Origin of the sequence: Rivihabitans pingtungensis (assembly GCF_003201855.1) — a bacterium.
Taxonomy (GTDB): Bacteria; Pseudomonadota; Gammaproteobacteria; order Burkholderiales; family Aquaspirillaceae; genus Rivihabitans; species Rivihabitans pingtungensis.
In genome coordinates, this window is sequence record NZ_QJKI01000009.1 from 56,541 (window position 1) to 111,757 (window position 55,217).

Below are 55,217 nucleotides of genomic sequence, written 5' to 3' on the forward strand. Positions count from 1 at the left end.
GGCCAATTTGCTGATGGCAGTGCTGTGGGCGCTGATGTTCAAGCTGGCGCTGGGCATGAACAACGACTACACCGAGCCGCTGGCGCTGATGGCGCAGGCTGGCATGCTGATCAACGTCATGCTGATGGCGCTGAACCTGCTGCCCATTCCGCCGCTGGACGGCGGGCGCATGCTGATGAGCGTGCTGCCCAACCGCCAGGCCTGGCAGCTGTCGCGGCTGGAGCCCTACGGCATGTGGATTCTGATTGCGCTGATGTTCACCGGCCTGCTGTCCTTGCTGATGAACCCGCTGATCAAGGCCTGCTATCGTTTTCTGAACGCCTTGTTATAATTTGTCGTCATTCGGGGCCGCCGGCGCGGCCCCCTGCCAATTCAACCGCGAAAGCTCCCCCATGTATTCCGAACGTGTTCTTTCCGGCATGCGCCCGACCGGCAGCCTGCACCTGGGTCATTACCATGGTGCGCTGAAAAACTGGGTGAAACTGCAAAGCGAACATGAGTGCTTTTTCTTTGTGGCCGACTGGCACGCGCTGACCACCAGCTACGACGACCCGTCCATCATCGCCAAGAGCACCTGGGACATGGTGATTGACTGGCTGGCCGCCGGTGTGGACCCATCACAAGCCACGCTGTTCATCCAGAGCCGGGTGCCCGAGCACGCCGAGCTGCACCTCTTGCTGTCGATGATCACCCCGCTGTCCTGGCTGGAGCGCGTGCCCACCTACAAAGACCAAATCGAAAAACTGTCGCACAAAGACCTGGGCACCTACGGCTTTTTGGGCTACCCGCTGATGCAGTCGGCGGATATTTTGATTTATCGCGCCATGTTCGTGCCGGTGGGCGAAGACCAGATCCCGCACATCGAAATCACCCGCGAAATCGCCCGCCGCTACAACCACATCTACGGCCGCGAGCCGGGCTTTGAAGAAAAAGCCGAAGCCGCCGTCAAGAAAATGGGCAGCAAAAAAGCCCGCCTGTACGACGAGCTGCGCACCCGCTACCTGCAAGACGGCGACGAAGAAGCGCTGGAATCCGCCCGCGCGCTGCTGGCCGACACGCAAAACCTGTCGATTGGCGACCGCGAGCGGCTGTTTGGCTATCTGGAAAACAAAGGCAAGGTGATTCTGGTCGAGCCGCAGGCGCTGCTGACCGAAGCCAGCCGCATGCCCGGCCTGGACGGCCAGAAGATGTCCAAGAGCTACGGCAACGGCATCTTCCTGCGCGAAGACCCCGCCGCCGTCACCAAAAAAGTGCGCGGCATGCCCACCGATCCGGCGCGCGTGCGCCGCACCGATCCTGGCAGCCCGGACAAATGCCCGGTGTGGCAGCTGCACCAGGTGTACACCGACCGCGACACCCACGACTGGGTACAAAGCGGCTGTCGCAGCGCCGGCATTGGCTGTCTGGAATGCAAACAGCCGGTGATCGACGGCATCCTGGCCGAGCAGCAACCGATGTTCGAACGCGCCCAGCAATACCTGGACGACCCCACCCTGGTGAAGAGCATCGTCGCTGACGGCTGCGAGCGCGCCCGCGCCATTGCCCAGGAAACCATGCGCGACGTGCGCGAAGCCATGGGTCTGGGCTACGCCTGATGCCGGCGTGCATCACCCTGGTGGGCCGCCAATGAGCGCACCCGCCCTGCTTGCCGCCGACGCCCCCGCATCGGCGCCGCCGCTGGCCACCGTGTTTGGCGAAGCGGTGCTGGATGCCCCGGCGGATTTGTTCATCCCGCCGGACGCGTTGCGGGTGTTTCTGGAAAGCTTTGAAGGCCCGCTGGATTTACTGCTCTACCTGATCCGCAAGCAAAACCTCAATGTGCTGGACATCCCGATGGCGCGCGTCACCGCCCAGTACATGGAGTACATCGGCGCCATGCGCGCCGAACGCATGGAGCTGGCCGCCGAATACCTGCTGATGGCGGCGCTGCTGATCGAAATCAAATCCCGCCTGCTGCTGCCGCGCCCGCCGCGCGACGAAGAAGGCGAAGTGGACGACCCGCGCGCCGAGCTGGTGCGCCGCCTGCTGGAATACGAGCAAATCAAACTGGCCGCGCTGGCACTGGACGCACTGCCGCAGGCCGAGCGCGACTTTGCCTGGCTGGCGGTGCTGGTGGAGCAAAGCGCCGAAGCGCGCCTGCCGGAAGTCAGCCCGGCCGACCTGCGCCAGGCGTGGATGGCCATCCTCGCCCGCGCCAAACACACCCGCCACCACCAGGTGGAGCAAGACAGCCTGTCGGTGCGCGAACAAATGACCCGCATCCTGCGCCAGCTGCAAGGCCGTGGCCATGTGCCGTTTGTTGAACTGTTCGAGCTGGACATCAACGTCAGCTATGTGGTGGTGAACTTCATCGCCATTCTGGAACTGGCCAAAGAAGGCCTGATCAGCATCACCCAGGATGCGCCGTATCAGCCGATTTATGTGCGGCTGGGGCGGGAGGATGCCAGCAGTGAGTAGCCACACTGGCATGTACTGCCAATACAGCAAAGCCCCACGCAAGGTGGGGCTTTGGTTTTTTCTGGCGGCAGAAATTGACTTGATCTGACTCGGCACACCCTGCGCTGCCATGCAGGCAGGAGGGGATGCACGGACTTATTCCACCTCGTCAATCCACGCCTGCTGAATCGCCTCCAGAATGCGTTCGCCGCAGTGGGCCGGATCGTCGTTGAATTCCGGCAGCGCCAGCACCCATTGCATCAGGTCGGTGAAGCGCACGGTTTTCGGGTCGATGTCGGGGTGGGCGTCGCACAGGGCGATGGCGATGTCCAGGCTGTCGGTCCATTGCATATTAATGGTTCTCCTTGGCGTGGTTGATGGTGTATCTGGGGATTTCCACCACCAGATCGGTGTCGGTCACCAGCGCCTGACAGGACAGCCGCGAGGTGGCTTCCAGGCCCCAGGCTTTGTCCAGCAGGTCGTCTTCCAGCTCGTCGGACGGCTCCAGCGAGGCAAAGCCTTCGCGGATCACCACATGGCAGGTGGTGCAGGCGCAGGACATTTCACAGGCGTGTTCGATGTCCACCTGATTGTTCAGCAGATTGTCGCAGATGCTCAGGCCCGGTTCGGCGTCAAACAGCGCGCCTTGCGGGCACAGGTCGGCGTGGGGCAGGACGATGATTTTCGGCATGGTGGGTGTCTCGCAGACGCCGCCGGGCGCAGCGCCGGCGGCGGGGGTAAGGTTACAGTTCGCTGATTTTCTGGCCGGTCAGCGCGCGACGGATATTGCGGTCCATGCGGCGGGCGGCAAAGTCGCCGCTGGCTTCGTTCAGCGTGGCCATGGCCTGGTTGATGCCCACCGTCTGGCGGGCGGCCAGCGCGGCGCGCATGGCGGCGATGGCGGCGTCCAGCGCGCTGCGCTCGGCGGCGTCCAGCAGGTCGCCATCGCTGGCCAGCGCAACGTCGATGGCGGCCAGCAGGCCTTCGGCGTCCACCGTGGCTTCCGCCAGCTTGCGCGCGGCGATGTCGTCGTGCACATGGGCGATGGATTCGGTCAGCATGCGGCTGACTTCGTCGTCGGTCAGGCCGTAGGACGGCTTGACCTCGATGCGCGCTTCCACGCCGCTGCTTTGCTCGCGGGCGCTGACCGACAACAGCCCGTCGGCGTCCACCTGGAAGGTGACGCGAATGCGCGCCGCGCCCGCCACCATCGGCGGAATGCCGCGCAGCTCAAAGCGCGCCAGGCTGCGGCAATCGGCCACCAGCTCGCGCTCGCCTTGCAGCACATGCAGGGCCATGGCGGTCTGGCCGTCCTTGAAGGTGGTGAACTCTTGTGCGCGGGCGGTGGGGATGGTGCTGTTGCGCGGGATGATTTTTTCCACCAGGCCACCCATGGTTTCCAGGCCCAGCGACAGCGGAATCACGTCCAGCAGCAGCCAGTCGTCGTCGCCCTTGTTACCGGCCAGCACATTGGCCTGCATGGCGGCGCCCAGCGCCACCACTTGGTCGGGGTCGAGGTTGGTCAGCGGCGGCTGGCGGAAATGCTCGGCCACCGCCTTGCGGATATGCGGCATGCGGGTGGCGCCGCCGACCATCACCACGCCCTGGATATCCTCCACCGACAGCCGGGCGTCGCGCAGCGCCTTGCGCACCGGCAGCAGGGTTTTGTCCACCAGCGTGCGGGTGATCTGCTCGAAGGTTTCCAGCGTCAGCGTCAGTTGCACCAGTTGGCCGTCGGACAGCGTGGCCTGGATCGGCGCTTCTTGTGCATCGGTGAGCATTTCTTTGGCGGCGCGGGCGTGAGTGAGCAGCAGGCGGGTGTCGTTGGCCGACAATTGCGACAGGCCGGCTTGTTCCAGCACCCAACAGTAAATGCGGTGGTCAAAGTCATCGCCGCCCAGCGCCGAATCGCCGCTGGTGGCCAGCACTTCAAACACCCCGCGCGACAGGCGCAGGATGGAAACGTCAAAGGTGCCGCCGCCCAGGTCGTACACCACATACACGCCTTCGCTGGCGTTATCCAGGCCATAGGCGATGGCGGCGGCGGTGGGTTCGTTGAGCAGGCGCAGCACGTTCAGCCCGGCCAGCCGGGCGGCGTCCTTGGTGGCCTGGCGCTGGGCGTCGTCAAAGTAGGCCGGCACGGTGATCACCGCGCCGACCAGCTCGCCGCCCAGGCTGGCTTCGGCGCGGGCCTTGAGCGCGCGCAGGATGTCGGCGGAGATTTCCACCGGGCTTTTCACCCCGGCGCGGGTCAGCAGCTGCACCATGCCCGGCGCATCAACAAACTGGTAGGGCATGGCCGCCGGGTTGTCCAGATCGGCCAGGCCCCGACCCATAAAGCGCTTGGCGGACACAATGGTGTTGTGCGGGTCTTCGTTTTGCCGCGCGCGCGCGGCGTGGCCCACCACGCATTCGCCGTCCGGGGTGTAGCGCACCACCGAGGGCAGCAGGTGGCGACCGTGTTCGTCGGGCAGCACCACGGCGGCGCCGCTGCGCACGGTGGCCACCAGCGAATTGGTGGTGCCCAGGTCGATGCCAACCGCCAGGCGGTGTTGATGAGGGGCGGCGAAGAGGCCGGGTTCGGCGATTTGCAGCAGGGCCATGAGCGTGATCAACTGTCAGGGCGCCGCCAGGGTCAGGCGCGGGCGGCGCGGTGTGAAAAAAGGCAAGGGGTCAGAACAGCAAGGCTTCCAGCGCTTCGCCCAGGTCGGCTTCCAGTTTTTCCAGAAAGCGCAGCTTGCGCACCAGGCTGGCGGCGGCGGCAAAGTCGCCGCTGTCGTCCAGCGCGGCGGCCAGTTCGGCCTCCAGCGCGCGGGCGTCGGCGCGCACTTCGCGGATCAGGGTTTCCAGCGCGTCGGCGTCGCGGGCGGCGCGGGCGTCCATCATGGCTTCGCGCCATTCCATTTGCAGCATCAAAAACTCGGCCGGCATCGCCGTGTTGGTGTCTTCGGCGGTGTCCACGCCGGCCAGCGCCAGCAGATAGCGCGCGCGCGCCAGCGGCTGGCGCAGGGTTTGATGCGCTTCGTTGGCGCGGGTGGCCCATTGCAGCGCCAGCCGGCGCTCGGCCTCGGGGCTGGCGGCAAAGCGGTCGGGGTGAACTTCACCCTGAATGCGCCGATAGGCGGCGTCCAGCGCGGCGCGGTCCAGCGCAAAGCGCCGGGGCAGCTGGAACAGGGTGAAGAAATCCTGATTGAAGTCCATGCGCGCTCCGCGAGGCCGGGTCAGACGTTGAAGCTTTCGCCGCAGCCGCACTCGTTCTTGACGTTGGGGTTGTTGAACTTGAAGCCCTCGTTCAGCCCTTCCTTGACGAAGTCCAGCTCGGTGCCGTCGATATAGGCCAGGCTTTTGGCGTCGGTGAACAAGGTCACGCCGTGCGATTCAAAGCTCAGGTCTTCTTCGCCGGCTTCATCGACAAATTCCAGCTTGTAGGCCATGCCCGAGCAGCCAGAGGTTTTCACCCCCAGGCGCAGGCCCAGGCCTTTGCCGCGTTTGCTCAAAAAGCCTTGCACATGTTCTGCGGCGCGTTCGGTCAGGGTAATGCCCATCATGCTCTCCACCAGTGAGGCCGGGCGCTGGGCGCCCGGACAGTTTGCAGGGTCAGTGGCCGTGTTTGGCCTTGTAGTCGGACACTGCCGCCTTGATGGCGTCTTCGGCAAGGATCGAACAATGGATCTTGACCGGCGGCAGGGCCAGCTCTTCGGCAATCTGGGTGTTCTTGATGGCCAGCGCTTCGTCCAGCGTCTTGCCCTTCACCCATTCGGTCACCAGCGAGGAAGAAGCAATCGCCGAGCCACAGCCGTAGGTTTTGAACTTGGCGTCTTCGATCACCCCGGCTTCGTTGACCTTGATCTGCAATTTCATCACATCGCCACAGGCCGGCGCGCCAACCATGCCGGTGCCCACCGTGCCGTCGCCCTTGTCGAACGAGCCGACATTGCGCGGGTTTTCGTAGTGGTCGAGGACTTGTTCGCTATATGCCATGTTTGGTTCTCCTTGTTTTTAGCGCCGCTCACAAAACGCGCCTGGCGTCGTTGTACGGCCTTGTCGTACTAGTTGTACTGTCTGCGGCCGCACGCCTAGCCAGGCTCGCTTCGCTGCGTTTTTTGAGCGACGCTTGATGCCGGCGCGACTTAGTGCGCAGCCCACTGCACGGTGTTCAGGTCCACGCCTTCCTTGAACATGTCCCACAAGGGCGACAGTTCGCGCAGCTTGCCAATCTTGGCCTTGAGCAGATGGATGGCGAAGTCCACTTCGGCTTCGGTGGTGAAGCGGCCGATGGTGAAGCGGATCGAGCTGTGCGCCAGTTCGTCGTTGCGGCCCAGCGCGCGCAGCACGTAAGAGGGCTCCAGCGAGGCCGAGGTGCAGGCCGAGCCGGACGACACCGCCAGCTCCTTGATGGCCATGATCAGGCTTTCGCCTTCGACAAAATTAAAGCTGACATTCAGATTGTGCGGCACGCGGCGGTCCAGATCGCCGTTCAGATACACTTCTTCGATATCCGACAGGCCGGCCCACAGGCGGTCGCGCAGCGCGCCGATGCGGGCGTTTTCGCTGGCCATTTCTTCACGGGCCAGGCGGAAGGCTTCGCCCATGCCGACAATCTGGTGGGTGGCCAGCGTGCCCGAGCGCATGCCGCGCTCGTGGCCGCCGCCGTGGATTTGCGCTTCCAGGCGAATGCGCGGCTTGCGGCGCACATACAGCGCGCCAATGCCTTTCGGGCCGTAGGTCTTGTGCGCCGAAAAGCTCATCAGGTCCACTTTCAGGCTAGCGAGGTCGATCTCGACCTTGCCGGTGGCCTGGGCCGAATCAACATGAAAGATCACCCCGCGCTCGCGGCAGATGTCGCCCAGCGCGGCGATGTCCTGAATCACGCCGATTTCGTTGTTCACAAACATCACCGAGGCCAGGATGGTGTCCGGGCGGATGGCGGCGCGGAAGGCGTCCAGATCCAGCAGGCCGTTGTCTTGCGGGGTCAGGTAGGTGACCTCGAAGCCCTGGCGCTCCAGCTCGCGACAGGTGTCCAGCACGGCCTTGTGCTCGGTCTTGACGGTGATCAGGTGCTTGCCCTTGGTTTTGTAGAACTGGGCTGCGCCTTTGATCGCCAGGTTGTTGGATTCGGTGGCGCCGGACGTCCAGACGATTTCTTTCGGGTCGCAGTTCACCAGCTTGGCCACTTCGGCGCGGGCGTTTTCTACGGCTTCTTCCGACTCCCAGCCGTAGGCGTGGCTGCGGCTGGCGGGGTTGCCAAAGTGTTCGGTCAGCCAGGGAATCATCGCCTGGGCCACGCGCGGGTCAACCGGGGTGGTGGCCGAGTAGTCCAGGTAAATCGGGTAGTTTTTCGCGGGTGCGGTCATTTCAGCAGATTCTCCAGCGCGGACAATGATGTGTCACAAGGCGGGCGCGGCGCCGTCCTGCACGGCGGCCACACGGCGGCGGTCTTGCACGACGGCGGTTTCTTTGGCGCGTTGCTTGTCCACCAGGCTCGCCAGCGTCACATTGGCCAAGTAGGCAAAAATGGTTTTGTTCAGGTCAGTCCACAGATCGTGGGTCATGCAGCGATGATTGTCGTGGCAGTTTTCATGCCCGCCGCACTGGGTGGCGTCCAGCGGCTCGTCCACGGCGATGATGATGTCGGCCACGGTGATGTCCTCCACCAGCCGCGCCAGACAGTAGCCGCCGCCCGGGCCGCGCACGCTTTCCACCAACTCGGCGCGGCGCAGCTTGCCAAACAACTGTTCGAGATAAGACAGGGAAATGCCCTGGCGCTCGCTGATGCCGGCCAGGGTGACCGGGCCATTTGCGTCGCGCATGGCGAGGTCAAGCATGGCGGTGACAGCAAAGCGCCCCTTGGTGGTGAGTCGCATGGCGAAAGTCTCCTGGGCCGGCAACGGCCGTGTGCAGTGGGGTGAATTCAGCGGGTTTGGGTACTGCCTGAAGGGTATAATATCCGAGTAATTTGGTCAAGAATGAACTGGCCCCTCACTCCGTAGAAATGCGGGGGTGATACTGCCTGCGCCGCCTGTCATCTGCCGGTCATCTGCGCGATGCGCTATCATCACGTTCAAACAAACGCATGCATAGTTGCCATCGCAAGGAAACCGCCACCATGAGCGCACCCGCCATCGTCATCACCGGCTCCGGCCTGTTCACGCCGCCGCACCGCATCAGCAACGAAGAACTGGTCACCGCCTACAACGCCTGGGCCGAAGCCGACAACGCCCGCCACGCCGAGGCGATTGCCGCCGGCCAGCGCGCCGCGCGGGAGCTGTCGTCAGCAGAATTCATCGTCAAAGCCTCCGGCATCCACAGCCGCCATGTGATGGACCGCGACGGCGTGCTCAACCCCGCGCGGATGTGCCCCAATCTGCCCGAGCGCGACAACGACAGCCTGTCGCTGCAAGCCGAAATGGCGGTGGCCGCCGGGCGCGACGCGCTGGCCGCCGCCGGACGCGACGCAGCAGAGATTGATATGGTGATTGTCGCCTGCTCGAATATGCAGCGCGCCTATCCGGCCATGGCCATCGAAGTGCAACAGGCGCTGGGCTGCGGCGGCTTTGCCTACGACATGAACGTGGCCTGCTCGTCGGCCACCTTTGGCATGCAGGCCGCCGTCAGCGCCCTATCCAGCGGCGCAGCCAAGGCGGTGCTGATGGTCAACCCGGAAATCACCTCTGGGCATCTGAACTTCTGCGACCGTGACAGCCACTTTATTTTTGGCGACGCCTGCACCGCCGTGGTGCTGGAACGCGCCGATACCGCGCGCAGCGAGCAGGGTTTTGAAGTGCTGGGCTGCAAACTGGCGACGCAGTTTTCCAACAATATCCGCAACAACTTTGGCTTTCTCAACCGCGCCGCGCCAGAAGGCATCGGCCAGCCGGACAAGCTGTTTGTGCAGCAGGGCCGCAAGGTGTTCAAAGAAGTCTGCCCGATGGTGGCCGAGCATATCGAAGCGCACCTGGCCAGCCTGCAACTGCGCGCCAGCGACATCCGCCGCTATTGGCTGCACCAGGCCAATCTGTCGATGAACCAGCTGATTGCCCGCCGCCTGCTTGGCCGCGACGCCAGCCTGGACGAAGCGCCGGTGATTCTGGACCGCTACGCCAACACCAGCTCGGCCGGCTCGGTGATTGCCTGGCACCTGCACCAGCAGGATTTGCCCAGCGGCGCGCTGGGCGTGCTCGCTTCGTTTGGCGCCGGGTATTCGGTGGGGAGTGTGGTGTTGCGCAAGCGGTGAGGGTGGTTATTTGTTGGAGTCCGCGCTGCGCGCGGAGCCTGATTTGGGGCGGGAGTTCGTCCCGCATGCCGACTGACTTTCTTTGCTTCGCCAAAGAAAGTCAGCAAAGAAAGGCGACCCCGGGACGCGCGCCCGTCCGCCGCCTGCGGCGTCGGTGGTCCCTTGCGCTTCTCGAAAGTCAGGGCCGCCACGGAATGGCGCGTCGGCTGCGCCGCCGCTTAGCCGTGACGGACAGCCCCCTGACTTTCTGCGATGCTCAGCGCGCTTTACGGGGAGAAAAACGGCGATGCGCCACCGTTTGCGCACGACATACAGCTTGGTCTTATGGGTCGCCGCGCCCCACAGCCCAAACAGTGCGCCAGCCCCATCCTGCCTATAGAAATGACCCGCATTTTCTGCAATGCAACACCGGCATCTCACCATGCCAAAAAAATGCTTTACCCCGCCCCCCTTGTCCGCTTACAGTCGCGACAAATCGACACGCCCCGCGCTGCCCACCCCCTGGCGGCCAAGGGGCCCAGACATGACGGAGAACATGCAGTGAAACGCGGAGTGTACGCAGGCAGCTTCGACCCGGTCACCAACGGCCATTTGTGGATGATCAACAAAGCCGTAGACCTGTTCGACGAACTGATCGTCGCGGTCGGCTACAACCCGGACAAGCACTACACCTTCTGCGCCGACGAACGCGCCGCCATGCTGCGCGAAACCACCCGCCAATACACCAATCTGCGGGTAGAAAGCTTCGAGAATCAGTTTCTGGTGGACTACGCCCAATCCGTGGGCGCCAATTACATTGTGCGCGGCATCCGCACCGCCAGCGATTACGAATTCGAGCGCACCATGCGCTATGTGAACTCCGACCTGCACCCGGACATCACCACCATCTTCCTGCTGCCGCCGCGCGAATTTGCCGAGGTGTCGTCCACCATGGTCAAAGGCCTGGTCGGCCCCAAGGGCTGGGAGGCGGTGATTCGCCAATACGTACCGGGCCCGGTGCATGAAAAACTGCTGCAACTGAGCCCACGCAAGCCGCGCTAAGCGCACTCACTAAAGTCAGCACAGCGGCCTTGGTCCGGCGCGCGGCCGCAGACTACGGGGACGTGCAACAACGCCAAGGGGTTGTGTCAGCCGCGCCAAGAATCGCTCACAAAACTCAGCGAAGCGATCCTGGCTAGTAGCCAGTCACGTTGAAACACGAGGGTTCATGTGCCACGAAGAACCCCTCGTCGCACCACACCGCGTCATTCCCGCGCAGGCGGGAATCCAGGTGTGCCCACAGCGTACAGCCGGGTGAGCGCTCACCCGCGCCATGCCCACCGCGCACGCTGTGGCGCCGTCTGGGTTCCCGCCTTCGCGGGAACGACACCGGGGATGAAACTCATGCTGTTCAGATCATGGTGACTGGCTACTAGGCGCGCGGCCGCAGACAGTACAAGCAATACGGCCAGGCCGCGCAACAACGCCAGGAGGGTTTTGTGAGCGGCTCTCGGCGCTACACCCGAAACTGCGCCAGCTGACCATTCAGCCGGCCCACCACGCCCAGCAGGCTGTCGGCGGTGTCGGTGGAGCGGCGCACGCCGTGCACAAAAGCTTCAGCGGTTTGCGCCACCCGCTCGGCCTGCTGGCCAATCAGCCCGGCGGCGCTGGCTTGCTCGGCCAGGCCGCTTTGCAGTTGCTCGACGGCCTGGCGGGTTTTGCCGGCGCCGGCGCGCAGCTGCTCCATCGCCGGATGCAGCTCGGCGATTTCTTCCACACTGGCGTCCACCCCGGCCTGACTATGATTCAAGCGCTCGGCGGCCTGGCGGGTTTGCTGCTGGATGGCGCTGATGGTGCCGGCAATATCCTGGGTGGCGCGCGCGGTGTGTTCGGCCAGCTTGCGCACCTCGTCGGCCACCACGGCAAAACCCCGGCCCGTTTCGCCCGCGCGGGCGGCTTCGATGGCGGCGTTCAGCGCCAGCAGATTGGTTTGCTCGGCAATACCCTGAATCACCGCCACCACCTGGCCAATTGATTCGGTTTTATCCGCCAGCTCGCCCACGTCCCCATGCGCCTGTGACAGCGTGTCGCGCATCGCCCCCATGCGCGCGGCGGCGCTATCCAGCTGGCTTTGCGCCTGGTCGGCCAGGGTTTCGGCGCTGTGCGCCTGCGTCACCACATGCTCGGTGTGGCTGGACAAGGTGTGGATGGCGCCGTCCAGCTCTTCCACCGCGCTGGCGATGCTGGCGGTGGACAAGGTTTGCGCCTGCGCACCTTCGGCAATGCGCAGGCATTCGGCGGACAGCGCCTGGGCGGCGTCTTCCACCGCGCGGGTGTTGCTGGCAATTTCGCCCATGGTGCCGCCCAACTGACGGCGCATGGCTTCCAGCCGCGCCATCAGGCTGCGGCCATCGCCCTGGCGCACCGGCAAGGGTTGATGCAACTGGCCATCGGCCATGCTGGCCACCGCCGCGCCAGCCTGCGCCGGATCGCCGCCCAGCGGCCGGCTGACGCTGCGCAAAATCATCATCCCCACCGCGATAAAGGCCAGCACGCCCACGCCGCTGGCGGCGGCCATGCTCCATTGCGTATGCTGCGCCGCCGCCGCGCTGGCTTGCGCGCCTTGCTGGAATTGCTGATCCTGATGGCGCAAAAAGCGCTCGATGGCCAGCATATCCTCACGCAGGGCAGGCACGCCCAAGGCATAAAAATGGCTGGTGGCGGCGTCGTATTCGTCCTTGGCCAGCAAGTCCAGCAAGCCGCGCGTGGCCTGGTTGAACTCACCATGGCGCTGACGGATGGCCGCCAGCATGGTCTGTTCTTCCGGGCTGGGGCCCAGCGCCGCCAGGCTGTCGAGCTGGGTTTGCATCTCGCGCTGGCTGGCGGTGAACACCTTGTTCAGCGTGTCGATATCCTCCTGCGATGGCGAGCCGCCCAATACCGGGTACACCTGGCGCGACAGCGCATTCAGCGTAAACAAGGCCTGCTGGCCATGGCGCAATTTGCGCGCGTCCACATCCGCCACCCGCTCCGCCGCCGCCTGCATGCGCCAACCGCCCAGCCCGCCCAGGGCCAACACCATCAGCAAAATCAGCAGCAAACCGCCCAAACCCAAGCCCACCCGCCAGACAAACCCGCCACGCACCGCTGCACTCATACCGCACCCTTGTTGATCCATATTGTGTGAATTTTGGGCAAATTATCCCGGATGCTTGCCCAATGGTCAAAAAACCACCTTGGGCATACTGGAATACAAGCAAATGATCCAAAAGGCAATTTCTTGCGATAACACCGGGACGGGCGGCGCTGGGCAATATTCGGCTGCGGGCTTAACAGGATTTGACATGCTCGTCAAAAAATTTACCTTTGTCAGACTTGTCTTTACAATTGATAGCCATTATCATCTACCCCTGTATCCAAACGCCGACCGCACAAGACACCCACCGCCAGCCGCGTTTGCCAGCCTTTGTCTTGCAGGAGAATCACCATGCCCATCACCGAAGCGTTTTCTGCCCACACCATCCGCCAGGACTTGCAACGCTTGAGCCAATCGCTTGGCCAACTGCGCCTGGAGCTGGACACCGTTTGCCGCGAACTCTCCGGCGAAGCCAGCCCATCACCCGCCTACGACGCCGCCTTGCTGCCCGACTGGCTGCGCGATTAAGCGCGGCTGACAAAACGCGCCTGGCGTTGTTGCGCGGCCTTGCCGTGATCTACACGCCTGGCCAGGCACGCTGCACTGAGCTTGGCGAGCGCCGTCACGTGCGGCGTGAAGCACACGCTGAAAAAATCGTCATTCCCGCGCAGACTGGAATCCAGCCCTTTGATTTTGCTGGGTTTTGCTTTTAGAAAACGTGATTTTTTGACTCAATCAGCGCAGTTTTAAAAATCGCCGCGCATTTCGCCCGCCACGCAGCTGCTTCAAACACCTTGCTTTCCCTTTTTTAGCAGTCACTACGCCCACTGCGCCCCGCGCAGTCCGAGCATGGGCACACATGCCGGGCGACGAGGTTATGACATGAGACTTAATTTATTCCACAGAACCACGCTGGGCATCGCCCTGCTGCTGGGGCTATTGCTGCTGTGCATGGCCACCGCCCTGCTGGGCTTGTCCCGCCTGCACGCCGACACCCGGCAACTGGCCGACGTCGAAGTCGCCAAGGTGGACCACGCCAGCCAGGCCGCCTTGATGCTCAGCCAGGTGGAGCGCGACCTGTCGCGCATCCTCACCCGCGAAGACAAAGCCGCTTACGCCCGCTTCAAGGCCGGCCAAAACGAACGCCGCGCCAGCCTGAGCCACCACTTCAGCGAGCTGCAACGGCTGAGCTACCGCCCCGATAGCCAGGCGCTGCTGGCCCAGGTGCAGACGCGCCGGCAAACCCTGCTGGCCGCGCTGGGCCAGATCACCCCGCTGCTGGACGCCGACGACTACGCTGGCGCGCGGGCGCTATACGCCCAATCCGGCGAAGCCGCGCTGAGCGCCTATCTGCAAGCCGTAGACAGCTATCTGGCGCTGCAAAAACGCGTGCTGGCCGAACACAGCGCCGCCGCCAGCCAAACCGTGGCGCAATTCACCCTGTGGCTGCAACTGATCGGCGGCGTCAGCCTGCTGCTGGCCATCGCCGTTGGCGTGTGGCTGGTGCGCGGCGTCAAGCGCCCGCTGGGCGGCGACCCCGGCGTGGTCAGCGAAGCCCTGTCGCGCATCGCCCAGGGCGACCTGGCCAGCCAGACTCCCAGCGGCCACGCCCATCCGCACAGCCTGCTGGCCCGGCTGGGCGGCCTGCGCCACGGCCTGCGCCAACTGGTGGGCAATATTCAGGGCGCCAGCGGCGAAGTCTCCAGCGCCGCGCGCGATTTGTCCGCCAGCTGCGCACAAATTGCCGCTGGCGCGGTGGAGCAAGGCGCGTCCACCGCGTCGATGGCCAGCGCGGTGGAAGAACTGGGCAGCAATATCACCAGCCTGGCGCAATCGTCGCGCCGGGTGCTGAACGTGGCCGCCCGCGCAGAAAACCTGGCCAGCGAAAGCGACCGCATGCTGGGCGAAGCCGCTGGCGAAATCGGCAAGATGATCGACACCATCGACAACTCCGCCCAGGACGTGGCGCAACTGGCCAGCAAAACCAGCGAAATCGGCCGCATTGTCGGCGTGATCAACGACATTGCCGACCAAACCAACCTGCTGGCGCTCAACGCCTCAATCGAAGCCGCCCGCGCGGGCGAGCAAGGCCGGGGCTTTGCCGTGGTGGCCGACGAGGTGCGCAAACTGGCCGAACACACCACCCGCGCCACCGCCGAAATCGACGAGATGATCAAGAGCATTCAAAAGCAAACCCGGCTGGCGGCGGACAATCTGCTGCACGGCGAAGAAGTGGTGGGCTTTGGCGTGCGCCTGGTGCGCGACCTGGTCAGCCCGCTGCGCCAACTTCGCGAAGGGGCAGGCGAAACCCGCCGCGAACTGGATGGGCTGATGCTGGCGCTGGACGAACAAACCCACGCCGCCCGCCATATCGGCAGCCATATCGAGCGGGTGGCCAGCGCGGCGGAAGAGTTTGGCCTGGCCGCGCGCAGCTCGGCGCAAACCGCCAGCGATTTACTGGGCGTGGTGCATCGGCTGGATGGGGAGGTGGCGCATTTTAGGTTGCAGGGGTGAGGCGCACTGAGAGTGGGGGGAATGTCAGGCGCCGCGCTGCGCGCGGGGTTGATTTGGGGCGGGGCTTCGCCCCGCACCCGACCCCTTTTCTTTGTCTCGCCAAAGAAAAGGGGGAAAAGAAAGGCGACCCGGGTGGCGCGCCCTTCGGGTTCCCTGCGCTTCTCGAAAGCCAGGGCCGCCACGGAATGGCGCGTCGGCTGCGCCGCCGCTTAGCCGTGGCGGAAACCTCCCTGACTTCCTGCGATGCTCGGCGCGCCACACGGGGGGAACGGCGGCTAGGCGCTACGGGCTGAGCGTGGAATTTAGATTGAAACGGGATTTGTACTCTATTTTATACAGCTTTTCACATAATATTCCGTTTAATCAAACGGTTAAGTTATATTTGGTATTCTAAAGTAGCTGGACATCCAAGCGCGCTCACTTTCGGATGGATTAAAAGCATAGCCATTGGGTACAGGAAACCAATAGCGACGGTTCTCAACCAGGTCGTTGAAGAGAAGTTCAGTTGTCACATATAGGAGCCAAGCTGCAATACGAAGAAAGCCAAGATTTACTTCCAGCGCGTCGTGCCTCTCTTTGTATTCGGCTATCGGTGTGATTGATTTGTGCAGGTGGCCAATGTGGGCAAAATTCTCGCTGAAGTACCCATAGAGCTGCCCAAACTGCGGAATCGCCTTCTTTGCAGCGCCTAATGTCTTAGGTGATTGCAGCTTACCGCTCTCGTAAGCAGCGAGATCATTTGGACGTTGAAGCAGATAAAGAGTGGTTGAAATAGCTTCTAGCATAGAACGAATGACCATTCCTGGCTGAAGAAGGTACCCTAATCGAAGTAAGGTAGTCGCAGCACCAAATGAACTAGAAGCATTCAGGAGTAGCTGGGCGCACTTGGACTCGAGGGCTTCGTCGTTCCGATGAGCCAGCCGCAATCCCGAATAGAGCAGCCCGTTCGTCTTGCTCCAGAATGCGCTTAGCTCACAGATGTCTTTGTCACACAGTTTGTCGAATGAGGCCTGAATTTTTGGCCCATCTCGGTGCAATTGATTAACCAACATATCGTCAGTGAATATGACGAGCTTCCGGTCATGAGAGTCAACGAATAGCGAGCCGGTGCGGATTGCAGCGGGAGCCTGACGGGTTTTCTTCGTACTGGAGCGACGCTTGGCCATGTGGCTAATGCAACTTAACGTTTGACGTGAGGAACCGCGGTAGCAGTGAAGTCGCAGAGGGCATCGACAAGCCAAACTTGATGGTGCCCCCTTCGACGGGATTGTTAAGCCAACTTACCACTTTTTCGCGAAATTACTTTTCACCGTCGTGGAAATATATGAATTTAAGCCGTGCCCCTCAACAGCCAAGGCTTTCATTTTATCAACCACAGCCTTGCCTGGTCGAATATGATTGTAGAGATAGTTGCGATGCGTTCCGGACTTGAATACGACGTGAATTGAGTCGTCGGCTGACTCATATGAAACTATATTCGAATTGCCACTAAGATTACGGTATGGGGTCATGTTTTTCTCCTGAAATTTTTTGCCCTAACGTTAGGGAGGTGCTGGTTCGTTCGAAAAATCGTGTTCGCTAAAAGCTAGCCCTAGAAAAATCAACATCCCAGGATCCCTCTTTCGCGGGAGTGACAATCTTTTTAGCGTACACGTAGACATAAACGGCGGATGTTAGCTGGGCTACCTGATGGACTTTTTGAGCTACTTTCCTGAACACTTTAAGCCTACGAATCACTACCCACGACATCGCCGCCTTATGTATTCAGAATTAATACGCCTTCTCATGTCGTTTGGCAAGCATAACTCCAAAAAAATACACAAGAGCACCTTCCCCCTACCTATACCCCTCCGGATTCCCCCGCTGCCAGCGCCACACATCCCGGCACATCGCATCCAGATCACATTCCGCCCGCCAGCCCAGCAGCTGTTCGGCGCGGCTGGGGTCGGCCCAGCAGGCGGCGATGTCGCCGGGGCGGCGGGGGGCGAAGCGTAGCGGCACGGTTTGGCCGCTGGCGGTTTCGAAGGCGCGCACCACGTCCAGCACCGAGTGTCCACGGCCGGTTCCCAGGTTGACGGTGAGTTCGCCGCCTGCGGCTGGCAGGGCGTGCAGGGCGGCGAGGTGGCCGCGCGCCAGGTCGCAGACGTGCAGGTAGTCGCGCACGCCAGTGCCGTCCGGTGTGGGGTAGTCGTTGCCGAACACCGCCAGTTCCGGGCGGCGGCCAATGGCCACTTGGCTGACAAAGGGCATGAGATTGTCCGGCGTGCCCAGTGGGTCTTCGCCCAGTTGGCCGGAGGGGTGGGCGCCGACTGGGTTGAAGTAGCGCAGGATGGCCAGCCGCCATTCGGGGTGGGCGGCGCAGTGGTCGCGCAGCAGGTCTTCGGCCATGCGCTTGCTGCGGCCATAGGGGTTGTTGGGGGCCAGCGGCGCGCTTTCGTCGATGGGCATGCGCGCGGGCGCGCCGTACACGGTGGCGGAGGAGCTGAACACCAGGGTGCGCACGTCGGCGGCGTGCATGGCTTGCGCCAGGGTGAGGGTGCCGGCCACGTTCACTTCGTGGTAGTACAAGGGCCGGGCGACGGATTCGCCCACGGCTTTGACCCCGGCCAGATGCAGCACGGCGCTCACCGGGTAGCGGGCAAACAGCGCGTCCAGCGCGGCGCGGTCGCGCACATCGCCCTGCACAAAGGCGATCTCGCCGCCGCCCAGCGTGCTGGCGCGGGCCAGCGCTTCGGTGCTGCCGTTCACCAGGCTGTCGAACACCAGCACGGGATAGCCGGCTTCCAGCAGCGCCACGCAGGTGTGCGCACCGATATAGCCGGCGCCGCCGGTCACCAGCACCCAGGGTTTTGTGTCAGCGTTCATGGCAGCAGTCTCGATGCTGTGTGCGGGTTGTCGCGCTTGAGCGCGGCCACCATGGCCATAAAGTCCAGCTCGACGTCGGCGGTCAGCTGGCGGGCGCGGGCTTCCAGCGCGTCCAGCCGCAGCCGGTGGCCCGCCGGGCCGGCCAGCGCCAGCGCGGCGACATTGCCGTGCGAGGCGGCCGGCAGGGTGAGCACGCGGCCGTCAAATGCCTGGCGCAGGCAGTCCACATGGCGGCGGTAATGCGGGTGGTTGCCCCACAGATTCATCACCAGCACGCCGTTTTCGGTCAGCGTTTGCCGGCAGTCGTGCAAAAACGGCTCGGCCACCATCTCGGCAATCAGGTCGTGGCCGTCAAAAGCATCCACCAGCACGGCGTCGAATTCGGCGGTGCGCTCACCCACAAACTGCACGCCGTCGCCCTGAATCACCTGCAGGCGTTCGTCTTCTGGCAGGGCAAACAGGCTGCGCGCCACGGCGATGACTTCCGGGTTGAGTTCGACGGCGATATTGCGGGTGTCCGGCAGCCGGGCGTGGCAAAAGCGCGGCAGGCTGCCGCCGCCCAGGCCAATGTGCAGGATGGCGGCCGGCGCGCTGGGCAGGCACAGCAAAAAGCCCATCATCGCGTGGGTGTAGGTCAGCACCAGTTCGGTGGGGTCGGACAAGCGCATCGACGACTGAATGGTGTCACTGCCCAGGTATAGCGAGCGGATGCCGCGTTCTTCCGCCACCCGCACATCGGGCAGCGCCGGGCCGCTGTCGCGGCTGCGGCGGCGTTGCAAAAACTTAGCCACAGGCGCTGTCCTTTGGCCGCGAATCCAGAATGCTGATCACCGGGCGCGCCGGGCGGTCGTCGGCGTCGGGCTGCGGGTCGTGAAACTCTTCACGGTCAAACGCGGTGTCGCCGCCTTCGTCCGGCAGCGCGCCACCCAAGGCCAGGCCGGCAAAGTTGAACAGCGTGGGGTCGGCCAGGTGCGAGGGCACCACATGTTGCAGGCTGCGGAACATGGTTTCGATCCGCCCCGGAAAGCGCCGGTCCCAGTCGTTGAGCATCTCTTTGACCACCTGGCGTTGCAGATTGGGCTGCGAGCCGCACAGATTGCACGGGATGATGGGGAATTCACGCTGCTCGGCGTAGCGCTCCAGGTCTTTTTCCCGGCAGTAGGCCAGCGGGCGGATCACCATATGCTTGCCGTCGTCAGACAGCAGCTTGGGCGGCATGGCCTTGAGCTTGCCGCCGTAGAACATATTCAGGAACAGCGTTTGCAGGATGTCGTCACGGTGATGGCCCAGGGCAATCTTGGTGGCGCCCAGCTCGTCGGCCACCCGGTACAAAATGCCCCGACGCAGGCGCGAGCACAGGCTGCAGGTGGTTTTGCCTTCGGGAATCACCCGCTTGACGATGCTGTAGGTGTCTTCTTCGACAATGCGGTATTCAATGCCCAGGCTGTCCAGATAGGCCGGCAACACATGCTCGGGAAAGCCCGGCTGCTTTTGGTCGAGGTTGACCGCCACCAGCGAAAAATCAATCGGCGCGGATTTTTGCAGGCCGAGCAGGATGTCCAGCAGGGCGTAGCTGTCCTTGCCGCCAGACAGGCACACCATCACCCGGTCGCCCGGCTCGATCATATTGAAGTCGTTGATGGCGTCGCCCACATGGTGGCGCAGACGCTTGGTCAGCTTGTTGGCGTTGTACTGGGCTTTTTGCTCAGCCTTGAGCGCGTCGGCGTCAAGCGCCGGAGTGGGGGAGTTCATGCGAGGGTTACGCTAACAGACGGTAAAGGCTGGGGATTTTACCTGAGAATGGGTGAGGGTGGGCTGAGCGGGGTCAAGGAGGCGAGGAAGGTTGGGTCGATGAGCCAGCCGGATTCGGTGCGGTGAGGCGATGGATCAAACCGCGAAAGTCGTCAAATACGGCCACGCTGCCCAAATACAGCAATACCGAAAGGCCGGTGATGATAAAAGAAGACAGCACACTGGACAGCAAGGATTCTTTGACAGCTTGCCAGGTGGTTTTTTTGCTGCCGTTCAGGATGTTTTCGCAACGCTTCACCACATCAGATTGTTGATACGCTTCGATGCCGCGACGTATTTCCTCACTGGCGGTGAGGTCGATGAATTCATTCAGCGTCCGCTCGGCCTCGGCCAGATAAGCGTCAAGCCGGGCTTGATCAATGCCAATATGAAAGTACAAGGCCAGCTCTTCATCACTTGGCGCGCGTCCATGTTTGTCGTGAAAGCCGCGAATCCAGGCGAGTTTGTCATTTTTGTAAAACGTATAGGCCACCCGCCCGACAAACCCGGTCTGATCGTTGACCAGTCGATCAAAAGTTTGATGATGTGGTGTGGCCATGGTAAGCCTCAGTCCTTCTTGAATGGGCTCGACGCAACTTGCGAAAAGTGGTGGTTCAGCTCGGCCATGGAGTAGTGCGAGCGCTCCAGGGTGCTCGCCACTGCCGGAGGCAGTTGATAGTCCGCTATGGTTTTATGTTGCTTCATGGCTTCGTTCGCGCGTCGAATAGACTCACGGCTGACGACGGTGGCGCGCATCAGCAATCTCCTAGAATAAGTCAGAATATCAGGATGTTAGTGCAAGACACCGGCTAAAACAAGCACTTAGCGTCGCTCACAAAATTCAGCGCAACGCTCCTGCCACTATCTCTTAGCCTTGCCGCGCTACTGCACAATACTCCGCCCGCCATCCACCGCCAGAATCTGCCCAGTGACATACCCCGCCGCTGGCGACAGCAAAAATGCCACCACCTTGGCCAGGTCTTCGGGTTCGCCCACTCTTTGCAGCGGGATTTGGCTGAGGATGTGCGCGCGGGCGGCGGGGTCGAATACCGATTCGCCTTCGGGCCAGACATTGGCGCCGGGGGCAACGCCGTTGACGCGGATGGCCGGGGCCAGTTCCAGCGCCAGGGCGCGGATCAGTTGGGCGTGGCCGGCTTTGGCCAGGTTGTAGACGGTGTGGCCGGGCATCGGCCGTTCGGCGTGGATGTCGATCAGGCCGACGATGGCGCCGCCTTGGGCGGCCAGGTGCGGGGCGGCGGCCTGGGCGAGAAACAAGGGCGCTTTGAGGTTGGAGCCAATCAAATCATCCCAGTCGGCCTGGCTGATCTGGCCCAGCGGGGTGGGGAAAAAACTGGAGGCGTTGTTCACCAGCGCGTCCAGCCGGCCCCAGCGCGCGGCGGCGGCGGCCACCAGGCCGGGCAGGGCGGCGGTGTCCAATAGGTCGGCTGGCAGGCAGCAGGCGGAATCGGCGCGTTGCTGGTTGAGTTCGGCGGCCAGCGCGTCGGCGTGCTGGCGCGAGCCCCGGTAATGCAGCGCCACGCGCCAGCCCTGGCTGTGCAGGGTGCGGGCGATGGCGGCGCCGATGCGGCGGGCGGCGCCGGTGATGAGGGCGACGGGGGAATCCATGGGCGACATCTCCGAAAACAGGCTGGGCGCGGGGGGCGCCGTCGGCAAAGCAGGCGCGGGCGGCTTCTCAACCCTGGCAAATTCGCCGACAATCAGCGGCCCACAGTATACCTGACACCATCATGAGCGCCCTGCCCCTTCCCGACGCCGACGCCCAGGCGCAAAGCCAGCAACTGAGCGCGCAATTGCGCCAGCAGATTGCCGCCGCTGGCGGCTGGCTGCCGTTTGACCAGTTCATGCACCACGCGCTGTACGCGCCGGGGCTGGGCTATTACAGCGCCGGCAGCCGCAAATTTGGCCCGGCGGGCGATTTTGTCACCGCCCCAGAAATGACCCCCTTGTTTGCGCAAAGCCTGGCCAATACCGTGGCCGCCGTGCTGACGGCCACTGGCGGCGATGTGCTGGAGTTTGGCGCCGGCTCCGGCCGGCTGGCGCTGGATATCTTGCTGACGCTGGAGGCGCGCGGGCAGTTGCCGGCGCATTACTGGATTCTGGAAGTCTCGCCGGATCTGGCCGAGCGCCAGCGCGCCACGCTGGCTGCCGGCGCGCCGCACCTGCTGGCGCGGGTGGGCTGGCTGTCGGCGCTGCCGCAGGGGTTTCGCGGGGTGATGCTGGGCAATGAGGTGCTGGACGCCATGCCCTGCAAGCTGTTGCACTGGCAGGACGGCGTCTGGCAGGAGCGCGGCGTGGCCTGTGAGGATGATGGGCCCTTTGTCTGGCGCGATGCGCCGCTGGCCGAGCCGGCGCTGGCGGCGGCGATTGCCGCGAATGAGCCGCCGGACAATTATCTGAGCGAAGTGCAGCCGGCGGCGGCGGCCTTTGTGTGCAGCCTGGCCGACTGCGTGGACAGCGCCGTGCTGCTGCTGATCGACTATGGCTTTCCGGCCAGCGAGTATTACCACCCGCAGCGCCATCGCGGCACGCTGATGTGCCATTACCGCCACCACAGCCACGACGACCCGTTCTTCTGGCCGGGTTTGCAGGACATCACCACCCATGTGGATTTCTCCGCCATCTGGGCGGCGGCCGACGCCGCCGGCTGGCAGCTGGAGGGCTATGCCTCGCAGGCGGGTTATCTGCTGGACGCCGGTCTGTTGCAGGCGCTGCAAGCGCTGGAGCCTGGCACGCCGGAGTATTTCCAGGCGGCGGCCATGGCGCAAAAACTGGTCAGCCCGGCGGAAATGGGCGAGCTGTTCAAGGTGATTGCCTTTAGCCGCCATCTGGCGCTGGATGCGCTGCTGCCGGGTTTTGCCAGAGAGGATCGCTCGGGCGAGTTGTAAGGCCCGAGCGGCCTGATTCAGCGCGGTGCCAGCAGTGCGGCATCCAGGAAGCTAGCCTGGCTACGCACATAGCTGGCGCGCAGGTGGTTATTGTCTTTGTAAATCAATTCACCGGCAGCTGAAGCAATCGGACAACGGCCAGCCTGACACAAGGCGGGCAGCGGATCGATCACGGTCACCCCCGCGCGCGCCGCCACCGCGCGCAATTGCTCGCGCAAGGCCAGCACCGCTGGCGGCAAGACAATGCTGACGTCGGACACCGGACGCAAGTGCAGGGCAGACCAGCGGCTGCCCTCAATATAGCGGGCGGGCTCCAATTGCATATCCTGAGGATTATCCAGCAGCAGATACACCCGATGGCGGCGGGCCAGCGCTTGCAATTGTGCCTGCAAAGAAGCGAGCGCAGCCTGGCGGCCTGCCTGCCCATCCAGCGCCAGCCGCTGGCCATTGGCAGCCAGCACAAAGCGCTGACGCGCGGCCTCGGCCTTAACAGGCGGCACAAAATAGCAATTCCAGCATCCGCCCACCACGACGGCGTCCACGGGCTGACTCGCCAGCACAGCTTGCGCCGCCCGCCATGCCGATGAGCAAAACCCGCCGGTCGAATCCACTACTGATTCAATCGGCGGACAACCGCCAATCGTGCTCCACAACGTGGTGTTCAGCCGCTCGGGCGCCAGGCGCCGCAAGGCGGCCACCCTGGGCGCATACTGCTCAACATGAGAATCGCCCACCAGCAGGGTAACGCGCGCGCCCGCTGCGTCGCGCCGGACAGGATGGCCTTGGACCATCTGTGTGGCCATCACGCCGGGATAATCCCAGTCCCGGCTGGCTTCCAGCACGCGCTGCAAATCAGGGTTGACGTGACGAGGCGACACCCAGCCGAGCATGCCAGCCCCACCCCATGCAGCCAGCACCACAGACAGCGCCAGCAAAATCCAGATCGGGGCAGCCCCCTTGTAGCGATAACGCACGGGTTTTTCCAGCAGCTCGTAGGTCAGCCAGGCCAGCAGAATTGCCACCGCCACGGCCAGCGCGCGGGCCAGTCGATCTGGCGTGCCGTTGCTGAGCACATGCGCAAACGCCAGCAAAGGCCAATGCCACAGATACAGCGGAAAGCTGATCAAGCCGATGCCCACCATCAGCCGGTTGCTCAGCACGTATCGATTCAGCCAAGAGGCCTGGCCGGCAGCCACCACCAACACCGCCCCCAACACCGGCAAAGCAGCGCGCCAACCCGGAAACGGCTGCGACTTGTCCAGCCACAGACAACTGGCGGCCATCAGCGCCAAGCCGGCGAAGGACAGGCTATTGGCCAACCAGGTCGGGGGGGGCGCCGCACGGCCGGATTGCGCACGCAACACGGCCCAATACGCCAGCGCGCTGCCGGCCAGCAGCTCCCAAAAGCGCGTATAAGGCGCATAAAACGCTGCGGTGGCATCGCGTGGCGTCCACCATAAACAGGCCAGCAAAGACAGTACGGCCACGCTCAGCAGCGCCAACCACAAACGCAGACGGCTGCGCCAGCACAAGGCGATCAGCCAGGGCCAGACAATATAAAACTGCTCTTCCACCCCCAGCGACCACAGGTGCAGCAAGGGCTTGGCTTCGGCTGCAGTGTCGAAGTAGCCGCTTTCTGCCCACAAGGCCAGATTGGCGACAAAGCCCACGCCAGACAGCACATGCTTGCCCAATTGCTGATACTCGCCAGGCAACAGGATGAACCAAGCCAGCACCGAGCAAAACAGCAACACCAGGATCAGCGCAGGAAAGATCCGCCGAACCCGACGCTGGTAAAAGGTCAGAATGCTAAAGCGCCCGGTTTGGGCTTCTTTGATCAAGATGCCGGAAATCAGAAACCCGGAAATCACAAAAAAGATGTCCACCCCCACAAACCCACCTTTGAGCCAGACAGGAAAGGCATGGAACAGCACCACAGCCAACACGGCGATAGCCCGCAAGCCATCAATGTCTGGCCGATATTGCAGGGCGCCGTGCCCGGAGGGAAGAGTTGTTTGAGTCGTCACAGGCAATTCGCTTGAGTCTTGAGGCAACGTGATGCAACACGCTACCGACGGAGAAAATCTGACAATGGTATGAGGATTGCCCGGCATACGACAAGCCAGACTTGCGCATGCCACCCGAGCGATTACAATTGTGTAATTTACATTATATTTATTAAAATACTAAAATCCCATAAGCACCGCATTGAACACGCCGCAACCCCCCCAGCACTTAGCGCCGCTCACAAAACGCAGCGAAGCGCACCTGGCTAGGCATGTGACCGCAGACAGTACAAGCAAGTACGGCAAGGTCACACCACTACGCCAGGGAAGTTTTGTGAGCCGCTCTTAGCGCACCACCACGCCGGGCGGGTGGAGTCAGCCGCCGTTCACCCACAACGTAGCTGACGAGACAGCAAGTCTCTCTGGCCAACGGCACGCGGTATGCGTTTTTCAGACAACTCCGCGATGGCCCTTATGCTCAACCGCCTTACCCTGCGTCAAAAATTCCTGCTGCTGCCCGTGTTGCTGTGCCTGGGGCTGGCGCTGCTGTTTGTGCTGCACGGCGTGAACAGCCGCCGCCAACAGGCTGATCTGGACTTTGTCCGCCAGCAGGGCTTAAGCCAGCTGGAAACCAGCCAGAACCTGCTGGCCCGGCAAGAACAAATCGTCAACCTGCTCAATAGCGCCGCCACCACCGGCGACGCCGACGCGCTGGCGCTGGCAAAAACCCTGCACGGCCAGCAAAGCCAGGCGCTGGCCACTTTGCAGAACGCCGACGGCGTGGCGGCCGATGTGCGAGAGGCCAGCCAGGCCTCGGCCCAGTATTTTGCCCAGGCCTACCAGATGGCGGAACAAATGGCCGCCGGCAAGCTGGACATGGCGCGCGCCGCCGAACATGCCCAGGCGCTGAAATCCACGCTGGACGTCACCCAAGCCGCGCTGGGCCGACTGCGCCAGCACAGCCGCGACGGCCTGGCCGCGCGCATCGACCAGATCGAAGCCGACTCGCGCCGCTTTGGCCTGGCGCTGGGCGGCCTGCTGGCACTGACCGTGCTGCTGGGGCTGGGCGGCGCCTGGTATGTGGCGCGCCAGGTGTCCAGCCAGGTGCTGCACCTGCGCGACAATCTGCACACCCTGGCGCAGGGCGATGGCGACCTGACCGTGCGGCTGCCGACGGGCGGGCGCGACGAAATCGGCGCGCTGGTGCACGCGTTCAATCAGTTTATTGCCCACCTGCACGCCAGCACCCGCCAGCTGGTCGAGCATATCGGCGCGCTGGATCAGGTGGTGGCCAGCCTGGATGGCTGCGCGCAGGGTTCGCAACAGCATCAACACGCCCAGCGCCAGGCGCTGGGCGCTACGGTGGACGGCGTGCGCGAGATGGTGGCCTCGATTGGCGCGGTGGCCGGCGGCGCTCAGGCCACTTCCAGCGCCGCCGAGCAGGCGCGCCGCCACGTCACCGACTGCCATGCGCGCATGGACGACACCGTCGGCGCGGTGCGCCAGCTGGCCGATGGCGTCAGCCAGGCCGCACAGCGCATCACCGAGCTGGAGGCCACCGCCCGCCAGATTGGCGAAATTGTCGATGCCATCGGCGATATTGCCGACCAGACCAATCTGCTGGCGCTGAACGCCGCCATCGAAGCCGCCCGCGCTGGCGAGGCCGGGCGCGGCTTTGCCGTGGTGGCCGACGAGGTGCGCAAGCTGTCGCAAGCCACCCAGCAATCCGCCATCGAGGTCAACACCCTGGCCAGCGACATCCGCAGCCGCGTGCAGCACGCCGCCGCCGGCATGAGCGCCAACCTCACCCACAGCGAAGCCGGCGCGCGCAGCCTGGATGGCTCGGACCAGGCGCTGTCGGCGGTGGCCGAGCATGTGGGGGCCATGGCCGGGCGCAGCGCCGACATCGCCAGCGAAACCGCCCGCCAGCGCGACCGCGCCGCCGCGCTGGATGCTCAATTGGCCGAGCTGGAGCGCTCGGCGCAGGCCAACGACCAACACGCCCGCCAACTGGGCGACGCCGCCCGCCAGGTGCGCGACATCACCGCCACCCTGCACGCCCAGGCCACCCGTTTCCGTTTGTGAACCCGTCTCACCCTTGCCGCGCCAGGCGGCTTGCCTGGGCGCGCTTTTTGGAGTCTTGCATGAAACCCGTTCTTCCGCTGTTGGCGCTGGGCCTTGGCCTGGCCGGCGCCGCCCAGGCCGACGAGCCTATTTTTTCTGTGTCCGGTTACGGCACGCTGGCCTGGACGCAAATGTCCGGCGACAACGCCCAGTACCGGGTGGGCACCGCCGAGCCCAATGGCGCCGGCCATGCCGGCAGCGGCGAAACCGACAGCAAGCTGGGCGTGCAGATCATCGCCCGGCCGACGGATAAGTTTTCCGCCACCTTGCATCTGTTGAGCAAGAAAAACGTCAACAACAACTTCAACCCGCGCGTGGAATGGGCCTACGGCAAATACGACCTCACCCCGGAGGTGAGCCTGCGCGCCGGCCGGCTGGCGCTGCCGGGTTTTGTGCTGTCGGATTATCTGAACGTGGGTTACTCGATGACGCCGGTGCGCGGCCCGGTGGAAGTCTACGCCCAGCTGCCGATTTCGCACTTTAACGGGGTAGACGCGCTGTGGCGCACCCAGGCCGGCCCGCTGGCGCTGACCGTGCAGCCGTTTGCCGGCCGCTCGAACATCCACGCGCGGTTTTCTGATCCGCAAGCCACCCGCGCCGAGGGCGACGCCACGGTGTATGGCATGAATCTGGTCGGGCAATGGGATGACTGGTCGCTGCGCATTGGCCGCATCGACGCCAAGGTGTCGCTGAACGCCGGCCCGGTGGACAGCTTGATAACCACGCTGCGCATGATGGGCGAAAACGGCGCCGCCAGCCGGCTGGAATACCAGGACAAACATTCTTCGTTCACCGGCCTGGGCGTGGGCTACGACAACGGCAAGCTGTTGGCGCAGGGCGAATACACCATCCGCAAGGCCGGTGGCTTTTTGGCCGACACCACCGGCTGGTATGTGATGGCCGGCTGGCGCTTTGGCAATGTCACCCCCTATGTGATGACCGCCCGCCAGCGCGTCACCAGCGACACGCAATATGGCGGCATCGCCAACCCGATGCTGTCGGCCTATGTAAACGGCCTGCTGGCCTCGGGCAACACCAGCCAGAAAAGCTGGTCCTTGGGCGCACGCTGGGATGTGGCCAAGAATATCGCCGTCAAAGCCCAGTATGACCGCATCCGCCCCGACCACGGCAGCGCCGCTGGCCTGTTGATCAGCAGCGACAGCAAGCCACTGTCGTCCCGTCATGTGGCCACGGTGGCCATGGACTTTGTGTTCTGAGGAGCCGCCGATGAAAACCCGCATTGTCTGCATGCTGCTGGCCAGCGCGCTGAGCGCCGCCGCCGGGGCGGAAACCGTGGTGGTGGTGTCGGCCAAATCGGCCGTGGCCACGCTGAGCAAAGAGCAGGTGGCTGATTTGTTTGTCGGCAAAACCCAGCAACTGGGCGGCGCCAGCGCCGCGCTGGTGGATCAGGCCGAGCTGAAAGAAGACTTTTACAGCAAGGCCACCGGCCGCAACGCCGCGCAGATCAAGGCCACCTGGGCCAAGCTGTTGTTCACCGGCAAGGGCAATCCGCCCAAGGAAGTCAGCGGCAACGCCGAGGTGAAGAAGTTCGTCGCCGGCAACCCGGCGGCGATTGGCTATATCGACAAGGCCGCAGTGGATGGCAGCGTGAAAGTGGTGCTGAGCCTGCCGTAAGGTAAGCCAGATCAAAAACACCCCCTGCGGCAGCGCTGAGCGCTACTGGCCGCAGGGGGTGTTTTTTTGGCCAAGCTTACACCGTACCGAGTCTCTGGCTCAGCAGATGCAGACCGTGCAACAAGATCAGAAGGGGGCAGCCCACTGATCGAGCCGAGCACGCTCAGGCCGGCGAATACACCGGATAATCGGTATAGCCTTCCGCACCAGCGGCATACACCGTGGCCGGGTTGAACTCCACCAGCGGCCAGTCTTCGCGCAGGCGGCTGACCAAGTCCGGGTTGCCGATAAACGGCCGGCCAAAGGCCACGGCGTCGATCAGCTTGGCCTTGAGCAGGGTTTCCGCTTTTTCGGTGGTGTAGCCGCCCGCGGCGATGATCTTGCCTGGGTAGCGCGCGCGCAGGGTGTGGCGGAAGGCGTCGGACAAGGCTGGCGCGCCGGCCCAATCCGGCTCGGACAGGTGCAGATAGGCCAGCTTGCGCTTGGCCAGCTCGTCGGCCAGATACCAGGCCATGTCTTCCTGGCCGGTGTCGTCCAGGCCGTTGAAAATGCCCAGCGGCGAAATGCGGATGCCGACATGGGCGCTGTCCCATTCGCCAATCACCGCGTCCACCACTTCCAGCGTCAGCCGCGCGCGGTTTTCCACGCTGCCGCCGTATTGGTCGGTGCGTTGATTGGCCAGCGGCGACTGAAACTGGTGCAAAAGATAACCATGCGCGGCGTGCACTTCCACCAGATCAAAGCCGGCGCGGCGCGAGCGGTCGGTGGCCTGGCGGTAGTCTTCGATCAGGTCGGCGATTTCGGCGGTTTCCAGCGCGCGCGGCAGCGAGCACGGCGCCCGGCCCAATTGGCCATCCGGGTTGCGCACCGTGGCGTTGGCGTCGGCGGCAATCGCCGATGGGGCCACCGGGGCGGCGTGCTCCGGCTGCAAGCTGGTGTGCGACACCCGGCCCACATGCCACAGCTGCAAGGCCATGCGCCCGCCCTTGGCGTGCACGGCGGCGGTGATCGGCTGCCAGGCCTGCACTTGCGCTTCGTTGTAAATCCCCGGCGCGCCGGCATAGCCCTTGCCCACAGGCGAAATCTGCGTGGCCTCGGCAATCAGCAGGCCGGCGTCGGCGCGCTGGGCGTAGTATTCCGCCGCCAGCGCGCTATTGGGCACATCGCCCGGCTCGTGCGCGCGCAGCCGGGTCAGCGGCGCCATGACAATACGGTTGTTCAGGGTGATGTCCCCGATCTGCACCGGGGTGAGCAGGTGGTCTGCACGCATGGAGGCGTCCTTTTTGTGGGTCAGGCGTTGAAAACAACACACCAATAGACCAGTCGTCTAGTCCGTTGGCAAATGCAAGCCGCACCTGGGTGCGGCGGGGTAAAGCAAGCGTCTTTGCTGGGTGAGCCGCGCTCAGCGCGATGGCCACGCCAGCCGCTGTTCGGTATCAGCCAGCGCGCGCACCAGTGGGCTGCTGTCGCGCATCACCTTGGTGCGCAAGGCGGCGCCCAGCCACATCGCGTACAGCGCATCGGCCAGCGCCGCCGGATCAGCGCAGGTGGCCAGCGAGCCTTCCGCCGCCGCGCGGGCGATGGCGTCGGCCAGCCGCGCGCACACCTGCGCCATGCCCACCGCCAGCGCCTCGCGCATCGGCTCGGACAAATCACACACCTCGCCGGCCAGCTTCACCGCCAGGCAGCTGCCATGGCTGTCGGCCTGGCAGGCCTGGGTGATCCAGCCGGCAAAATAACTCAGCAGCCGGTCGCGCATGCGACCCGGCTCGGCGGCAAAATGGCTGGCCAGCCGGGCGTCGTAATTGGCGAAATAGCGCTCCAGCAAGGCCTGGCCAAATTGCTCTTTCGAGCGAAAATAATGGTAAAACGAGCCCTTGGGCACCCCTGCCGCGCTCAGCAGCTCGGTCAAACCCAGCGCAGTAAAGCCCTTGCCCAGGACCAGGGGCTCGGCGGTGCTCAGGATATGTTCGCGGGTGTCGGTGTGCGGGGGGCAGGCGGCAGTCATGTGGCACAGTCTACTAGACCAGTTGGTCTAGAGCAAGCCTGACGCGCCGGCGCATCCAGCAGGCTGACCCTGAGCACGCCCTCGCCTTCCAGCAACACCACGCCCTGACAGCCCTGCGCCTGCTGGCCGGCGCTCAGGCAAATATCCTCGGCCGCCGCACTGCTGGTGATCCACAACGCGCCTTGCTCGCACAGCACGCGCACCGGCGCATCACAATCCAGCCGCACCAGCTCGCCCGCGCCCACCACCACCCGAAAATCACCCGACGCTCTCATCGCACACCCCAATTGCATTTAAGATTTGCTAAATTTACCTTAGGATAAACATCGCAAAAATCGATTTATTTTGGGAGTTTTGGTGAGTATGGCTAACATGAACCGTCTGCCGCCGCTGGCGGCGCTGCGCGCTTTTGAGGCCGTGGCGCGGCTGGGCAGCGTGGGCAAGGCTGCCGATGAGCTGCATGTCACCCATGGCGCGGTCAGCCAGCAATTGCGCGTGCTGGAAGACACCCTGGGCGTAAGCCTGTTTCTGCGCCATGGCAAGCGCTTGTCGGTGACAGAAGACGGCCGGATGTACGCCTTGCGGCTGCGCATGGCGCTGGCCGATCTGGCCGAGGCCACCGACGATGTGCTGGCGCTGCCGCGCGAGGACGAACTGGTGCTGGCCGTGTTGCCCTCGTTTGCCGCGCACTGGCTGGTGCGTCGCCTGCCCGGCCTGATGCGCGCCCAGTCAGCGCTGAAGCTGACCCTGCGCGCCAGCCTGGAGATGGTGGATTTTCAGGTGGAGCGGGTGGACGCCGCCATCCGCATGGGCGCTGGCGGCTGGGAAGGGCTCACCCAGCTGCCGCTGTTCACTGACGAGCTGCTGGCGGTGGCGGCGCCCAGCTTTAACGGCGGCGTGTTGCCGCACACCCCGCAAGAGATTCTGGCCTGCCCGCTGATCCGCTCGGTGGAAGGCTGGGGCCACTGGCTGAACGCCGCCGGCCTGCCCACCCAGACCTTGAATGGGCCGATGTTCACCGACTCCAATCTGGTGATCGAAGCCGTGCGCCAAGGCCAGGCCATCACCCTGACCCGCCGCTCACTGGCGCACGACCTGCTGCAAAGCGGCGAACTGGTGCAACTGGGCGAGCTGACCGCCCCCTACGCCAACCCCTACTGGCTGGTGTGGCCCAGCCGCAGCCAGGGCAAAGCCAAGGTGCAGGTGTTTGCGGAATGGTTGCAGGCGGAGGTGGATGGCTATCTGAACGCGATTAGCACACCGAGCAGAGCAAGCTCGCTCAACACACCAGCACAAAATCCGCCACCCGTTGCACCAATTGCGATGGCGATTCGCGGTGCGGCACATGGCCGGTCTTGGCCATGATCTCCCGTTGTGCCTGACCGCCACTCAGCGCTACCAGCATATTTGGCTGTTGTTCACTGCCGTACTCATCATGTTCACCGTGTATTGCCAATAAGGGGCAAGCTACACGCGGCAGCGTCGCCGCCAGCGACCAATCCGCAAAGTCTGGGTTGAGCCAAGTATCAATCCATGCATTGAGCACCCATTCCGCTTTGTCGCCATGATATTTCTGCAAACGGGCAAATTGCTGAGGATCTTGAAACTGTTGCCGTGCCTGGCGAATGCCTTGCAAGATGCGAGGCTCAATACACGCCTGTGCGGCAATGGTGATCACGGCCTGACAAGCAACTGAGCCAGCGGCAAAGTGCACAGCCATGCTGCCCCCCACACTGTGACCCAATGCAATAAAATCAGTCAGTACCAGTTGCTCTTGCAACCACGGGAACACCTCCCGCGCTTCGGCCTCAATAAAATCCAGGGCGAGTGGGTCTTGGCGCGCTGCCGAGCGGCCAAAGCCAGGGCGATCATAGGCGATAACATCGCGGCCGGTGGCGGCACACAGCCGAGCCGGAAAATCACGCCACAACTCTACACAGCCCAGCGAGTCGTGCAATAGCACCATCGGCGCCAAGGCAGACTCAGCAGAATTGCGCCAGCGTCGCACAAACAATGGGCCATACGGGCCATTCAGCCATACGTCATCAGCAACGACCAAGGGAAAATCAGCATCGTTCATAAAAGGCTCACGGGTGACAGGATCAGAAAAAAGCATATGGACAAACTAACGGCCCGCTCAACACGAAACCGCAGGAACAGTCAGGCGATACGACATCCCGCTGAACTGCGCCAGCAACACGCCTTGGCTGTCAGTGACATTAACCAAGTAATGCCCAAGTCGCGACTTACATGACACCTCATGAGCCGTAGCCAACATCTGACCGGGGCGAGCGCCATGAATGTAGTGGATGGAGGCATGGATACCCACCGCCTGATGTCCCCGGGTATTACAAGCCACAGCAAAGGCAATGTCGGCTAAGGCAAAAATTACCGCTCCATGTACTCCCCCCAAACCGTTGCAATGCTCAGAACTGGCGAAAAAGGTCACACAGGCTTGCCCATCCTGGGCAGACAGCAGCTCAACGCCAAGTAGCCTGGCGAATGAATCCTGGACAAAATATGCTTTTGCAGCAAGGTTTGACATGATGATAACCTCGAAAGTGAAGATCGATATAATGCTAACCTCGCTCACACAGCGCGTGACTGGCGCAATCGGGCAATAATCGGGTGGATTAGCTCACATGTTGAAATTGGCGATAATTGTGCTGGATGGCTGCTGGGGTTCGCAGCTGATGGGTATTCTGGATTTTGTCGCCATTCATAGTTTGGTGGCCGCGCATCATGGCGTACCACCAGGCCTTGAAGTCCATTTATATGGATTAACTGATGGAGAGGTGAGGCTGGGAAATGGCTTGTCGTTGCCAGTGAAGGCGCTGGAAGAACAACCCGACCCACAAACCCTGGCTCTAGTGCCGGGCGTGGAATACGGACAGTTAAAGCAGCTGCTGGATAATCCGGCGCTGGATTGGGCGCGATTAGGGCGTTTTTTTCGTGAGAGTCAAGCGGTGCTGGGACTCTCCACAGGCACCTTTATGCTAGCCCAAAGCGGGGTGCTGAATGGTGGGCAAGTAGTAACTCACTGGCGTTTTGCCGAGACACTGCAACGGCGTTATCCACAGTTGACCGTCAGCCACCAGCATTCCTTGCTCGAATGGGGTCGCTTTGCCAGCGCCACTCAGTTGGATGCCGCATTGACTTGGCTGGCGCAGCGCCTGCTGGCCAGTCTGTCATCGCATGTAGTTAGCCAAAGCCTAGCGCTGACCAGTCAAAATGGCGAAGTAAACCACACGTTATGGCTGGCCGAGTTACACCGCTATAAACAGCATGCTGATTCCGCCATTCTTGAACTACAATATTTTATCGATGCGAATTACGCCAAACCCCTCACCCTGGCCATGCTGGCAGCCCGCATAAACGCTAGCGAAAGTAGCCTGAAGCGGCGCTTTCGCAAGGCCTGTGGACTGAGCGCATCGCGCTACTGGCAATTGGTGCGGATGGCCCGCATGAAACACCTGCTGCTTACCAGTGATACGCCAGTGGATGATCTGTGTTGCGATATCGGTTATACAGATCCGCGCTTTGCCCGCCGATTATTTGCACAAAGCACGGGGCTCTCGCCCCGTGCATTTCGCCAACGGGCCAAGACGCTAGCCATACCACCATGAAGCGCACGACAGAAAGAATTTGACCTGCGGCGCTCAGTGCTTCCCGCCCAACAACAGCAACTCCGCCGTGGCAATCTGCTCCGGCGTGCCCAGCAGCACCAGCACATCATCGGCGTGCAGTTCAAAATCCAGGTCGGGGGCGATGTGGCGGGCGGAGCGGCGTTTCACCGTGCGCACTTGCACGCACAGCGCGCCCAGGTGCAGCTCGCCCAGGGTTTTGCCCACGGCGGCGGAGCCGGGGGTGAGGGTGACGGCGGCCAGGCGGGCTTGTTGGGCGTCGTCCATGGCCAGGCTTTCGTCAGTCACGCCACGGAAAAAGCCGCGAAACAGGCTGTAGCGTTCTTCGCGCACGCTGCGGATGCGGCGCAGCACGCGGTTAAGCGGCACGCCCAGCGCCATCAGCGCTTGCGAGGCCAGCATCAGGCTGCCTTCCATCACTTCGGCCACCACTTCATCGGCGCCGGCTTCGCGCAGCAGGTCGATGTCGGAGTCATCCACGGTGCGCACAATCACGGTGAGGTCGGGGCGCAGTTGCTGCACCACTTGCAGAATGCGGATCGACGAATGGGTGTCGGAATAGGTGATCACCAGCGCCTTGGCGCGCATCAGGCCGGCGGCCAGCAACACTTCTTTTTTGGCGGCGTCGCCAAACACCACGGCGTCGCCAGCGGCGGCGGCCTCGCGCACCCGCTCCGGATCCAGATCGAGGGCAAACACCGGGATGGATTCGCGCTCCAGCAGCCGCGCCAGCGCCTGGCCGCTGCGGCCATAGCCGCAAATCAATACGTGTTCGCTGCGCAGCATGCTGGACACCAGAATATGGTGCAAATCCGCCGCTTGCATCATCCAGTCGGCGCGAATCAGCTTGCGCACCAGCCAGTCGCTGCGCGGAATCAAAAACGGTGACGCCAGCATGGAGAACAACACGGCGGCGATGGCGGATTGCTCAACTTGCGGGGCGATCAAATCCAGGTTGCCGGCCAGCGCCAGCAACACAAAACCAAACTCGCCACCCTGCGCCAGCGCCACCGCGCTGCGCAGTGATTCTCCCGATTTGTACTGAAACAGCCGGGCGATAGCGAACATCAGCAGCGCCTTGCCCAGCACCAAAAACAGTGCAAACACCAGCACCAGGGTGAATTGCTCGGTCAGCACCGACACATCCAGGCGCATGCCGATGGTGACAAAGAAAAAGCCCAGCAGGATATCGCGGAAGGGCTTGATGTCTTCTTCCACCTGATAGCGGTATTCGGTTTCGGCAATCAGCATGCCGGCGACAAACGCCCCCAGCGCCAGCGACAGGCCAGACAGCTCAGTCAGGTAAGACACCCCCAGCGTGACCAGCAGCACATTGATCATGAACAGCTCGGACGAGCGCTGGCGCGCCACCAGATGAAACCACGGCCGCATCACCCGCTGGCCGATGCTGAACAACAGCACCATCACGCCCATCACCTTCAGCGCCGCCAGGCCGAGGTCTTGCCATAGATGGGTGGAATGCGAGGCAAAGGCGGGGATCAGAATCAGCAAGGGCACCACGGCCAGATCCTGAAACAGCAGCACGCCAATCGAGAGCTGGCCATGCGGGGCGTTGAGCTCCAGCCGCTCGGTGAGCAGCTTGGAGACAATCGCCGTGGACGACAGCGCCGCCACCGAGCCCAGGGCAAAGCCGGTCAGCGGCGAAGCGCCGGCCAGCACCACCAGCGCCATCACCACCAATAAGGTGACCACCACTTGCGCCGCGCCCAGGCCAAACACGATATGGCGCATGGCGCGCAGCTTGGGCAGGCTGAATTCCAGGCCGATGGTGAACATCAGAAACACAATGCCGATTTCACCCAGAAAACGGGTTTGCGCGGTGTCGGCGATCAGTTGCAGCCCGCCGGGGCCGACGATGAAGCCCACCAGCAGATAGCCCAGCATGGCCGGCACGCGCAACAGGCGGCAGAGGACCACCACCAACACGGCGGCGAGCAAGATGGCGACAACGGGGGCGAGCGAATGCATGAACGACGATTTTCTCCGTGGGGCGCAAACGGCCGGCACATTCTTCTGTAGATAAGAGTCGCTCACAAAACTCAGCGCAGCGATCCTGGCTAGACGCGCGGCCGCAGACAGTACAAAAAGTACGGCAAGGCTGCGCAACGACGGCAGGAAAGTTTTGTGAGCGACTCTAGGCGCACATGTATAACCGATGGGGGCGGCATGAGACAAGTTTGTTAAGAAATATACTTTTGACATGAATCGGAATGGCGCCGCGCCGAGGCTCAGGAGGTGATTTTGCGCAAGCGCGCGCGCCGTGGCGAACCGGCGTTTTGGCCCTGCCTCGCTGGGACAGCAGATGGCTGACAAGGGCTTGCCGCTTTGGCGCCAGCCGGCGTTGATCCGGGATCACGACACCCACACGGCGCCAAGGCCACCCCGTCCATCGCCCGCGCCATGCGGCAGGCAGGCAACTTGGTTATACTTGCGTTCTTTGACCACGGTCACTTGCCGTGTAACTGCCGTATGACCGACGACGCTGTTTCCTCGCGCCGGCTGGCGCTGGCCCGCGATGTGCTGGCCACCGAAGCCGACGCCATTTTGAATGTTTCCGCCCGCCTGGATGCGGTGTTTTTGCGCGCGGTGGACGCCGCGCTGATGTGTCGTGGGCGCTTGGTGGTGACCGGCATGGGCAAGTCCGGGCATATTGGCCGCAAAATCGCCGCCACGCTGGCCTCCACCGGCACGCCGGCATTTTTCATGCACCCGGCCGAGGCCGCGCATGGCGATTTGGGCATGATCACCGGTGACGATATGGTGCTGGCCTTGTCCAACTCCGGCGAAACCGCCGAGGTGGTGGCCTTGTTGCCGGCGCTGCGCCGCAAGGGGGTGAGCTTGCTGGCCATCACCGGCCGGCCGGAATCCACCCTGGCGCGCGAGGCGGATTGGCATCTGGACGCGGCGGTCGAGCGCGAAGCCTGCCCGCTGGGGCTGGCGCCGACCTCCAGCACCACGGCGGCGCTGGCCTTGGGCGACGCGCTGGCGCTGACCCTGCTGGATGCGCGCGATTTTCGCGAGGAAGACTTTGCCCTGTCGCATCCGGGCGGCAGCCTGGGCAAGCGCCTGTTGGTGCGGGTGGCGGATGTGATGCACAGCGGCCCGGCGCTGCCGGTGGTGCGCCCGGACACCCGGCTGAAAGACGCGCTGTATGAAATCAGCCGCAAGGGCCTGGGCATGACCGCGGTGTGCGACGACGATGGCCAGTTGGTCGGAGTGTTCACCGATGGCGATTTGCGCCGGCTGCTGGATCGCGACGCCTTCGACCTGGATGGCCCGGTGGGCGCGGTGATGAACCGCGCGCCGCGCCATATCGGCGCCGAACGACTGGCGGCGGAAGCGCTGCAACGCATGCAACAAGACAAGATCAACGGACTTTTGGCGCTCGACGCCGCCGGCCGGCTGACAGGCGCGCTGAATATGCACGACCTGCTGCGCGCTGGTGTGGTGTGAGCCAGGATTTTTCATGCAAAACGTGCATACCCTCGCCCGCGCGGTGAAGATGCTGGTGCTGGACGTCGATGGCGTGCTCACCGACGGCAGCATCTACCTGACCGACAGCGGCGAAGAACTCAAGGCATTTAACGCTCAGGACGGCTTGGGCATGACCCTGCTGCGGCAAAGCGGCGTGACGCTGGCCATCATCAGCGGCCGCAATACCCGCTGTGTGGAAGTGCGCGCCCAGGCGCTGGGCGTGGCGCATTTGTATCAGGGCATCGGCAATAAAGCCGAGGCTTTTGCCCAGTTGCTGGCCGACACCGGACTGACCCCGGCGGATTGCGCCTATATCGGCGATGATGTGATTGATTTGCCAGTGATGCGCCAGGTGGGCCTGGCGGTGGCGGTGCCGGATGCGCCGCATCTGGTGCAAAGCCATGCGCACTATGTCACCGGCCGCACTGGCGGGCGTGGCGCCGTGCGTGAATTGTGCGAACTGATTCTGCAAGCGCAAGGCAAGCTGGACGCGGCGCTGGCGCGGTATCTGGCATGACGCCGCGTCGTCACGTCAAGCTGTTCCCGCTGGTGTTGCTGGCGCTGCTGGGCGGCCTGAGCTTCTGGCTGCAATCGCTGACCGACTGGCTCAGCGCCAGCGTCGGGCACGACAAGGACGCCGCCACGCCGGATTATGTGCTGGAAGGGTTTTCTGCCACAGTGTTTGAACGCAGTGGCGGCATCAAGCAGCATCTGACAGGCGAGCGCGCCTGGCAATTGCCCAATGACCCCACCATCCACCTGCTGGCGCCACACCTGCGCCAGTATCAGCGTGGCGTACTGCATCTGGAAATCATCGGCACCGATGGTTTGTACAACCCGAAAACCCGCATCAGCGTGTTTCCGCGTGAAGTCACCCTGCTGCGCTATGCCCCGGGCCTGCCCACCGCCAAGCTGGTCACCAGCCGGCTGACCGTCGATACCGAAAAACGCACGGCGCAAACCCCGGCGCCCGCCGTGCTGGAGCGCGGCGCCAGCGTGGTGCACACCACCGGCTTTACATATAACGATGCCACCCAACAGGTGCAACTGCTGTCCAAGGTAAAGGTAACCCATGTTCCCACCCGTCACTGACCGATGGCTGACCAGCCTTGTCACCCTGAGTTTTGTCTGCGCGGCAGCTAGCGCGCTGGCCGAGCAAGGCGACCGCGACAAACCCATCCAGATCGAAGCTGACCGCGCCAGCCTGGATCAGCTCAAGGGCGTCACCGTCTACGAAGGCAATGTGGTGGTCACCCAAGGCACCATCTTGCTGCGCGCCGCCCAAGTCACCGTCACCCAGGACAAAAATGGCGGCGGTGATGTGGCGGTGGCGCGCGGCAACCCGGCCACCTTCCGCCAGAAGATCGACGGCAAGGACGAATGGATGGATGCCCAGGGCCTGCGCATCGAATACGACAGCGGCAAGAATCTGGTGAAGCTGTTCGACAATGCCCGCGTCAAGCGTGGCCAGGACATCGTGATCGGTTCGACCCTGGTCTATAACACCAAGGACGAAACCTTTGCCGCCAATGGTGGCACCGGCCAGGGCGCAGCCACCAATAAAAATGCCGGGCGGGTGACGGTGATTTTGCAGCCGAAGAACGACGGCAAGGACAACAAGGACAAAAAACAATGACCGGCAGTGTGCTTTCGGTGCGTGGTCTGAACAAGCGCTACGGCAAACGCACGGTGGTCAAGGATGTGTCGCTGGACATCGCCAGCGGCGAAGTGGTGGGGCTGTTGGGGCCCAATGGCGCCGGCAAGACCACCAGTTTTTACATGATTGTTGGCCTGGTCAGCGCCGATGGCGGCGAAATGCGCCTGGACCAGCACGACATCCGCCATCTGCCCATCCACCAGCGCGCCAAACTCGGGCTGGGTTATTTGCCGCAGGAAGCGTCGATCTTTCGCAAAATGACCGTGGAAGAAAACATCCTGGCCATTCTGGAAATTTCAGGTCGTCGGGGTGAAGAAGCAGAAAAAGAACTCACCCAGTTGCTGGATGAGCTGAACATCGGCCATCTGCGCGAATCGCCAGCGCTGGCCTTATCGGGCGGCGAGCGGCGGCGAGTGGAAATCGCCCGCGTGCTGGCCACCCGACCGCGTTTTATCCTGCTGGATGAACCCTTTGCCGGGGTGGATCCGATCGCCGTGCTGGATATCCAGAAAATCATCGCCTACCTGCGCGAGCGCCAGATTGGCGTGCTGATCACCGACCATAATGTGCGCGAGACCTTGTCGATTTGCGACCATGCCTACATTATCAATGAAGGCTCGGTGCTGGCCAAAGGCAGCCCGGAGCAACTGGTCAGCGACGAAAACGTCAGACGCGTGTATCTTGGTGAACATTTCCGCCTGTAGGCGAGTGACGAGCATGACAGAGCGGCGCCCATGAAACAAAGCCTGCAACTCAAGGTCAGCCAGCAGCTGACGCTTACCCCGCAACTGCAACAGTCGATCCGGCTATTGCAGCTGTCCACACTGGATTTGCAGCAGGAAATCGAAAACATCCTGCACGACAACCCGATGCTGGAGCGTGACGAAGGCCAGCCCGACCCGCTGCCCGGCGCCAGTGAGACGCCCAGCAACAGCGATGCGCCCAGCGAGGCCGCGCCTGAGGCGCAGGAAGCCAGCCGCGACGACGATGGCCCGGCCGACAGCCTGGAGCTGTCGGATTGGTCCAGCAGCGGCTCGGGCAACCACGATGATGACTTCGATCCGCACGCCAATATGGTGGCGGAAAAAACCCTGCGCGAGCATTTGCTGGATCAACTGGCCGAACACGCGCTGCCGCCGCGCGACCGCGCGGTGGTGACTTTCCTGATTGAAGAGCTGGACGACGACGGGTATCTCACCCAATCGCTGGAAGAGCTGGCCGCCCACCTGCCGGAAGAACTGGGCGTCGAGCCGGACGAGCTGCAAGTGGGCCTGCGCCTGTTGCAGCAGTTCGAGCCGGCCGGGGTGGGCGCGCGTTCGCTGGCCGAATCGCTGACCCTGCAACTGGATATCCTGCCGGACAGCCCAGTGCGCGCACTGGCGCGGCTGCTGGTGGCCGAGCATCTGTCGCTGCTGGCGCACCGGGATTTCAACAAGCTCAAGCGCCAGCTGCACTGCGACGACGACATGCTCAAGGCGGTCACCCAGCTGGTGGCCTCGCTGAATCCACGCCCGGCGGCCGGCTTTGGCCGCGACGACACCCAGTATATTGTCGCCGATGTGATCGTCACCAAGGGCGCCGAGGGCTGGCGCGCCCAGCTTAACCCAGCAGCCATGCCCAAGCTGCGGGTGAACTCGCTGTACGCCCATCTGCTGCAACACCACCGCGAAGGCGGCTCGCAGCTCACCGCGCAACTGCAAGAAGCCAAATGGCTGATCCGAAATGTGCAGCAGCGCTTTGACACCATTTTGCGCGTGTCCGAGGCCATCGTGGCGCGTCAGCAACAGTTTTTCGAGCTGGGCGAGGTGGGCATGCGCCCGCTGGTGCTGCGCGACATTGCCGACGAGCTGGGCCTGCACGAATCCACCATCTCGCGGGTGACCACGCAAAAATTCCTTTTATGTCCGCGTGGTATCTTTGAATTGAAATATTTCTTCGGCAGCGCACTGGAAACCGACTCGGGCGGCGAGTGCTCGGCCACCGCCATCAAGGCGCGGCTGCGCCAGCTGATCGCCAACGAAGACCCGAAAAAACCGCTGTCCGATTCGGCGCTGGCTGATATGCTGGGCAATGAGGGCATTCAGGTGGCCCGGCGCACGGTGGCCAAGTATCGCGAGGCCATGCAGATTCCGCCGGTCAATCTGCGCAAGTCGATCTGATTCACGACTGGCCGGATGCGCTCAAGCCGGCCATGCGCCGGCCGATGTAAACATTACCAGGGCATGAAATGTCCTGATGTGCCGGCTTTCGCAACAGACAAGTGTCTATTGCGCCGCTTCAACCAGTTCCGCCCAGTGGCGGGACGCACCACCAGGAAGGAGTAAGGTTATGAACCTGAAAATCACCGGCATCCATCTCGAAGTCACCCCGTCGCTGCGCGAATACATCGAGGCCAAGCTCGAGCGCATCACCCGCCACGTCGATAATGTCACCTCGGTGGCAGTCACTCTGTCGGTGGAAAAACTGGAACAAAAAGCCGAGGTGAATGTGCACCTCAAGGGCAAGGACATTCACGTCGAAGCCACCAGCACCGATATGTACGCCGCGCTGGACGCGCTGGCCGACAAGCTGGATCGCCAGGTGCTCAAGCACAAGGAAAAGATCACCGATCACCACTCGGCCGAGCGCGCCCCGACGCCGGCGACCGACGAAGCCTGATTCTTTTGCCGGCGCGCCCTGCTGCGCGCCGCGCCTACCAAGCCGGCGGCCATCTCCCAGATGCCCGCCGGCGGTGATTTCCCCCAGTCTGTTTTGCCCATGACGCCGCGCGCTGCTGCGCCATGGGCAAAACATGCTGTCGGCTTTGCTGGCCTGTGTCAGCGCCGACCGGCCAGCCTTGCGCGTCGGCTGCCAGCCCGGTCAAACCGGCGTAGAATGATGCGATTCCGTGAAAGCGTGGGTCACGCAATGAGTCTGATTGCCAAAATCCTGTCTCCCGAGCACGTGCTGCTTGATCTGGACGTCTCCAGCAAAAAGCGGGTGTTCGAGCAGGTCGGCATCCTGTTTGAAAACAGCTGCGGCATCGCCCGCAGCGATGTGTTCAATTGCCTGTTCGCCCGAGAAAAACTCGGCTCCACCGGCCTGGGGCAAGGGGTGGCGATTCCGCATGGCCGCGCCAAGGGGCTGAAAGAAGCCAGCGGCGCCTATATCCGCCTGAAAGCGCCCATCCCCTATGATTCGCCCGACGGCAAGCCGGTGCAAAGCCTGTTTGTCTTGCTGGTGCCGGATCAGGCCAACGACCTGCATTTGCAGGTGCTGTCCGAGCTGGCGCACCGTTTTTCCAACCGGCAGCTACGTGAAACGCTGCTGACCACCACCGACCCGGCCGAGGCGCACCGCCTGCTGGCCGAATGGCCTGCCCATGCCTAGCATCAGTGTTCGTCGCCTGTATCAGGACAATGTCAAAAAACTGGATTTGGTATGGGTGGCCGGCAGCTCCGGCACCGATAACCGCATCCACGCCGACCAGCAGCGCCCCACGCTGGCGCTGGTGGGCCACGTCAACCTGATTCACCCCAACAGCATTCAGGTGTTTGGCCTGGCGGAAATCCAGTACCTGAACGGCCTGGGCGAAACTGATGCCCAGCGCATGCTGGATCAGCTGTTCGCCCTGCCGATTTCCGCCATCATCGTCGCCAATGACCAGCCCCTGCCCAAGGGCCTGCGCGCGCAGTGCGAGCAGCACAATGTGCCGCTGCTGACCTCGTCGCAGCCCTCGCCCTATCTGATGGACGTGATGCGCATTTATCTGGCGCGGGTGCTGGCCGCCTCCACCATCATGCATGGCGTGTTTCTGGACGTGCTGGAAGTGGGCGTGCTGATCACCGGCGAATCGTCGATGGGCAAAAGCGAGCTGGCGCTGGATTTGATCTCGCGCGGCCATGGCCTGGTGGCGGACGACGCCGTCGAGCTGTATCGCATTGGCCCGGAAACGCTGGAAGGCCGCTGTCCGGACGTGCTGCGCGATTTTCTGGAAGTGCGCGGCTTGGGCATTTTGAACATCCGGGCGATTTTTGGCGAAACCGCCGTGCGCCCGAAAAAAGTGCTCAAGCTGATCATCCATCTGGTCAAGGCCACCGACCAATCCATGCGCGAGCTGGACCGCCTGAACATCCAGAGCGAAACCCAGGACATCCTCGACGTCGCCATCCGCAAAGTCACCCTGCCGGTGGCCGCCGGACGCAATCTGGCGGTGCTGGTCGAGGCGGCGGTGCGCAACTATATTCTGCAATTGCGCGGCATCGACAGCACGCGCGATTTCATCGAACGACAAACCCGTTTTCTCCGGGAGCAAGAACATGCAGCTGATCCTGATTAGCGGGCTGTCCGGTTCGGGCAAGTCGGTGGCGCTGAAAATTCTGGAAGACTCCGGTTTTTACTGCGTGGACAATCTGCCCTCCACCCTGCTGCCGCAGCTGGTGGAAAACATCAACGCCTACAATTACCAGCGCGTGGCCATCAGCGTGGACACCCGCAGCGCGCCGATGCTGTCGCTGTTTCCCACCGCCGTGCACCAGCTGCGCAAGCTGAATATCGACCTGCGCCTGCTGTTTCTCGAAGCCAAAACCGAAACCCTGATCAAGCGCTTTTCGGAAACGCGCCGCCGCCATCCGCTGTCGGAAGAAGGCCTGACGGTGCCCGAGTGCATCGAAAAAGAACGCGAGATGCTGGCGTCCATTCATGAGCTCAGCCAGCGCATCGACACCAGTGAACTCACCGCCAACCAGCTGCGTGGCTGGATTCGCCAGCTGGTGCAGGCTGACAACAGCCGGCTGACGCTGATTGTGCAATCGTTTGGTTTCAAGCATGGCATTCCGCTGGACGCCGATTTTGTGTTTGACGTGCGCTGTCTGCCCAACCCGTATTACGACCCGGATTTGCGGCCGCTGACCGGGCTGGACGAGCCGGTGGCGCGCTATCTGGCCGCCGAGCCGCAGGTGGAGCTGATGTTCGAGGACATTCGCGGCATGCTGGCCCGTTGGCTGCCGGAATTCTCCCGCGACAACCGCAGCTACCTGACGGTGGCCATCGGCTGCACTGGTGGTCAACATCGCTCGGTATACCTGATTGAGCGACTGGCGGCAGCGTTTGCCGACGAGCAGGTGCTGATCCGCCACCGCCAATTGCTGTGCCGCAGCGACATCATCTGAGCATGGCCTGGGCGCTGCTGCGCCCCGGTGATGTGCTGATGCTGGCGCTGGCCGTAGGCCTGGCGCTGGCCAGCTTTGTCTGGTTGTGGCGCGACGGTGTGGCCGAAGAAGTGGTGATCCGCGCCAACGGCCAGGTGTTTGCCCGGCTGAGCCTGCGCCACGACCGCCGCATCGAAGTGCCCGGCCCGCTGGGCGTCACCGAAGTGCAAATCGCTGCCGGGCGCGCGCGCATCCTGCGCGACCCCAGCCCGCGCCAGTATTGCGTGCGCCAGGGTTGGCTGAGCCGGCCCGGACAAACCGCGCTGTGCCTGCCCAACCGCACCTCGATCGACATCCCGCGCCGCAATACCCCTTACGACAGCCTGAACTTTTAACGCCGCCATGCCCACCGCCCCACCCACCCTCACCCTGCATGCCCGCGCCGACGATGTGCGCGTGGCGCGCCTGGCTGCGCTGGCGGTGGCGCTGTCGCTGATCGACGCCGGCATTCCCACTCCCTTGCCCGGCCTGAAACCGGGGCTGGCCAATATTGTCACCCTGCTGGCGCTGACCCGCTTTGGCTGGCAGGTGGCGGTCAGCGTCAGCCTGCTGCGCATCTTTGCCGCCAGCCTGCTGTTGGGCAGCCTGTTTACGCCGGGGTTTTTTCTCAGCCTCACCGGCGGGTTGTGCAGCCTGCTGGGCCTGGGTCTGGCGCACCGGCTGCTGCCGGGGCGCTGGTTTGGCGCGGTCAGCCTGAGCCTGATCGCCGCGTTTTGCCATATTGCCGGCCAGCTGGCGCTGGCGCGACTGTGGTTGATTCCGTCTGACGGCATTTTGTATTTTGTGCCGCCGTTTGCCCTGGCTGCCTCCCTGACCGGCCTGGTCAACGGCCTGGCTTGCGCCGCCTTATTGCGCCAGCCGCCTTCCCCCCAAGAGCCCGACACCCCATGAGCCTGACTGCTTTGCCCCCCGCCACCGTCACCCTGGCCTTTACCGGCGCTTCTGGCTTGCCCTACGGCATCCGCCTGCTGGAGCAATTGCTCGCCGCCGGCTGCCGGGTGTGGCTGCTGTATTCGCCCGCCGCGCAAGTGGTGGCGCAACAAGAAATGCAACTGAGCCTGCCCAGCCAGGCCAAGGCGCTGCAAGCGCTGTGGCGCGAGCAATACTGCTGCGGCGAGCAATTATCGGTGTTTGGCCGCGAAGAATGGTTTGCCCCGCCGGCATCGGGCTCCAACCCGGCCGACGCCATGGTGATCTGCCCGTGCTCAATGGGCGCGCTGGCCGCCATCGCCCATGGCATGAGCGACAACCTGATCGAACGCGCCGCCGATGTCAGCATCAAGGAAAAACGCCCGTTGATCCTGGTGCCACGCGAAACCCCCTTGTCGGTGATTCACCTGGAAAACATGCTGACGCTGGCCCGGCTGGGCGTCACCATCCTGCCGCCAGCGCCGGGGTTTTACACCCACCCCAGTACGGTGGATGACATGGTGGATTTTGTCGTCGCCCGCATCCTGGATCAACTGCGCATTCCGCACACGCTGATGGCGCGCTGGGGAGAACCACGCACATGATGCCCTTGCTTGATCTGGACAGCATTCGCGCCATCGAGCGCGCGGCGGGCGAACACGGCGTAGACCTGATGGCGCGCGCCGGGCTGGCGATTGCCGAGTGGATTGCCGCCCGCCACCACGAAGACGCCCCGATCCTGGCGGTGGCCGGGCGCGGCAACAATGGCGGCGATGCCTTGGTGGCCGGCGCGCTGCTGCTGGCGCGCGGCTACCGGGTGGACGCGCTGCTGCCGATGGGCGAGCCGGGCAGCATGGAGGCGATTGCCGCGCTGAACGCCTTTCGCGCCGCTGGCGGCAACGTGCTGTCCAGCTGGGATCAGGCGCATGGCTACGCGCTGGCGCTGGATGGGCTGTTTGGCATTGGCCTGTGCCGGCCCTTGCAGGACTCCGCCCGACGCACGGTCGAGCGGCTGAACGACCTGGCCTGCCCGATTCTGGCGCTGGACTGCCCGTCCGGCCTGGACGCCTGGACTGGCCAGCCCAAGCCGGTGGCGGTGTGCGCCGCCGCCACGCTGAGCTTTATCTGCCCCAAACCGGGCTTGTACACCGGCGACGGCCGCGACTACTGCGGCGACATCCGCATCGCCAGCCTGGGCCTGCCCGAAGCATGGACGCCCACCTGGCCCGCCAATAGCGGCGAACTGAACCTGCCCGAACCGCAACAACTGCCGATGCTGGCGCGCCGCCACAACAGCCACAAAGGCAGTTACGGCAGCGTGGCGGTGGTGGGCGGGGCCAGCGGCATGGCCGGCGCGGCGCTGCTGGCGGCGCGGGCCGCGCTGTTGATGGGCGCCGGCAAGGTGTTTGCCGGTTTTCTGGGTGAAGCGCCGCCGCTGGATGGGCACTACCCGGAGCTGATGCTGCGCGACGCCGCCAGCCTGCTGGACGAAGCTGAACTGACCGTGCTGGCGGTCGGCCCCGGCCTGGGCCAGGGGGCCAGCGCGGCATTGGCGCTGGCGCACGCGCTGGAGCGGCAATTGCCCTGCGTGCTGGACGCCGACGCGCTGAATCTGCTGGCGGCCGACGCCAAGCTGGCCGAGCGGGTGCGCCAGCACCCGGCGCCGTGCGTGCTCACCCCGCACCCTGGCGAAGCCGCACGGCTATTGAACAGCCGCATCGCCGACAGCCAGGCCGACCGGGTGGCCAGCGCCCGCCTGCTGGCCGAGCGCTTTCAGGCGGTGGTGGTGCTCAAAGGCGCCGGCAGCCTGATTGCCCGCCCCGGCGGCCACTACCGGCTGAACCCCACCGGCCACGCCGGCATGGCCGCCGCCGGCCAGGGCGACACCCTCACCGGCCTGATTGCCGGCCTGCTGGCGCAAGGCGCGCCCGCCTTCGACGCCGCCGCGCTGGCGGTGTGGCTGGCCGGACGCGGCGCCGAACGGCTGGCGCGGCGCGGCGTTGGCCCCATCGGCCTGACCGCCAGCGAAACCGCGCAGGCGGCGCGGGCGGAATTCAACCGCTGGCTGAGCCACTGAAGCCCCATGGCGTGATGCCCATCACGCCATGCCCGCACCAGATCCCACTGCTGTCATGCTTGGTCAGATTGGTCTGCACAAAAGCCGTTATGCTGTGCCAATCGTCCATTCGCCCGGGAAGTTCAGCACATGGCCATTCTGGAAATATGCGGCACACCACTGCCCCCCTCCGCAAGCAGCGACAGCACAGAAGCCGCTGACTGGCGCGGCGTGACCTTCTCGCTGAACGCCGGTGCCCGTGGCGCTGACGCTCCGGCCCAACAACTGGCCTTGCAGTCCGAGGACGTCCTGCTGCTGCAACTGGACAACGGCATGCAATGGCTGCTGCCCGCCGAGGATGCCGACAGCGTGCTGGGGGCCGATGCCCGTGATGCCGATGCGCCCCCCGGCGTGCTGCGAATCGGTGCCCAACTGACCCTTGGCGACCGACAGGCGCGGGATGGCGCTGGCGCGTGGCTGCTCAAGTCGCTGACCGTTTTTCAGCAAGGCCCGGCCGGCATGACCGCCCTGGCCGCTGCCGGCACATTTCAGGATAAAGAGCTGGAAAACCGCCAGGGCCTGTACCGCATCGACAACACGCGCTGGGCGCTGCAAGCGCTGGAAAAACCGATGCCCGCCAGCGAACAGCCGGCCTTGCTGTTCATCCACGGCACCGCCTCGTCCACCACCGGCAGTTTTGCCGAACTGTGGAAAACCTCGGCCCGCACGACACTGGCCGAGCGCTACGGCAACCGCATCTATGGTTTTGAACACCGCACGCTGACCGACAGCCCGATTCGCAACGCCCTGGACCTCGCCCGTGCGCTGCCTGAGCGGCAGACCTTGCACCTGATTTCGCATTCGCGCGGCGGCATGGTGGGCGAGTTGCTGGCGCGCGCCAACCGCCTGCATAGCGACCCGTTTACCGCTGATGAGCTGGCCAGTTTTGCCCGCGTCGGCCAGACTCAGGCTGAAGACGCCACCCTGCTGGCCGAACTGGGCAAAGTGCTGCAAGCCAAGCAATTGCGCATCGAGCGCTTTGTGCGGGTGGCGGCCCCGGTGCGCGGCACCACGCTGGCCTCTGGCCGGCTGGATCGCTGGGCCAGCGTGATGTTGAATGTACTGGGTGGCGGGCTCAAGCTGCTGGGCCTGCCGGTGGTCTGCCACGCGTATTCCGCGCTGAAAAATTTTTTGCTGGCGGTGGTGCGCGAGCGCACTGACGCCAGTGTGCTGCCCGGCCTGGCCGCCATGATGCCGGACTCCCCCCTGGTGGCCCTGCTCAATGGCGCCAATGTGGAAATCGACGCCAGCGTGCATGTGCTGGCCGGCAGCTACCAGGGCGACAGCCTGCTGAGCTGGCTGGCCAGCCGGCTGACCGAATCGTTTTACGGTGGCCAGACCGATCTGGTGGTCAACACCCCATCCATGAGCGGCGGCGCTGTTCGCCGGCGCGGATTGTGGCAGTTACCGCTGGCGGGTGAAAAAGTCACCCATTTCAGTTATTTTTGCCGCGACGAAAGCGTCACGGCACTGTTGGATGCCCTGGCTGGCGAAAACCAGCGCTTTACCGAGCTGGCTGCGCCATCCCGCCAGTTGATTGCCCGCTCGGCCAGTCAGGCGGCACGGCAAGGGCCGATTGCGCTGATTCTGCCTGGCATCATGGGCAGCCATCTGGCGCAAGGCAATAACCGCATCTGGCTGGAGCCCTTCAGCCTGGTGGCCGGGCAGATGCGCCTGCTGGCAGTAAACGACGACGGCCAGAGCGAACAACACATCCAGACCGATGGCTGGACGCATCTCTACTATCAAGGCTTTGCCGATTATCTGGACAGCCAGGGCATTGACGCACGGCCGTTCTGCTATGACTGGCGCTTGTCGATTGCCGACAGCGCCCAACAGTTTGCCCAAGCGTTCGATCAGGCGGCTACAGAGGCCAGGCAGCGCGACAAACCCTTGTATATTGCCGCCCACTCGATGGGTGGGCTGGTAGCCCGGCTGGGGCTGAATCTGGCCGGTGCGGATGGCCAACCGCGCTGGCGCACGCTGGCCGCCCTGAACGGCCGGTTGGTGCAATTTGGCACGCCCAATCAAGGCGCTGTCAGCATGCTCACCGTGCTGCTGGGCCGCGATCGGCTGGTGCGGCGCTTAAGCCAGTTGGGCGAACGCAGCACCGAAAAAGGCCAGTTTCTTGAGCTGGTGCGCCACTACCCCGGCGTGCTGGAACTGCTGCCCTGGCCCGATGGCAGCCCGCAGCCGGATTATCTGTCTGACGAGGCCTGGCGCACACTGGCGCCAGACAGCCAAACCGGCCACTGGAAAGCCCCAGAAAGCGCCGCCCTGCAACGCGCCCGCGCAGTGATTGAGCACCTGCGCCAGGCCAGCCTGCCTGCCGAATCTTGTGTGTACGTCGCCGGCCGGGCGCCCACTCCGGCGGCGGTGCGCATGCATCAGAACCAACTGGAAATTGCCTGGAGCGAAGAAGGCGATGGCCGGGTGCTATGGAAAGACGGCTGCCCGCCAGGCCTGGCGGTGAGCTATGTAGACGCCGCCCATGGCGATTTACTGCGCCACGCTGGCGCATTTGCCGACTATCTGGCGCTGCTGCGCACCGGCCGCAGCAGTCTGCCCAGCGTGCCGCAAGGCGCACGCGACAGCACCAGCGTCCTGCGCTTTGTGGCGGCGCCAACTGACATCCATGGCCTGTATCCCAGTCAGGACGAACTGCTGGCCGCCGCCCTGGGCGGCGAGGATGCCCGCCTTCAGACCAGCGAGCACCAGACGCCGCCAAGCGACATCCACCTGCATCACGGCAGCATGGCCAATGCACGCGGCGTGCTGACCCTGGGCGCCTATGCCAACGATTCGCTACGCGGCACGGCCTTGTTTATGGATCAGCTGTTGCATGGGCAACTGCGTCAGGCACAAATGCTTGGACGCTACCCACATCAGCCAGGAGAAACCCTGCTTTGCCCGCCCAGCCGTGATCATGATTGTGGCGCCCTGGTGGTGGGGCTGGGCCCGATTGGCGAACTGAAACCCGGTCAACTGACGCACAGCTTGCGCCAGGGTCTGCTGGAATACGCCCGTCAGCATGCCCACACCGAGGGGCCGGCATTGGTGATCCATGGTTTGCTGGTGGGGAGCGGCTATGGCGGCTTGACGGTGGAACTGGGCATGCGCTGCTGGCTTGACGCATTGACCCAGGCCAACCAACGCCTGGCCGATGCCGGTGTGGGCGCCCAGGGCCAGGACATGGCCGTGCGCATTGCCGAACTGCACATCTGGGAAGAAGAAGAAAGCGCCATCATTCTGGCCGCCAGCGCCCTGCAGGAGCTGGTGCGCGAGCGGCGCTACCAAGGCCAGTTGCGTCACGATGGCCAGGTACACCAGGCCAGCGGCGGCTATCGCGGCCGGCAAACCAGCAGTGGCGACAGCTGGCAGCGGGTACACATCACCGAAGGACGTGAAGCAGGCAGCCTGCGCTTTACCCTGGTCACCGACCGCGCGCGCAATGAAGTCAACGAGGAACCCAATCAGCGCCAGTTGGTGGATGGTCTGATCCGCAGTGCCACCCATTCCACCGCCGATCAGCCCGGCCTGTCGCGCGCCTTGTTCGAGCTGATGATTCCCAATGGCATGAAATCCACCCTGCACGAACTGCGTGGTCTGGTGCTGGGGGTGGACGCCGCCTCGGCTGTCTACCCCTGGGAATTGATGCGCGACGACCGCCCCGGCACCGAAGCGCCACTGGCCACCCGCATCGGCTTGGTGCGCCAACTGGCCAGCCCGTACGGGCGCCGAGCGGTGCGCACCGTCAACACCCCACGCATGCTGGCGCTGGGCGATACACAAAGCCACCTGCCCACCTTGGCCGGCGCCCAGCAGGAAGCCAGCGAGCTGGCGGCACTGTACCGTGACAGCGCAGGTTTTCAGGTCAGCACGCTGATTGCCGCCACGGGCGAGCAACTGGTACTGGAACTATTTGATGGGGAATATCAGGTCATGCACCTGGCTGCCCACGGCGAAGCCAGCAACGATCCGGCACGCCCGGGCGGACTGGTGCTGGATCATGACACCCGCCTGACCAGCGCACAAATCAGCAAGCTGCGCCATGTGCCCGAGCTGGTCTTCCTGAACTGCTGCCATCTGGGCAGCATGCAGGCCGATGCCCGCCCACGCTGGGGGGAGTTGGCAGCCAGCCTGGCCACTGAATTCATCGAAATGGGCTGCAAGGCCGTGGTGGCCGCCGGCTGGGCGGTCGATGATCTGGCCGCCCGCGAATTCGCCCTGACCTTCCACCGCGCCATGCTGCAAGGCAAGCGCTTTGGCGATGCGCTGCAACAGGCACGCGAAGCGGCCTACCTGGCCTATCCGCAGCGCAATACCTGGGGCGCCTATCAAGCGTATGGCGATGAATGCTACCAACTGGTGCAAGAGCAAGACACGACCGCCACGCAAGATGCCCCAGCCCTGCACTACAGCCATGTGGGCCAAGCGCTGGGCGATCTGGAGCAACTGCACGCCCGCATCCAGGCCAATCTGGGCCAGACCCAGCAGCAACAAGCCGGCAAGCGCCTGGCGCAGATCGAAACCGCCTGCCGGGCCCGCTATTTTGCCCATGGCGCAGTGCGCGCCAGGCTGGCGGCCATTTATGCTGACCTGGGCGACCGGGCCAGTGCCATCGAGCACTATCGTGCCGCGCTGGCGCAGGAAGATGGCGGATTGAGCGTGAAAGCGCTGGAGCAACTGGGTAATCTGGAAGTCCGCCATGCCGTGGAGCGCCATGCCAAGGGAGAGCAGGTCGAAGCTTTGGCCCTGTTGCGCTTGGGTGAAAAACGGCTGCGCACCCTGCTGGCGCTGCAAGCCACCAGTGAACGGCATACCCTGCTGGCCTCAATGTATAAACGCATTGGCCAGTTGCATAGCCAGCTCGGCCAGGACCATGCCGCCCGCCAGGCACTTGGCCACGCCCACTGGCTGAGGGAAATGTGTGAACATTATCAGCAGGCGGATCAAGCGGCGCTGGCGCAGCATGGCCTGCGCTACTATCCGCTGCTGAACTGGCTGGACGGCCAGGCGCTGCATCACGTGCGGGACGGGGTAGCCATTCCTGCCCACCTGGGCAACTATCTGACACAGGCACGGGACGATGCCCGCCAGCACAACCAGCGCGAGGCCAGTTTCTTTCATGCCGTCGCCGAAATCGACGCAGATCGCACGGCAGCGCTGTGGGCCTGCTTGACCGGCATGGATGGCAATCCGCTGCCGCTGACCGAGCCCAAGGCGCAAAAACAGCTGCTGGCGCGTTACGCCAGCCTGCGCGCGCGCCTGAGCAGCGCGCGCGAATGGGATTCGGTCAGCAATCAGCTGGATTGGCTCTACGCCGTCTGGCCAGCGGACACCCCGGAGAACCTCGCGATCCGGGATGCACTCCAGTCCCTAGCCATGCAGCTGCGTGCCTTGAAATAGGGCCAACCGCGACCGCCGCCTGGCCTGCCTGGTCGCAGGTTCAGACGGCGGGCTCGCCGCGCGCCGCGCGCAAAAAATCCTCGTAATTGCGGTAGTAATCGCTTTCGTCGTAATGGCTGTCGGCGAGCACCACCAGCACGCAATCCGGGCTGAAGTCGTGCATTTCCCGCCAGGTCATGCTGCTGATCAGCAAACCACGTGTGGGCGTATCCAGCACGATGTCTTCTTTCACCCCCAGGCCGTTATCCAGCACCATGCGGCAGCTGCCGGACATGCACACCACCACCTGGCGCAGGCGCTTGTGCGCATGTGCGCCGCGCACCACGCCTTCACCCACACCAAAGATGTAATACACCCGCTGAATATCAAACGGCACGTCAGCACTGCCGCCCTCCAGCGAGATCAACGAGCCGCGCCCGTCGGTGATAACTTTAAAATCTACGGTTTGAATCAGCATGCAAAAGCGTCCGCTCAGTGTGGGCCGTGCGCGGCCAGGGTCAGGAAAGAAATCGGGGCCGATGCAATATGCGCTGTCAGGCAGGCCCCAAGCCTGACACGCGACTGAACTCAGGCCTGCTCGTCGTCCTCGTCATCCTCACCAGGGCGCGCGCGCCGGCCGCCGGCGCGACGCGCCTTGCGCTCGGCCTCGCGCTGCGCCTGTTCTTCCCGCTCGATCACCCGACGGCGCTCGATTTCGGCGGCGATGTCGCGCCATTCTTCCGGGGTTTCCAGGGTGATGCGGCCAATCACCGCCGCGCGAAAATCGGTCAGCAGGATTTCAGCGGCTTTTTGCATGTCCACATGGCCGCCGCTGCGCACCGCGCCGCGTTTGCGGCCGATGGTTTCCAGCACGACAAAATCTTCCGCCTGCACATCGGCCAAATTGTAGCGACGGGCCAGTTCGGCCGGGTAGCGGCGTTGCAAGGTGGCGATCAGCGCCAGCGCCACGCTTTCTTCGTCCATGGCGTTGCGGCCCACCGCGCCGCTGGCGGCCAGGTGCTCGCCGCAGGTTTCGTGCTCGATTTTCGGCCACAGCATGCCGGGGGTGTCGAACAAAATCACATCGTCGGCCAGCTGGATGCGCTGCTGCGCCTTGGTGACGGCCGGCTCATTGCCCACCTTGGCCACCTTGCGCCCGGTCAGCGCATTGATCAGCGTGGATTTGCCAACGTTGGGAATGCCGCAGATCACCAGGCGCAGCGGCTTGACGCTGTCTACCCGGTGCGGGGCCAACTCGCGGCAGGCGGCCAGGATTTTTTGCTTGGGCGAGCCATCGCCGCTATCCAGGGCAATGGCGCGGGTGTTGCGCTGGCCGGCAAACCATTCCAGCCAGGCGCGGGTTTGTGCGGCGTCGGCCAAGTCCTGCTTATTGAGGATTTTCAGGCTGGGCTTGTGCTGGATCAGCGCAGCCAGCATCGGGTTGGACGAGGACATCGGCAGACGGGCGTCCACCATTTCGATCACCACGTCAATATCGGACAACTTGTCGGCCAGTTCCTTCTTGGCCTTGAACATATGGCCGGGAAACCATTGGATACTCATTCAGCGGGGTCTTTCCGTAGCGGCGCGAGCACTTCGCTCAGGCCGTTGTGCTTGATTTCATAGGCGAGCGCCAGGCATTGGCCCAGTTGGCCCGGCGGCCAGCCCTGGCGGGCAAACCAGGTGAGGTAAGCCAGCGGCAGGTCGGCCAGCAGCCGCCCCTGATATTTGCCAAACGGCATGCGCTGTTGCACCAGCACAAGCAGCAGTTCGGGGGCAAAGGCGGCAGGATGGGAGGTCATGGCCGATATTGTAGCGCATCCGGCCAGGCAGAATCGGCGCAATTGCTGAGGACTTGATAAAGATTTTAGACAATTAAAATCCATGCACCGATCTCAGCAAAATTAAATTTACCATTAAAAATCAAATATTTATTCTTATGAACCCCTATTAAAAACAGAGCTTGAGAGCATTTCCGCTTACTTGCAGCCTCATCAGTCCATCAGCCTATATTCGAGAAATTTCGATGCACTTAGTAGGATATGTACAGGTCGTCTGCTCACCGGTAAAATCGAACGTCATCGTAAATAACTGAGAGAATCCGTTGGAAACGGACATTGGCGTTCAAAGGATGGGAGGGGCGTCGCACGAGAGGTTCACCCACATAGATTTTAGGCTCGTCTTT

The 55,217-nt window shown here is 63.5% G+C and carries 55 protein-coding genes (1 of these 55 only partly in view); 28 read left to right on the forward strand and 27 right to left on the reverse strand.

Features of this window, described 5'->3' with window-relative positions; genetic code table 11:
- The 3 genes from DFR34_RS08665 to DFR34_RS08675 form a co-directional block, all read left to right on the forward strand.
- Positions 1–331, forward strand: the 3' portion of a protein-coding gene (locus tag DFR34_RS08665; protein ID WP_110390750.1) for a site-2 protease family protein. Its footprint begins 308 nt before the window's first position; the window shows 331 of its 639 coding nt (coding positions 309–639); the start codon falls outside the window, past its left edge; the stop codon is at positions 329–331.
- 61 nt (positions 332–392) lie between these two features.
- On the forward strand, positions 393–1,595 hold the full coding sequence (locus DFR34_RS08670; RefSeq protein ID WP_110390805.1) for a tryptophan--tRNA ligase: 1,203 nt from the start codon (positions 393–395) through the stop codon (positions 1,593–1,595).
- Between the two features lie 31 nt (positions 1,596–1,626).
- The gene (locus tag DFR34_RS08675; protein WP_110390751.1) at positions 1,627–2,457 is read left to right on the forward strand and encodes a segregation and condensation protein A; all 831 of its coding nucleotides are present in this window, start codon (positions 1,627–1,629) and stop codon (positions 2,455–2,457) included.
- 135 nt (positions 2,458–2,592) lie between these two features.
- Here the strand turns inward: DFR34_RS08675 and iscX are convergent, their stop codons facing one another.
- From iscX to iscR, 8 genes are all read right to left on the reverse strand, one after another.
- Positions 2,593–2,787 (reverse strand): Fe-S cluster assembly protein IscX, encoded by a 195-nt coding sequence (gene iscX / locus DFR34_RS08680; RefSeq protein ID WP_110390752.1) that lies wholly within the window; start codon positions 2,785–2,787, stop codon positions 2,593–2,595.
- A gap of 1 nt (position 2,788) precedes the next feature.
- The gene (gene fdx, locus DFR34_RS08685) at positions 2,789–3,127 is read right to left on the reverse strand and encodes an ISC system 2Fe-2S type ferredoxin (RefSeq protein WP_110390753.1); all 339 of its coding nucleotides are present in this window, start codon (positions 3,125–3,127) and stop codon (positions 2,789–2,791) included.
- Positions 3,128–3,179: 52 nt separating this feature from the next.
- Positions 3,180–5,039, reverse strand: coding sequence for a Fe-S protein assembly chaperone HscA (gene hscA, locus DFR34_RS08690; protein ID WP_110390754.1), 1,860 nt, complete (start codon positions 5,037–5,039; stop codon positions 3,180–3,182).
- A gap of 70 nt (positions 5,040–5,109) precedes the next feature.
- Positions 5,110–5,637: a Fe-S protein assembly co-chaperone HscB gene (gene hscB, locus DFR34_RS08695; RefSeq protein ID WP_110390755.1), complete on the reverse strand. Its 528-nt coding sequence runs from the start codon at positions 5,635–5,637 to the stop codon at positions 5,110–5,112.
- A 20-nt stretch (positions 5,638–5,657) separates the two neighbouring features.
- The gene (gene iscA / locus DFR34_RS08700) at positions 5,658–5,981 is read right to left on the reverse strand and encodes an iron-sulfur cluster assembly protein IscA (RefSeq protein WP_110390806.1); all 324 of its coding nucleotides are present in this window, start codon (positions 5,979–5,981) and stop codon (positions 5,658–5,660) included.
- A gap of 52 nt (positions 5,982–6,033) precedes the next feature.
- Positions 6,034–6,417, reverse strand: a complete 384-nt coding sequence (gene iscU / locus DFR34_RS08705) for a Fe-S cluster assembly scaffold IscU (protein WP_110390756.1) — start codon at positions 6,415–6,417, stop codon at positions 6,034–6,036.
- A gap of 149 nt (positions 6,418–6,566) precedes the next feature.
- The gene (locus DFR34_RS08710) at positions 6,567–7,790 is read right to left on the reverse strand and encodes an IscS subfamily cysteine desulfurase (RefSeq protein WP_110390757.1); all 1,224 of its coding nucleotides are present in this window, start codon (positions 7,788–7,790) and stop codon (positions 6,567–6,569) included.
- A gap of 33 nt (positions 7,791–7,823) precedes the next feature.
- On the reverse strand, positions 7,824–8,300 hold the full coding sequence (iscR, locus tag DFR34_RS08715; RefSeq protein ID WP_110390758.1) for a Fe-S cluster assembly transcriptional regulator IscR: 477 nt from the start codon (positions 8,298–8,300) through the stop codon (positions 7,824–7,826).
- Positions 8,301–8,542: 242 nt separating this feature from the next.
- Between iscR and DFR34_RS08720 the strand changes: the two genes are divergently transcribed.
- Both DFR34_RS08720 and coaD read left to right on the forward strand, forming a co-directional pair.
- Positions 8,543–9,670, forward strand: coding sequence for a beta-ketoacyl-ACP synthase III (locus tag DFR34_RS08720; RefSeq protein WP_110390807.1), 1,128 nt, complete (start codon positions 8,543–8,545; stop codon positions 9,668–9,670).
- Positions 9,671–10,210: 540 nt separating this feature from the next.
- A complete protein-coding gene (coaD, locus tag DFR34_RS08725; protein WP_245906848.1) occupies positions 10,211–10,711 on the forward strand; it encodes a pantetheine-phosphate adenylyltransferase in 501 nt (166 codons plus the stop codon).
- A 454-nt stretch (positions 10,712–11,165) separates the two neighbouring features.
- Here coaD and DFR34_RS08730 read toward each other — a convergent pair whose 3' ends face one another.
- Positions 11,166–12,806, reverse strand: a complete 1,641-nt coding sequence (locus DFR34_RS08730; protein ID WP_110390760.1) for a methyl-accepting chemotaxis protein — start codon at positions 12,804–12,806, stop codon at positions 11,166–11,168.
- Positions 12,807–13,136: 330 nt separating this feature from the next.
- On the opposite strand from DFR34_RS08730, the gene DFR34_RS17125 reads away from it, so the two are divergent.
- On the forward strand, positions 13,137–13,313 hold the full coding sequence (locus DFR34_RS17125) for a hypothetical protein (protein ID WP_158281779.1): 177 nt from the start codon (positions 13,137–13,139) through the stop codon (positions 13,311–13,313).
- 354 nt (positions 13,314–13,667) lie between these two features.
- Complete coding sequence (locus DFR34_RS08735; protein WP_158281780.1) at positions 13,668–15,299, forward strand: methyl-accepting chemotaxis protein; 1,632 nt, start codon at positions 13,668–13,670, stop codon at positions 15,297–15,299.
- Between the two features lie 371 nt (positions 15,300–15,670).
- Here the strand turns inward: DFR34_RS08735 and DFR34_RS08740 are convergent, their stop codons facing one another.
- From DFR34_RS08740 to DFR34_RS08775, 8 genes are all read right to left on the reverse strand, one after another.
- The gene (locus tag DFR34_RS08740; protein WP_110390762.1) at positions 15,671–16,465 is read right to left on the reverse strand and encodes a hypothetical protein; all 795 of its coding nucleotides are present in this window, start codon (positions 16,463–16,465) and stop codon (positions 15,671–15,673) included.
- A gap of 114 nt (positions 16,466–16,579) precedes the next feature.
- On the reverse strand, positions 16,580–16,810 hold the full coding sequence (locus tag DFR34_RS08745) for a hypothetical protein (protein ID WP_110390763.1): 231 nt from the start codon (positions 16,808–16,810) through the stop codon (positions 16,580–16,582).
- Positions 16,811–17,135: 325 nt separating this feature from the next.
- Complete coding sequence (gene galE / locus DFR34_RS08750; RefSeq protein WP_110390764.1) at positions 17,136–18,164, reverse strand: UDP-glucose 4-epimerase GalE; 1,029 nt, start codon at positions 18,162–18,164, stop codon at positions 17,136–17,138.
- The gene (locus DFR34_RS08755; protein ID WP_245906849.1) at positions 18,161–18,955 is read right to left on the reverse strand and encodes a polyamine aminopropyltransferase; all 795 of its coding nucleotides are present in this window, start codon (positions 18,953–18,955) and stop codon (positions 18,161–18,163) included. The genes galE and DFR34_RS08755 overlap by 4 nt, the downstream gene beginning before the upstream one ends.
- Positions 18,948–19,916 (reverse strand): tRNA 2-thiocytidine(32) synthetase TtcA, encoded by a 969-nt coding sequence (gene ttcA / locus DFR34_RS08760; protein WP_110390765.1) that lies wholly within the window; start codon positions 19,914–19,916, stop codon positions 18,948–18,950. Before ttcA ends, DFR34_RS08755 begins: the two co-directional genes overlap by 8 nt.
- A gap of 73 nt (positions 19,917–19,989) precedes the next feature.
- On the reverse strand, positions 19,990–20,514 hold the full coding sequence (locus DFR34_RS08765) for a hypothetical protein (protein ID WP_110390766.1): 525 nt from the start codon (positions 20,512–20,514) through the stop codon (positions 19,990–19,992).
- Between the two features lie 8 nt (positions 20,515–20,522).
- Positions 20,523–20,711 carry a hypothetical protein gene (locus DFR34_RS08770; protein WP_110390767.1) on the reverse strand — a complete coding sequence of 63 codons (189 nt, stop codon included), beginning with the start codon at positions 20,709–20,711 and terminating at the stop codon, positions 20,523–20,525.
- A 126-nt stretch (positions 20,712–20,837) separates the two neighbouring features.
- Positions 20,838–21,581 carry a pteridine reductase gene (locus DFR34_RS08775; RefSeq protein ID WP_308418008.1) on the reverse strand — a complete coding sequence of 248 codons (744 nt, stop codon included), beginning with the start codon at positions 21,579–21,581 and terminating at the stop codon, positions 20,838–20,840.
- A 122-nt stretch (positions 21,582–21,703) separates the two neighbouring features.
- On the opposite strand from DFR34_RS08775, the gene DFR34_RS08780 reads away from it, so the two are divergent.
- The gene (locus DFR34_RS08780; protein WP_110390769.1) at positions 21,704–22,861 is read left to right on the forward strand and encodes a class I SAM-dependent methyltransferase; all 1,158 of its coding nucleotides are present in this window, start codon (positions 21,704–21,706) and stop codon (positions 22,859–22,861) included.
- A gap of 17 nt (positions 22,862–22,878) precedes the next feature.
- Here the strand turns inward: DFR34_RS08780 and DFR34_RS08785 are convergent, their stop codons facing one another.
- Positions 22,879–24,822 carry an acyltransferase family protein gene (locus DFR34_RS08785; RefSeq protein ID WP_158281781.1) on the reverse strand — a complete coding sequence of 648 codons (1,944 nt, stop codon included), beginning with the start codon at positions 24,820–24,822 and terminating at the stop codon, positions 22,879–22,881.
- A gap of 519 nt (positions 24,823–25,341) precedes the next feature.
- Here DFR34_RS08785 and DFR34_RS08790 point away from each other — a divergent pair.
- Genes DFR34_RS08790 through DFR34_RS08800 form a run of 3 tightly spaced genes read left to right on the forward strand, consistent with a single transcriptional unit; the run spans position 25,342 to position 28,626 of the window.
- On the forward strand, positions 25,342–26,952 hold the full coding sequence (locus DFR34_RS08790) for a methyl-accepting chemotaxis protein (RefSeq protein ID WP_158281782.1): 1,611 nt from the start codon (positions 25,342–25,344) through the stop codon (positions 26,950–26,952).
- Between the two features lie 59 nt (positions 26,953–27,011).
- Positions 27,012–28,208, forward strand: a complete 1,197-nt coding sequence (locus tag DFR34_RS08795; protein WP_146215103.1) for a porin family protein — start codon at positions 27,012–27,014, stop codon at positions 28,206–28,208.
- 10 nt (positions 28,209–28,218) lie between these two features.
- Positions 28,219–28,626 carry a type 2 periplasmic-binding domain-containing protein gene (locus tag DFR34_RS08800; protein ID WP_110390773.1) on the forward strand — a complete coding sequence of 136 codons (408 nt, stop codon included), beginning with the start codon at positions 28,219–28,221 and terminating at the stop codon, positions 28,624–28,626.
- Positions 28,627–28,789: 163 nt separating this feature from the next.
- Here the strand turns inward: DFR34_RS08800 and nemA are convergent, their stop codons facing one another.
- The 3 genes from nemA to DFR34_RS08815 all read right to left on the reverse strand — a co-directional run bounded on the left by nemA (position 28,790) and on the right by DFR34_RS08815 (position 30,909).
- Complete coding sequence (nemA, locus tag DFR34_RS08805; RefSeq protein ID WP_110390809.1) at positions 28,790–29,896, reverse strand: N-ethylmaleimide reductase; 1,107 nt, start codon at positions 29,894–29,896, stop codon at positions 28,790–28,792.
- 132 nt (positions 29,897–30,028) lie between these two features.
- The gene (locus DFR34_RS08810) at positions 30,029–30,634 is read right to left on the reverse strand and encodes a TetR/AcrR family transcriptional regulator (RefSeq protein ID WP_110390774.1); all 606 of its coding nucleotides are present in this window, start codon (positions 30,632–30,634) and stop codon (positions 30,029–30,031) included.
- A complete protein-coding gene (locus tag DFR34_RS08815) occupies positions 30,631–30,909 on the reverse strand; it encodes a DUF2917 domain-containing protein (RefSeq protein ID WP_158281783.1) in 279 nt (92 codons plus the stop codon). The genes DFR34_RS08810 and DFR34_RS08815 overlap by 4 nt, the downstream gene beginning before the upstream one ends.
- A 97-nt stretch (positions 30,910–31,006) precedes the next feature.
- On the opposite strand from DFR34_RS08815, the gene DFR34_RS08820 reads away from it, so the two are divergent.
- Positions 31,007–31,999 carry a LysR substrate-binding domain-containing protein gene (locus DFR34_RS08820; RefSeq protein WP_110390776.1) on the forward strand — a complete coding sequence of 331 codons (993 nt, stop codon included), beginning with the start codon at positions 31,007–31,009 and terminating at the stop codon, positions 31,997–31,999.
- Here the strand turns inward: DFR34_RS08820 and DFR34_RS08825 are convergent.
- A complete protein-coding gene (locus tag DFR34_RS08825; RefSeq protein WP_110390777.1) occupies positions 31,914–32,714 on the reverse strand; it encodes an alpha/beta fold hydrolase in 801 nt (266 codons plus the stop codon). The two genes, DFR34_RS08820 and DFR34_RS08825, sit on opposite strands and share 86 nt — an antisense overlap.
- A 57-nt stretch (positions 32,715–32,771) precedes the next feature.
- Positions 32,772–33,179, reverse strand: a complete 408-nt coding sequence (locus DFR34_RS08830) for a PaaI family thioesterase (RefSeq protein WP_146215104.1) — start codon at positions 33,177–33,179, stop codon at positions 32,772–32,774.
- 97 nt (positions 33,180–33,276) lie between these two features.
- Here DFR34_RS08830 and DFR34_RS08835 point away from each other — a divergent pair, with 97 nt between their 5' ends.
- Positions 33,277–34,260 (forward strand): GlxA family transcriptional regulator, encoded by a 984-nt coding sequence (locus DFR34_RS08835; RefSeq protein ID WP_110390779.1) that lies wholly within the window; start codon positions 33,277–33,279, stop codon positions 34,258–34,260.
- Positions 34,261–34,293: 33 nt separating this feature from the next.
- Here DFR34_RS08835 and DFR34_RS08840 read toward each other — a convergent pair whose 3' ends face one another.
- Positions 34,294–36,267 (reverse strand): monovalent cation:proton antiporter family protein, encoded by a 1,974-nt coding sequence (locus DFR34_RS08840; protein WP_110390780.1) that lies wholly within the window; start codon positions 36,265–36,267, stop codon positions 34,294–34,296.
- Between the two features lie 501 nt (positions 36,268–36,768).
- Here DFR34_RS08840 and DFR34_RS08845 point away from each other — a divergent pair.
- The 15 genes from DFR34_RS08845 (at position 36,769) to DFR34_RS08915 (ending at position 53,053) form a co-directional block, all read left to right on the forward strand.
- Positions 36,769–37,752 (forward strand): KpsF/GutQ family sugar-phosphate isomerase, encoded by a 984-nt coding sequence (locus DFR34_RS08845; protein WP_110390781.1) that lies wholly within the window; start codon positions 36,769–36,771, stop codon positions 37,750–37,752.
- Positions 37,753–37,765: 13 nt separating this feature from the next.
- Positions 37,766–38,290 (forward strand): 3-deoxy-manno-octulosonate-8-phosphatase KdsC, encoded by a 525-nt coding sequence (kdsC, locus tag DFR34_RS08850; protein ID WP_110390782.1) that lies wholly within the window; start codon positions 37,766–37,768, stop codon positions 38,288–38,290.
- Positions 38,287–38,865 carry an LPS export ABC transporter periplasmic protein LptC gene (gene lptC / locus DFR34_RS08855; protein ID WP_110390783.1) on the forward strand — a complete coding sequence of 193 codons (579 nt, stop codon included), beginning with the start codon at positions 38,287–38,289 and terminating at the stop codon, positions 38,863–38,865. Before kdsC ends, lptC begins: the two co-directional genes overlap by 4 nt.
- The gene (lptA, locus tag DFR34_RS08860) at positions 38,846–39,409 is read left to right on the forward strand and encodes a lipopolysaccharide transport periplasmic protein LptA (RefSeq protein ID WP_110390784.1); all 564 of its coding nucleotides are present in this window, start codon (positions 38,846–38,848) and stop codon (positions 39,407–39,409) included. Before lptC ends, lptA begins: the two co-directional genes overlap by 20 nt.
- Complete coding sequence (lptB, locus tag DFR34_RS08865) at positions 39,406–40,134, forward strand: LPS export ABC transporter ATP-binding protein (protein ID WP_110390785.1); 729 nt, start codon at positions 39,406–39,408, stop codon at positions 40,132–40,134. Before lptA ends, lptB begins: the two co-directional genes overlap by 4 nt.
- Before the next feature lie 30 nt (positions 40,135–40,164).
- Positions 40,165–41,589 carry an RNA polymerase factor sigma-54 gene (locus tag DFR34_RS08870; RefSeq protein WP_110390786.1) on the forward strand — a complete coding sequence of 475 codons (1,425 nt, stop codon included), beginning with the start codon at positions 40,165–40,167 and terminating at the stop codon, positions 41,587–41,589.
- A gap of 169 nt (positions 41,590–41,758) precedes the next feature.
- A complete protein-coding gene (gene hpf, locus DFR34_RS08875; RefSeq protein ID WP_110390787.1) occupies positions 41,759–42,088 on the forward strand; it encodes a ribosome hibernation-promoting factor, HPF/YfiA family in 330 nt (109 codons plus the stop codon).
- A 249-nt stretch (positions 42,089–42,337) separates the two neighbouring features.
- Positions 42,338–42,799: a PTS sugar transporter subunit IIA gene (locus DFR34_RS08880; protein ID WP_110390788.1), complete on the forward strand. Its 462-nt coding sequence runs from the start codon at positions 42,338–42,340 to the stop codon at positions 42,797–42,799.
- Positions 42,792–43,748, forward strand: coding sequence for an HPr(Ser) kinase/phosphatase (gene hprK / locus DFR34_RS08885; protein ID WP_110390789.1), 957 nt, complete (start codon positions 42,792–42,794; stop codon positions 43,746–43,748). Before DFR34_RS08880 ends, hprK begins: the two co-directional genes overlap by 8 nt.
- Entirely contained in the window at positions 43,729–44,580 is an 852-nt protein-coding gene (rapZ, locus tag DFR34_RS08890; protein WP_110390810.1) for an RNase adapter RapZ, read from the forward strand. The genes hprK and rapZ overlap by 20 nt, the downstream gene beginning before the upstream one ends.
- Before the next feature lie 2 nt (positions 44,581–44,582).
- Positions 44,583–44,954 carry a NusG domain II-containing protein gene (locus tag DFR34_RS08895; RefSeq protein ID WP_110390790.1) on the forward strand — a complete coding sequence of 124 codons (372 nt, stop codon included), beginning with the start codon at positions 44,583–44,585 and terminating at the stop codon, positions 44,952–44,954.
- A 7-nt stretch (positions 44,955–44,961) separates the two neighbouring features.
- Entirely contained in the window at positions 44,962–45,510 is a 549-nt protein-coding gene (locus DFR34_RS08900) for a Gx transporter family protein (RefSeq protein ID WP_110390791.1), read from the forward strand.
- Positions 45,507–46,133, forward strand: coding sequence for a flavin prenyltransferase UbiX (locus DFR34_RS08905; RefSeq protein WP_110390792.1), 627 nt, complete (start codon positions 45,507–45,509; stop codon positions 46,131–46,133). The genes DFR34_RS08900 and DFR34_RS08905 overlap by 4 nt, the downstream gene beginning before the upstream one ends.
- On the forward strand, positions 46,130–47,605 hold the full coding sequence (locus DFR34_RS08910; RefSeq protein ID WP_110390793.1) for an NAD(P)H-hydrate dehydratase: 1,476 nt from the start codon (positions 46,130–46,132) through the stop codon (positions 47,603–47,605). Before DFR34_RS08905 ends, DFR34_RS08910 begins: the two co-directional genes overlap by 4 nt.
- 129 nt (positions 47,606–47,734) lie before the next feature.
- On the forward strand, positions 47,735–53,053 hold the full coding sequence (locus DFR34_RS08915) for a DUF7379 domain-containing protein (RefSeq protein ID WP_110390794.1): 5,319 nt from the start codon (positions 47,735–47,737) through the stop codon (positions 53,051–53,053).
- Between the two features lie 40 nt (positions 53,054–53,093).
- On the opposite strand, the gene DFR34_RS08920 is transcribed toward DFR34_RS08915, so the two are convergent.
- The 3 genes from DFR34_RS08920 to DFR34_RS08930 form a co-directional block, all read right to left on the reverse strand.
- Positions 53,094–53,510, reverse strand: a complete 417-nt coding sequence (locus DFR34_RS08920) for a sugar 3,4-ketoisomerase (RefSeq protein WP_110390795.1) — start codon at positions 53,508–53,510, stop codon at positions 53,094–53,096.
- A gap of 110 nt (positions 53,511–53,620) precedes the next feature.
- The gene (gene ylqF, locus DFR34_RS08925) at positions 53,621–54,595 is read right to left on the reverse strand and encodes a ribosome biogenesis GTPase YlqF (protein ID WP_110390796.1); all 975 of its coding nucleotides are present in this window, start codon (positions 54,593–54,595) and stop codon (positions 53,621–53,623) included.
- Positions 54,592–54,834, reverse strand: a complete 243-nt coding sequence (locus DFR34_RS08930) for a DUF3820 family protein (protein ID WP_110390797.1) — start codon at positions 54,832–54,834, stop codon at positions 54,592–54,594. The genes ylqF and DFR34_RS08930 overlap by 4 nt, the downstream gene beginning before the upstream one ends.
- Between the last annotated feature and the right edge of the window lie 383 nt (positions 54,835–55,217).

Excerpts from the sequence above, each read along its gene's own strand:
- DFR34_RS08795 (WP_146215103.1), top strand. The coding sequence starts at position 27,012 with ATGAAACCCGTTCTTCCGCTGTTGGCGCTGGGCCTTGGCCTGGCCGGC.
- hpf (WP_110390787.1), top strand. The coding sequence starts at position 41,759 with ATGAACCTGAAAATCACCGGCATCCATCTCGAAGTCACCCCGTCGCTG.
- DFR34_RS08915 (WP_110390794.1), top strand. The coding sequence starts at position 47,735 with ATGGCCATTCTGGAAATATGCGGCACACCACTGCCCCCCTCCGCAAGC.
- DFR34_RS08920 (WP_110390795.1), bottom strand. The coding sequence starts at position 53,510 with ATGCTGATTCAAACCGTAGATTTTAAAGTTATCACCGACGGGCGCGGC.
- rapZ (WP_110390810.1), top strand. The coding sequence starts at position 43,729 with ATGCAGCTGATCCTGATTAGCGGGCTGTCCGGTTCGGGCAAGTCGGTG.
- DFR34_RS08880 (WP_110390788.1), top strand. The coding sequence starts at position 42,338 with ATGAGTCTGATTGCCAAAATCCTGTCTCCCGAGCACGTGCTGCTTGAT.
- DFR34_RS08735 (WP_158281780.1), top strand. The coding sequence starts at position 13,668 with ATGAGACTTAATTTATTCCACAGAACCACGCTGGGCATCGCCCTGCTG.
- DFR34_RS08670 (WP_110390805.1), top strand. The coding sequence starts at position 393 with ATGTATTCCGAACGTGTTCTTTCCGGCATGCGCCCGACCGGCAGCCTG.
- hscB (WP_110390755.1), bottom strand. The coding sequence starts at position 5,637 with ATGGACTTCAATCAGGATTTCTTCACCCTGTTCCAGCTGCCCCGGCGC.
- lptA (WP_110390784.1), top strand. The coding sequence starts at position 38,846 with ATGTTCCCACCCGTCACTGACCGATGGCTGACCAGCCTTGTCACCCTG.
- iscR (WP_110390758.1), bottom strand. The coding sequence starts at position 8,300 with ATGCGACTCACCACCAAGGGGCGCTTTGCTGTCACCGCCATGCTTGAC.
- DFR34_RS08840 (WP_110390780.1), bottom strand. The coding sequence starts at position 36,267 with ATGCATTCGCTCGCCCCCGTTGTCGCCATCTTGCTCGCCGCCGTGTTG.
- DFR34_RS08745 (WP_110390763.1), bottom strand. The coding sequence starts at position 16,810 with ATGACCCCATACCGTAATCTTAGTGGCAATTCGAATATAGTTTCATAT.
- iscX (WP_110390752.1), bottom strand. The coding sequence starts at position 2,787 with ATGCAATGGACCGACAGCCTGGACATCGCCATCGCCCTGTGCGACGCC.
- DFR34_RS08775 (WP_308418008.1), bottom strand. The coding sequence starts at position 21,581 with ATGGATTCCCCCGTCGCCCTCATCACCGGCGCCGCCCGCCGCATCGGC.
- DFR34_RS08675 (WP_110390751.1), top strand. The coding sequence starts at position 1,627 with ATGAGCGCACCCGCCCTGCTTGCCGCCGACGCCCCCGCATCGGCGCCG.
- DFR34_RS08825 (WP_110390777.1), bottom strand. The coding sequence starts at position 32,714 with ATGAACGATGCTGATTTTCCCTTGGTCGTTGCTGATGACGTATGGCTG.
- DFR34_RS08910 (WP_110390793.1), top strand. The coding sequence starts at position 46,130 with ATGATGCCCTTGCTTGATCTGGACAGCATTCGCGCCATCGAGCGCGCG.
- DFR34_RS08870 (WP_110390786.1), top strand. The coding sequence starts at position 40,165 with ATGAAACAAAGCCTGCAACTCAAGGTCAGCCAGCAGCTGACGCTTACC.
- iscA (WP_110390806.1), bottom strand. The coding sequence starts at position 5,981 with ATGGGCATTACCCTGACCGAACGCGCCGCAGAACATGTGCAAGGCTTT.
- hprK (WP_110390789.1), top strand. The coding sequence starts at position 42,792 with ATGCCTAGCATCAGTGTTCGTCGCCTGTATCAGGACAATGTCAAAAAA.
- DFR34_RS08815 (WP_158281783.1), bottom strand. The coding sequence starts at position 30,909 with ATGAGAGCGTCGGGTGATTTTCGGGTGGTGGTGGGCGCGGGCGAGCTG.
- DFR34_RS08720 (WP_110390807.1), top strand. The coding sequence starts at position 8,543 with ATGAGCGCACCCGCCATCGTCATCACCGGCTCCGGCCTGTTCACGCCG.
- DFR34_RS08780 (WP_110390769.1), top strand. The coding sequence starts at position 21,704 with ATGAGCGCCCTGCCCCTTCCCGACGCCGACGCCCAGGCGCAAAGCCAG.
- DFR34_RS08710 (WP_110390757.1), bottom strand. The coding sequence starts at position 7,790 with ATGACCGCACCCGCGAAAAACTACCCGATTTACCTGGACTACTCGGCC.
- DFR34_RS08810 (WP_110390774.1), bottom strand. The coding sequence starts at position 30,634 with ATGACTGCCGCCTGCCCCCCGCACACCGACACCCGCGAACATATCCTG.
- DFR34_RS08820 (WP_110390776.1), top strand. The coding sequence starts at position 31,007 with ATGAACCGTCTGCCGCCGCTGGCGGCGCTGCGCGCTTTTGAGGCCGTG.
- DFR34_RS08900 (WP_110390791.1), top strand. The coding sequence starts at position 44,962 with ATGCCCACCGCCCCACCCACCCTCACCCTGCATGCCCGCGCCGACGAT.
- ylqF (WP_110390796.1), bottom strand. The coding sequence starts at position 54,595 with ATGAGTATCCAATGGTTTCCCGGCCATATGTTCAAGGCCAAGAAGGAA.
- DFR34_RS08835 (WP_110390779.1), top strand. The coding sequence starts at position 33,277 with ATGTTGAAATTGGCGATAATTGTGCTGGATGGCTGCTGGGGTTCGCAG.
- iscU (WP_110390756.1), bottom strand. The coding sequence starts at position 6,417 with ATGGCATATAGCGAACAAGTCCTCGACCACTACGAAAACCCGCGCAAT.
- DFR34_RS08765 (WP_110390766.1), bottom strand. The coding sequence starts at position 20,514 with ATGGCCACACCACATCATCAAACTTTTGATCGACTGGTCAACGATCAG.
- DFR34_RS08770 (WP_110390767.1), bottom strand. The coding sequence starts at position 20,711 with ATGCGCGCCACCGTCGTCAGCCGTGAGTCTATTCGACGCGCGAACGAA.
- DFR34_RS08895 (WP_110390790.1), top strand. The coding sequence starts at position 44,583 with ATGGCCTGGGCGCTGCTGCGCCCCGGTGATGTGCTGATGCTGGCGCTG.
- DFR34_RS08800 (WP_110390773.1), top strand. The coding sequence starts at position 28,219 with ATGAAAACCCGCATTGTCTGCATGCTGCTGGCCAGCGCGCTGAGCGCC.
- DFR34_RS08730 (WP_110390760.1), bottom strand. The coding sequence starts at position 12,806 with ATGAGTGCAGCGGTGCGTGGCGGGTTTGTCTGGCGGGTGGGCTTGGGT.
- lptB (WP_110390785.1), top strand. The coding sequence starts at position 39,406 with ATGACCGGCAGTGTGCTTTCGGTGCGTGGTCTGAACAAGCGCTACGGC.
- fdx (WP_110390753.1), bottom strand. The coding sequence starts at position 3,127 with ATGCCGAAAATCATCGTCCTGCCCCACGCCGACCTGTGCCCGCAAGGC.
- DFR34_RS08740 (WP_110390762.1), bottom strand. The coding sequence starts at position 16,465 with ATGGCCAAGCGTCGCTCCAGTACGAAGAAAACCCGTCAGGCTCCCGCT.
- DFR34_RS08790 (WP_158281782.1), top strand. The coding sequence starts at position 25,342 with ATGCTCAACCGCCTTACCCTGCGTCAAAAATTCCTGCTGCTGCCCGTG.
- DFR34_RS17125 (WP_158281779.1), top strand. The coding sequence starts at position 13,137 with ATGCCCATCACCGAAGCGTTTTCTGCCCACACCATCCGCCAGGACTTG.
- nemA (WP_110390809.1), bottom strand. The coding sequence starts at position 29,896 with ATGCGTGCAGACCACCTGCTCACCCCGGTGCAGATCGGGGACATCACC.
- DFR34_RS08930 (WP_110390797.1), bottom strand. The coding sequence starts at position 54,834 with ATGACCTCCCATCCTGCCGCCTTTGCCCCCGAACTGCTGCTTGTGCTG.
- hscA (WP_110390754.1), bottom strand. The coding sequence starts at position 5,039 with ATGGCCCTGCTGCAAATCGCCGAACCCGGCCTCTTCGCCGCCCCTCAT.
- lptC (WP_110390783.1), top strand. The coding sequence starts at position 38,287 with ATGACGCCGCGTCGTCACGTCAAGCTGTTCCCGCTGGTGTTGCTGGCG.
- galE (WP_110390764.1), bottom strand. The coding sequence starts at position 18,164 with ATGAACGCTGACACAAAACCCTGGGTGCTGGTGACCGGCGGCGCCGGC.
- ttcA (WP_110390765.1), bottom strand. The coding sequence starts at position 19,916 with ATGAACTCCCCCACTCCGGCGCTTGACGCCGACGCGCTCAAGGCTGAG.
- DFR34_RS08830 (WP_146215104.1), bottom strand. The coding sequence starts at position 33,179 with ATGTCAAACCTTGCTGCAAAAGCATATTTTGTCCAGGATTCATTCGCC.
- DFR34_RS08905 (WP_110390792.1), top strand. The coding sequence starts at position 45,507 with ATGAGCCTGACTGCTTTGCCCCCCGCCACCGTCACCCTGGCCTTTACC.
- kdsC (WP_110390782.1), top strand. The coding sequence starts at position 37,766 with ATGCAAAACGTGCATACCCTCGCCCGCGCGGTGAAGATGCTGGTGCTG.
- DFR34_RS08845 (WP_110390781.1), top strand. The coding sequence starts at position 36,769 with ATGACCGACGACGCTGTTTCCTCGCGCCGGCTGGCGCTGGCCCGCGAT.